The organism is Streptomyces sp. A2-16 (genome assembly GCF_018128905.1).
Lineage (GTDB): Bacteria > Actinomycetota > Actinomycetes > Streptomycetales > Streptomycetaceae > Streptomyces.
This window is the reverse complement of record NZ_CP063808.1, coordinates 1,648,708-1,705,806: the sequence shown is the minus strand read 5'-3', so window position 1 is coordinate 1,705,806 and position 57,099 is coordinate 1,648,708. Positions and strand designations below refer to the sequence as shown.

The following is a 57,099-nucleotide window of genomic DNA, read 5'->3' as shown; positions in this document are numbered from 1 at the left end:
AATGGCGGCCATGACAACGGGCCGCTCCAGTCGCGCCGATGCCAACCGCCGCCGCATCCTCGACGTCGCGCTCGCCGAGCTGCTGCGCGACCCGGACGCGTCCATGGAGCGGATCGCGCGCGCCGCGGGCGTCGTACGACGGACCGTGTACGGCCACTTCCCCAGCCGTGAGGCGCTGATCGGCGCGCTCGTCGACGGTGCCGTGGAGGAGGTGGCGACCGCGCACGCGGCGGGCCGCGAGGGGACCGAGGACCTGGCACTGGCCGTGGCGGGCTCCGTGCTCGCGCTCTGGGAGGTCGCCGACCGCTATCGCCTGCTGGTCGAGCTGGCCCGGCGCGGCGACATCGGGCAGGGCGTCAGGGAGCGGCTCGCACCGGTGCGCGCGGCCCGCACCGAACTGCTCCGGCGCGGCTTGGACGAGGGCGTCTTCGTGTCCCCGCTGCCCGCGCCCGCGCTGGCGCACGTCCACGAGCGGATGATGTTCGCGGTGATGGAGGCGGTGCACGACGGACTGCTGGACGCGCGGGAGGCGGGCCGCACCACCGCGGTCACCGTTCTGACCGCGGCGGGCATACCCGCCTCGCTGGCCACCGTACTGGTGGCGAAAGTGAGCGACTGATCGCTCCGTGGGGTCCGGGCGGCCGAGCTACGGGGGAGTACTCGGCCGCCCGGGGCGGGAGCCGGGCCCGGGTTCAGGTCGGGCCCGGCTCGGCTCTGCGGGGCCCTGCGGCCACCGGTGTCCGGCCGCTCAGGCCTTGGCCAGCTCCTTCTCGCCGCCCTGCTCCGGGACGTCCGCCGGGGCCTGGTCGTCGTGGTCGAGGAGCGTCTTCTCGTCGAAGGGCAGGTGACCGGCGAGCACCTGGTCGACGCGCTCGCGGTCGATCTCCTTGGTCCAGGTGCCGATCAGGACGGTGGCGACGGCGTTGCCCGCGAAGTTGGTCAGGGCGCGCGCCTCGCTCATGAAGCGGTCGATGCCGACGATCAGGCCGATGCCGTCCACCAGGGCGGGCTTGTGCGACTGGAGACCGCCGGCCAGGGTCGCGAGTCCGGCGCCGGTGACACCGGCGGCACCCTTCGAGGCGACGAACAGGAACAGCAGCAGCGGGATCTGCTCACCGATCGACATCGGCGTGCCCATGGCGTCGGCGATGAACAGCGAGGCCATGGTCATGTAGATCATGGTGCCGTCGAGGTTGAAGGAGTAACCGGTCGGGACCGTGATGCCGACGACCGGCTTGCTGATCCCCAGGTGCTCCATCTTCGCGATGAGCCTCGGCAGCGCGGACTCGGAGGACGAGGTCGACAGGATCAGCAGGAACTCACGGCCCAGGTACTTGAAGAGCGTGAGGATGTTCAGGCCCGCGATGATCCGCAGCAGCGTGCCGAGCACGATGATCACGAACAGGAAGCAGGTGATGTAGAAGCCGACCATCAGCAGCGCGAGGTCCTTGAGCGCGTCCACGCCCGCGGAACCCACGACGGCGGCCATCGCGCCGAAGGCACCGATCGGGGCGGCCCACATCACCATGGCGAGGATGCGGAAGACGAGCCGCTGGATGTGCTCGACACCGCGCAGGACCGGCGCTCCGGCCGGGCCCATGGCCTGCAGCGCGAAGCCGGCGAGCAGGGCGATCAGCAGGGTCTGGAGCACCTCGCCCTCGGTGAAGGCGGAGACGAACGTGGTCGGGATGATGCCGAGCAGGAACTCGGTGGTGTCCTTGGCCTCCGCGTCGACCTGCGCGTGCCCGACGTCCTTGACCGCGTCGGTCACGGCGAGGCCGGTGCCCGGGTCGAGGATGTTGCCGACGACCAGGCCGATGCCCAGCGCGACCAGCGACATGATCGTGAAGTAGAGGAGCGCGATACCGCCGACGGCGCCGACCTTGGCGGCCTTCCGTACCGAGCCGATACCGAGCACGATCGTGCAGAAGATGATCGGCGAGATCATCATCTTGATCAGGTTCACGAAGCCGGTGCCGATGGGCTTGAGCTCCACGGCGAAGTCGGGGGCGACCAGGCCGACCGTGATACCGAGGGCGACCGCGACGATCACCGCGATGTAGAGGTAGTGGGTGCGGTCCTTTTTGACTGCGGGTGCCGTATCGGGGGTGCTGGCGGCCACGGCTGCCCTCCTTGACGTCGTCGTCGGCATGACCGGCGTGCGGCTCACGTCCGGGCTTTTGAAGGAATGCCGTGACTATCTCCCGCCCTGTGAGGGCGGTCACCCTTCCGTTCATTTAGTTCACAATCAGCCATGGAGGCAGACTGACGACATGCGTATCCCCGTACCGAGACCCCGCAGCCTCGCGGCCCAGCTCTTCGCCATGCAGGCCGTGCTGATCGCCGTGGTCGTGGCGGGGTACGCGCTGTTCACCTACGTCAGCGACCGAGGCCAGGCCGAGGACGCGGCGCGGGTTCAGGCCAGGGCGGTGGCGCGGGCGGTCGCGGACTCGCCGTCCGTGCGGGAGGCGATCGGCACCGCCGATCCGACGGCCCGGCTCCAGCCGTACGCGCTGAAGGTCATGGCCGACACCGAGGTCGACTTCGTCACGATCATGAGTCCGCAGGGAATCCGCTGGACCCACCCCGACAAGGACCAGATCGGCCGGCACTTCCTCGGCAACACCGAGCGCGCGCTCAAGGGCGAGACCTTCACGGAGACCTACACCGGCACCCTGGGCGCCTCGATGCGGGCGGTCACCCCGGTCAAGGACGAGCACGGGCGGGTCATCGGCCTGGTCAGCGCCGGTATCCAGGTCGAGAAGATCAGCGAGCGGGTGCAGGGCCAGCTCACCGCCCTGCTCGCCGTCGCGGGCGGCGCGCTGGCACTCGGTGCCGTCGGCACGTACGTCGTCAACGCGCGCCTGCGCCGCCACACCCACGGCATGAACGCGACCGAGCTCAGCAGGATGCACGACTACCACCAGGCCGCCCTGCACGCGGTGCGCGAGGGGCTGCTGATGCTGGACGGGCAGTACCGTGTCGCGCTGATCAACGACGGCGGACGGGAGTTGCTGGGGGTGTCCGCCGACGACGCGGTGATCGGGCGGTCGGTGGCGGACCTCGGGCTGCCCGCGCCGCTGACGGGTGCGTTGCTGTCCTCGGAGCCGCGGGTGGACGAGGTGCATCTGACGTCCACGCGGGTGCTGGTCGTCAACACCTCCCCGGTCTCCGGCGGGGAGCAGCGCGGCACCGTGGTCACCCTGCGCGATGTGACCGAACTCCAGTCCCTGATGGGAGAGTTGGACTCGGAGCGGGGATTCACCCAGGCGTTGCGCTCCCAGGCCCACGAGGCGGCGAACCGGCTGCACACGGTCGTCTCGCTGATCGAACTGGGCCGCGCGGAGCAGGCGGTGGACTTCGCGACCGCCGAACTGGAGCTGGCGCAGGCGCTGACCGACCAGGTCGTGGCGGCGGTCGGCGAGCCGGTCCTGGCCGCCCTTCTGCTGGGCAAGACCGCGCAGGCGAACGAGCGGGGCGTGGAGCTGGTCGTGTCGGAGGACAGCCGCCTGGACGACGGACTGCTGCCGGAGAGTCTTCCCGCCCGGGATCTGGTCACGATTCTCGGCAACCTCATCGACAACGCGGTGGACGCGGCGCAGGGCAGCGTGCGGGCGCGGGTGACGGTGACGGCGTACACGGCCGGTACGGCGGACTCGGAGGGCCGCGGGCTGGTCCTGCGGGTCTCCGACACCGGCGCGGGCGTCGACCCGGCTCACGCCGAGGCGGTCTTCCAGCGCGGCTTCTCGACGAAGCCGGCGGGTCCGGGCGGACGCGGGCTGGGCCTCGCACTCGTACGACAGACGGTCAACCGCTGCAAGGGCACGCTGACCGTGGCAGAAGCGGAGGGCGGCGGCGCCGAGTTCGAGGTCCGCCTCCCCCTGACAAACGAACCCCGACCGCCCGAGGCTGCCACCGACACTGCCGACGCCGGGGGCGGGGAGGGTTCCGGGGGTGGTGCGGGGGTCGTGGGTCGGATGGTCACCGATCATGCAGCTGCCGCTGGCCGGGAGGATCCCACCGATCCTGCAGCGGCCGTGGGGCAAGCGCCCACCATTCCTACAGGTGCCTTCGGCCGGGCCGATGCCGCCAATCATGAAGAGGCCGTAGGTCGGGAAGCTCCCAGCGGTCATGCTGCCGCCGCCCGGCAAGGGCCCGCCCAGCGCAAAGCCGACGACGTCCCCGCCCCCGAAGGTGCCACGGTTCCCGGAGGGGACGTATGACCACTCAGCAGCCCATCCGTGTCCTGGTCGTCGAGGACGACCCGGTCGCCGCCGACGCGCATGTCCTGTACGTCAACCGGGTCCAGGGGTTCACGGCCGTCGGCAAGGCCCACACCGGCGCCGAGGCCCGCCGTCTCCTGGACCGTACGGCCGTCGACCTGCTCCTGCTCGATCTGCATCTGCCGGACGGGCACGGTCTCCAGCTGGCCCGTTCGCTGCGTGCGGCCGGGCATCAGGCGGACGTGATAGCGGTGACGTCGGCCCGGGATCTCACGGTCGTGCGTGAGGGTGTCTCGCTGGGCGTCGTGCAGTACGTGCTGAAGCCGTTCACCTTCGCCACCCTGCGGGACCGGCTGATCCGGTACGCGGAGTTCCACGCGTCGGCCGGCGAGGCGAGCGGCCAGGACGAGGTGGACCGTGCGCTGGCCACGCTCAGGGCCCCGGGCCCGGCCGCCCTGCCCAAGGGGCTCAGCGCACCGACCCTGGAGCGGGTGACGGTGGCGCTGCGGGACTGCGCGGAGGGGCTCACGGCGACCGGTCTCGCGGAGGTGGTCGGAATCTCCCGGATCACGGCCCGCCGTTACCTGGAGCATCTGGTGGACGCGGGCCGGGCGGCTCGCAGTCCGCAGTACGGGACGGTGGGGCGGCCGGAGTTGCAGTACCGGTGGGTCAAGGGCTGACCCGGCTCACGAAGGCAGCACCCCGGGACGGAACGGCTCCACCCCCACCACCCTGCGGACCCGCACCGGCTCGATCAGCAGCATCACCCGGCGCTCCCCCGGCAGGAGCCACGGATAGCGTTCCTCGCCGATGTACTTCCGGGTGAGCCGGTCCATGGAGCGTTCCGCCTCCTCGCCCTCGACGAACCGGACGACCCGGCCCCGGATCTCGACGCGGTCGTAGGGGTTCCCGGGGTCGTGGTGGGAGAGGGAAACGTTCGGATTGCGCCGCAGGTTTTCCTCCTTCACACGTCCGATCGCCGTGTTGACCATGACGTACTCACCTTCGAGATCCGCCCACATGGGCGAGACCTGCGGAGCCCCGTCCGGACCGACGGTCGCGAGGTGCCAGAAGTTCGGCGCCAGCAACCGCTCGCGAATATGCCCCTCTACCTTGCCATTCACTTCGTACACGAAGATCGCACCTCTTTCCGGCCACCCGTCCGGGCACCCGGCGCCATCCTCGCCACCCCGCCCGCACCGCCGACAGACGATCTTCGGCCAGCCCGAATGCGCAGTCGAAACCGTAGGTTCCTACAATCCGTGATCCTGGCCGAACAGACCGTAGTCACCGCACATCCCCGCCCCTAGCTTGTGGGCCGTGCGCCGACCCCCCGCCCTGCCGAACCAGCCCGGACCGCCCTTCGACAACCTCACCGCCCGCAGGCTCCGTGTCGCTCTCGGCATGGGGCCCGAGCACGTGGCCTACGGGATGCGCGTCTCGTACGGGCTGCCCTACGTCACCCCGGATCTCGTCGTCGCCTGGGAGCGCGGGATCGTCTGCCCCACCAGTCCTGAACTCACCGCTCTGGCGGGCGTGTTGTGGTGCTCGCCCGGTGAACTCATCGGCCGCCCCCGCACCCTGCGCGAGCACCGCGTCTCGCGCGGCATCGCCCCCGAGGACGTCGCCCGTGCCGTGGGGCTCGAACTCCTCGCCTACCTCGGCATGGAGGAGCACGACGAGTGGCGCGGCACCGACCGCCAGTCCGCGGCCCTCGCCGAGCTGCTGGAGCTGAGCCTGCCGGACTTCGTCGCCGTCACCGGGCGCGAGAGGCGGCTCGCCGAATGCCTGCGGGGCGCGGTCAGCACCCGCTGGCAGGCCTACGTCCGTCAGGTCGCCAAGATCGTGCCCCTGGACCGGCGTCTGGTGGAGGAGACCCTCATGGACCTGCACCGGCAGTACCAGGGGCAGATGGTGTCGACCCTGAGCTGGGGAGGGGGCGGCGAGCGCTCCGGCGCGGCCGGCCAGGAGTTCCTGGACGAGATCGTGGAGCGGTTCTGGGAGGCGGTCGAGAGACGGCCGTAGGACAGCGCCCGCCCGGACGAATGCCCGGCCGGGCGCCAGGCCGAGTGCCCGGACGAATGCCAGAACGTACGCCTAGAAGACCGACTCCGCCTCGTCCATCCGGTCCTTCGGGACCGTCTTCAGCTCGGTGACCGCCTCGGCGAGCGGAACCATGACGATGTCGGTGCCCTTGAGCGCGGTCATCCTGCCGAACTCGCCCCGGTGCGCGGCCTCCACCGCGTACCAGCCGAAGCGGGTGGCGAGGACCCGGTCGTAGGCGGTGGGTACGCCGCCGCGCTGGACGTGGCCGAGGATGACCGGCTTGGCCTCCTTGCCGAGCCGGCGCTCCAGCTCGTACGCGAGTGCCGTGCCGATGCCCTGGAAGCGCTCGTGGCCGAACTTGTCGATCTCACCCGTGCCGTAGTCCATGGTGCCCTCGGCGGGGTGGGCGCCCTCGGCGACGCAGACGACCGCGAACTTCTTGCCGCGGGCGAAGCGCTCCTCGACCATCTTGACCAGGTCGGCCGGGTCGAAGGGGCGCTCGGGCAGGCAGATGCCGTGGGCGCCGGCGGCCATGCCGGACTCCAGGGCGATCCAGCCCGCGTGCCGGCCCATGACCTCGACGACCATCACCCGCTGGTGGGACTCGGCGGTGGTCTTGAGGCGGTCCATGGCCTCGGTGGCGACGCCGACCGCGGTGTCGAAGCCGAAGGTGCGGTCGGTGGAGGAGATGTCGTTGTCGATCGTCTTGGGGACGCCGACGACCGGGAGACCGGCGTCAAACAGCATGCGGGCGGCCGTGAGGGTGCCCTCGCCGCCGATGGGGATCAGCGCGTCGATGCCGAACTGGTGGATCATGTCGGAGGCGCTCTCGCACGCCTCGCGCAGCCGGTCGCGCTCGAGGCGGGAGGAGCCGAGGATGGTGCCGCCGCGGGCCAGGATGCCGCTGACGCTGTCCAGGTCGAGGGCGCGGTAGCGGCCGTCCAGGAGGCCGGAGTAGCCGTCCTCGAAACCGATGACCTCGTCGCCGTAGTGGTCGACCGCTCGGTGCACGACCGACCGGATCACTGCGTTCAGACCCGGGCAGTCGCCGCCTGCGGTGAGAACTCCGATGCGCATCGTGCTGTGTCTCCTGCTCGCTGTTGATACCGGGGAGCCGGATTCCGATTCTTTCACGTCCCGCACGGCCCCGTCGCATCCCGTGCTGACGGGCGCCTTATCCACCGACCGGGGTACTGTCAAGAGGGTTTCCGCTCACCTCGGTGGGCGATTTTCATGACAGCGACTTTTCGAAGGCGATGGAACGGAGATCACGCGTGACCCGCAGCGTGTACGTGACCGGGATCGACCGCGGCGACGGCCGCCAGGTCGTCGAGCTGGGGGTCATGGAGCTGCTGACCCGCCAGGTCGACCGGGTCGGGGTGTTCCGGCCGCTGGTGCACCACAGCCCCGACCGGCTCTTCGAGCTGCTGCGCGCCCGCTACCGGCTCTCCCAGGACCCGAACACCGTCTACGGCCTCGACTACCACGAGGCCTCCGCGCTCCAGGCCGAGCAGGGCACCGACGAGCTGGTCTCCACCTTGGTCGACCGCTTCCACCTGGTGGCCCGCGACTTCGACGTCGTCCTGGTCCTCGGCACCGACTTCGCCGACACCCAGCTCCCGGACGAGCTCTCCCTCAACGCCCGCCTCGCCAACGAGTTCGGCGCCTCCGTGATCCCGGTCGTGGGCGGCCGGAAGCAGCCCACGGAGTCGGTGCTCGCCGAGACCCGCAACGCCTACCGGGCCTACGACGGCCTGGGCTGCGACGTCCTGGCCATGGTCACCAACCGGGTGGCCCGGGAGGACCGCGACGAGATCGCCGAGCGGCTCCAGGGCCGGCTGCCCGTGCCCTGCTACGTCGTCCCGGACGAGCCCGCTCTCGCCGCGCCCACCGTCGCCCAGATCGGGCAGGCTCTCGGTGCACGGGTGATCCTCGGCGACGACTCGGGGCTCGCCCGGGACGCGCTGGACTTCGTGTTCGGCGGCGCGATGCTGCCGAACCTCCTGAAGGCCCTGACCCCTGGCTGCCTGGTGGTCACCCCGGGCGACCGCGCGGACCTGGTGGTCGGCTCGCTCGCCGCGCACAGTGCCGGGACCCCGCCGATAGCCGGGGTGCTGCTCACGCTCAACGAGGTGCCGGGCGACGACGTCCTCACTCTCGCCGCGCGCCTGGCCCCCGGCACCCCGGTCCTCTCGGTGCCCGGCAACAGCTTCCCCACCGCCGCCGAACTCTTCGCTCTGGAAGGCAAGTTGAACGCGGCCACCCCGCGCAAGGCGGAGACCGCGCTCGGTCTCTTCGAGCGGTACGCCGACACCGCCGAACTCGCCCACCGGGTCTCCGCGCCGAGCAACGACCGCCTCACCCCGATGATGTTCGAGCACAAGCTCCTGGAGACGGCCCGCTCCGACAAGCGCCGTGTCGTCCTGCCCGAGGGCACCGAGCCGCGCGTCCTGCACGCCGCCGAGGTGCTCCTGCGCCGCGGGGTCTGCGACCTCACCCTGCTCGGCCCGGTCGACCAGATCCGCAAGAAGGCCGCCGACCTCGGCATCGACCTCGGCGACTGCCAGTTGATCGACCCGGCGACCAGCGCACTGCGCGACACCTTCGCCGAGAAGTACGCGGCCCTCAGGGCCCACAAGGGCGTCACGGTCGAGCTCGCCTACGACGTCGTCTCCGACGTGAACTACTTCGGCACCCTGATGGTCCAGGAGGGTCTCGCCGACGGCATGGTGTCCGGCTCGGTCCACTCCACGGCGGCGACCATCCGGCCGGCCTTCGAGATCATCAAGACCAGGCCGGACGCCTCGATCGTGAGCAGCGTCTTCTTCATGTGCCTCACCGACAAGGTGCTGGTGTACGGCGACTGCGCGGTCAACCCGGACCCGAACGCCGTGCAGCTCGCCGACATCGCCATCCAGTCGGCCGCGACCGCCGAGCAGTTCGGGGTGGAGCCGCGGATCGCGATGCTGTCGTACTCCACCGGTACGTCGGGCTCGGGCGCCGACGTCGACAAGGTGCGCGAGGCCACCGAGCTGGTGCGGCAGCGGCGGCCCGACCTCAAGATCGAGGGGCCGATCCAGTACGACGCGGCCGTCGAGCCGACCGTCGCGGAGACCAAGCTGCCGGAGTCCGACGTGGCCGGGCAGGCCACGGTGCTGATCTTCCCCGACCTCAACACGGGCAACAACACCTACAAGGCCGTGCAGCGGTCGGCCGGCGCGATCGCCGTCGGCCCGGTGCTGCAGGGCCTGCGCAAGCCCGTCAACGACCTGTCCCGGGGCGCACTCGTCTCCGACATCGTCAACACCGTCGCCATCACGGCGATCCAGGCCCAGCTCCCGACCCCCGCTGCAGAGAAGGCAACCGCCCAGTGAGCGCCACCCGCGTCCTCGTCCTCAACTCCGGCTCCTCGTCGTTGAAGTACCAGCTGCTCGACATGCGGGACAGCGGCCGGCTGGCGACGGGACTCGTCGAACGCATCGGTGAGCGGTCCTCGCGGCTGAAGCACACGCCCGGGGGCGGCGCCTCCCGTGAGTGGACCGGCCCGATCGTCGACCACGACGCCGCGCTGAAGGCCGTCGCGGAGGAACTGGCGAAGGACGGGCTCGGTCTCGACTCCCCCGAGCTGGCCGCGATCGGCCACCGCGTGGTGCACGGCGGCAAGACCTTCACCGAGCCGACGGTGATCGACGAGGCCGTGCTCGCCGAGATCGAGCGGCTGATCCCGGTCGCCCCGCTGCACAACCCGGCCAACCTCACCGGTATCCGCACCGCGCGGGCGCTGCGCCCGGACCTGCCCCAGGTGGCCGTCTTCGACACCGCCTTCCACACCACGATGCCGGAGTCGGCAGCGCGCTACGCGATCGACGTGGAGACCGCCGACGCGCACCGCATCCGGCGCTACGGCTTCCACGGCACCTCGCACGCGTACGTGTCCCGGGCGACGGCGGAGCTGCTGGGCCGGTCGCCGGACGAGGTGAACGTGATCGTGCTGCACCTCGGCAACGGCGCGTCCGCGTCCGCCGTGCGGGGCGGGCGGTGCGTCGACACCTCCATGGGGCTGACGCCTTTGGAAGGGCTCGTGATGGGTACGCGCTCCGGTGACATGGACCCGGCCGTCATCTTCCATTTGATGCGTGTTGGTGGAATGTCCACGGACGAGATCGACACTCTTCTCAACAAGAAGAGCGGGTTGATCGGCTTGTGCGGGGACAACGACATGCGGGAGATCCGCCGCCGGATCGATGAGGGTGACGAACAGGCGAAGCTCGCTTTCGACATCTACATTCACCGGTTGAAGAAGTACATCGGGGCCTATTACGCGGTGCTCGGCCGGGTGGACGCGATCGCGTTCACGGCCGGGGTCGGTGAGAACGCGGCACCGGTGCGGGAGGCCGCCGTGGCGGGCCTGGAGGAGCTGGGACTGCTCCTCGACCCGGAGCTGAACGCCGTACGCGCGGACGAGCCGCGACTGATCTCGCGGGCGAACTCGCGAGTAACAATCGCGGTGGTCCCGACGGACGAGGAATTGGAAATCGCAACCCAGACTTACGCACTGGTCGGAGACAACTGAGCGCCCCTCCCCTCATTTGCGTCTTCCGCCAGACGGAATATTCCGAGGCGAAACAAACCGATAGGATCGCCCCATGCGCCGTTCGAAAATCGTCTGTACTCTCGGCCCCGCGGTCGACTCCCACGAGCAACTGGTCTCGCTGATCGAAGCCGGCATGAACGTGGCCCGTTTCAACTTCAGCCACGGCACCCACGCCGAGCACCAGGGGCGGTACGACCGCGTCCGTGCCGCCGCCAAGGAGACCGGCCGGGCCATCGGTGTCCTCGCCGACCTCCAGGGCCCGAAGATCCGTCTGGAGACCTTCGCCGAGGGCCCGGTGGAGCTGGAGCGCGGTGACGAGTTCGTCATCACCGTCGACGACGTCCCCGGTGACAAGACCATCTGCGGAACGACCTACAAGGGCCTGCCCGGTGACGTCTCCCGCGGCGACCAGATCCTCATCAACGACGGCAACGTCGAGCTGAAGGTCCTGGACGTCGAGGGCCCGCGGGTCAAGACGATCGTCATCGAGGGCGGTGTCGTCTCCGACCACAAGGGCATCAACCTGCCCGGCGCGGCCGTGAACGTCCCGGCGCTGAGCGAGAAGGACGTCGAGGACCTCCGCTTCGCGCTGCGCATGGGCTGCGACATGGTCGCGCTGTCCTTCGTCCGGGACGCCAAGGACGTCGACGACGTCCACCGCGTGATGGACGAGGAGGGCCGCCGGGTCCCCGTCATCGCCAAGGTGGAGAAGCCGCAGGCGGTGGACAACATGGAGGACGTCGTGATGGCGTTCGACGCCGTCATGGTGGCCCGCGGCGACCTGGCCGTCGAGTACCCGCTCGAGAAGGTCCCGATGGTGCAGAAGCGCCTCATCGAGCTGTGCCGCCGCAACGCCAAGCCGGTGATCGTGGCGACCCAGATGATGGAGTCGATGATCACCAACTCCCGCCCGACCCGCGCCGAGGCCTCCGACGTGGCCAACGCGATCCTGGACGGCGCGGACGCGGTCATGCTGTCGGCCGAGTCGAGCGTGGGCGCGTACCCGATCGAGACCGTGAAGACGATGTCGAAGATCGTCAGCGCGGCCGAGGAGGAGCTGCTCTCCAAGGGCCTGCAGCCGCTCGTCCCCGGCAAGAAGCCCCGCACGCAGGGTGGTTCGGTGGCCCGTGCGGCCTGCGAGATCGCCGACTTCCTCGGCGGCCGCGGCCTGGTGGCCTTCACCCAGTCCGGCGACACTGCCCGCCGCCTGTCGCGCTACCGCGCGCAGCAGCCGATCATCGCCTTCACCACGGACGAGAACACCCGCAACCAGCTCGCGCTCAGCTGGGGCGTGGAGTCCCACGTGGTGCCGTTCGTGAACACCACGGACGAGATGGTCGACATGGTCGACCAGGAGATCGCCAAGATCAACCGCTTCAACCCGGGCGAGATCGTCATCATCACCGCCGGCTCGCCCCCCGGCGTCCCGGGCACGACGAACATGCTCCGGGTGCACCACATCGGCGGCGCTCAGCAGTAGTTCTTCCGGTACGGCACCGAGGGCGCTCCCTGTGGCGGGGGCGCCCTCGGCTGTTGTCGCGGGCAGGGGCTACGGCAGTCGTTCGGCCACCCGCGCCCACTCCTCGACCTCGCTCCAGCGGGGATGATCCGCGAGGAGCGCGAACAGCGGCCGCACCGTGGCGAGCAACCGCCGGATCATCCGGAGCGCCATGATCCGCTCACGGAACCTCGGGATCTCGTCCGGTTTCACCTCCTGCCACCACGAGGCCAGCCGGACGGCCTCCTCGATGGACATGGGCATGGCGGCAAGCGCGCGTTCCAGCACGGCCTCGGGGTCGAGCAGCGCGACACCCACGCGCGGCCGGAGGCGGAACAGCAGCCAGGAGCGCAGGTTCAGGTCCCGCAGCAGCCACTCGTTGCCCTGCTCCCCGACCGACCGCTCGGCAGCCGCCAGCAGCGCCGCCCACGCCTGCCCGATCTCGCGCCACTGCTCGTCCGTCAGCCCGGCCGGCCCGCCCGGATCGGTCTGAAGCCGCGCGGCGAACTGCTGAGCCGCGGCCATCCACTGACTCACGTCCCCGTCGGCCGCGGCGACGCCCGGCGCCGACCAGCGCCGCACATGGCCGTCGAGGTCGAGCCGGTCGAGGCCGTCGAAGCATGCGGTCACCCGAACATCACCCCCGCCGCCTCGAACATCTCCCTGCCGAGCTGCTCCGCCCCGCCGCCCGCGGCCCAGAACGGATCGCCCGACTTGAAGAAGTGCCCGCTGTGGGCGTTGATCTCCAGCCCGAAGTACTGGCCGCCGCCGCCCGCGAGCTGGGCCTCACCGGCGGCCTGCACCGGGGCGCCGCCGCTCAGCACGGGATGGGAGAGCTCCTCCCTGCCCACCATCTTGGGCATGATGACGAGCTGCCCGTCCTGGAGCACGGCCCACTTGATCTTTTCGCCGTCCATGTCGATGTACTTGTCCCAGTTCGCGGAGCCCGGCTTGGCCGGCCGGATGCCCAGCCGCTCGGCGGCGGCGAGTTCCTGTTCGAGGGTGATCGCCATGTTGTTGGGCCAGATCCGACAGGCATTGTGCACCAGTACCCGGGAGGCGCCCACGAAGTACGTGTGGTCGCCCTCGACCTCGAAGTTGAACACCTGCACCGGTGCGCGCTTCGTCGAGACCGACTCGACCCGCGCTCCCTTGCCGTCCAGGGTGGTCAGCCGGTCACCGGGACGCAGCGCCTGGGCGCCCGTCCAGCCCTTGCCCGTCACCCAGAACGGGTGCTCGGTCGTGGCTCGCAGGGTCTCCGAGCCGATGTCGACGGAGACCAGCGCGTCGGCCGTACGCTGCATGACCCCGGCGACCGTGCGCAGCCGGCGCTCGCCCGTCTCCGGGTCCTGTGCCCAGACCCGGTCACCGGCCCGGATCTCCTCGATCGGCCTGGTCCCGTGGTCGGTGGCGATCCTGGTCCCCGCCGGGAAGCACATGGAGTTCAGTGCCTGCCGGCCGAGGCTCTCCAGCCGGGCCGCCGCGGACGCGGAGAGCCCCGAGCCGCGCAGGCCCCAGATGGCCCGCCCGAGTCCGGCTCCGCCGCGCATCGCGGTACGGACCGCGAACGCCGCCTCGGCCGCCTTCACCAGCAGGCCCGGGATGATGATGCTGCCGAACAGCCAGGCGCAGCTGCTGATCTTGCGCTTGTAGCAGCCGACGATGTCCGCGACGGCGCCGGTGGCGATCGCCTTGAGGACGGACGCGGTCAGCTTGAGCCCGTCGACGTGGACGTCCTCCTCCTTGAACGTGACGTCCAGAGGAGAGCTCGTGAGGTAGTCGCGCTGGATCGACGAGCCGCAGTGGGCGCGGTCCACGCCGGGCAGCGGGCAGGACTCGATGTAGAAGTCCATCTCGCCGTAGATGTGGAATTCCAGGTCGATCTCGCAGCCGATGTCGCTACCGGAGTGGCTGCCGACGCAGTCGCTCAGCGGGTTGATGTCGACCTTGGAGTCGCCGCTGGGCTTCATCACGACGCCCTCGACGCCGGTGCCGCCGCCGTCGGCGGTGCGCTCCTGCTCCTTGCGGTCCTCGAAGTCGACCTGCTGGGTGCGGATGGCGGCCTCGGCGGCCTCCACGGCGAGGTTGCGGGCGTTGGCCGCGGCGGCCTCGGCCTCGGTCGCGTCCCGTTCCGCCTTGTCGGCGACGGACCGCGCGGTGGAGGCGTCGGACTCGGCCGCGTCGGCCGCGCTGCGGGCGCTGGCCGCGTCCCGCTCGGCCGCGTCGGCGGAGGCGTCCGCGTCGGTGGCGTAGCCGTCGGCCGCGGTGGCCGCGGTCTGTGCGGCGGCGGCATCGGCCACCGCCTGCTTGTCGTACGCGACGGTGTTGGCCTCGGACCGCTGAGCCGCCTTCGCGGAGGCTGCCGCCGCATCCGAGGATGCCTGCGCCGCCGCGGCCGAGGTGCTCGCCTGTGCGGCCCACTCCGCCGCGTTCGCCGCCGCCTCGGCCGCGGCCTTCGCGTCGGCGTTCGCCCGGGCCGCGAGCGCCTTGGCCTCGGCGGCCGCCTTCTTGGCCTGCGCCGCCTTGGCGTTGGCGACGGCGACCTGCTGCTGTGCGGCGGTCTTCGCGGCCTGTCCGGTCAGCACCGCGAGGCCCGCCGAGGAGTCGGTCTCCGCGTAGGGGGAGCCCAGCTCGATGGCGTCGTTGGCCGGTTTGACGACCTGCGCCGCCGAGTCCCGGGCCGCTGCCGCGGCCTGTCCGGTGGCGTAGGCGTACCCGGCGGTGCGCACGGCGTCCGCGTTGGCGAGGACGGCCTCGGAGCGGGCCACCACGGCGTCACCGCGTGCCTTGGCCGCGGCCTTCTGCGCGGTCTCGGCCTCGGCCTTGGCGGCGATCGCGTTCCACTTGGCGGCCTGGGACGCGGCGATCGCGTCCGCGGCGGCCGCGTGGGCCTTCTTCACCGCGGCCCCGGTGATGGCGACATCGCGCTGGGCGCCGTCCGCGGCGGCCTGGGCGCGCTTGGCCGCCCCCTGGGCCCTGGTGGCGGCCTCACGGGCGTTGGTGGCCGCCGCGGTGGCCTCGTTCGCCGCCTGGCGGGCCTCGGTGGCCGCCGCAGTGGCGTCGTCGGCGGCCGAGCGGGCCTTGGTGGCGGCCTGCCGTGCCTCGATGGCGTCGGCGGTGCCGTCCACGGCGGCCAGCAGCGCCTCCGCGGCCTCGGCCTTGGCGACCAGGGTGTCGCGGCGGTCCTCGGCGGCGAGCGCGCCGTTGCGGGCGTTGCGCGCCCGGCTCTCGGCGGCGACCGCGGCGTCCCTCTTGCCGGACGCCGTGGCACCCGCTGCCTGCGCGTCGGACAGCCTGTCGGCGGCGACCTGCCGCTGGGACTGGGCGCGGCCCTCGGCCTCGTGCGCCTTGTTCCGCTCGGCCGCGGCGAGGTCCGCCTGCGACTTGGCGTAGTCCCGCTCGGCCTCGGCCTTCTGCCGCTTGGCCTTGGCGTCGGCGGCTGCGTTCTTCGCGGTCTGCTCGGCTGCCTTCGCCTTGTTCTCGGCCGCCTTGGCCTCGGAGGCGTGCTTGGCGGCCTCCTCGGCCTGGGCGGCGGCGCCCTCGGCGGCGGCCTTGGCCTGCGCCTCGGCCTCCTGGGCGGCGATGCGCCGGAACTCCGCCTTGGCGGCGTGCGCCTGGGTGTTGGCGAGCGAGTCGAGCGTCTTGCTGTCGGCGGCGGAGGCGCGGGTCGCGTTGAACGCGGTCTCCACGGCCTTCGCCGCGGCCTGGGTCGCCGCCGCGGACGCCTTGGCGACCTGCGCGGCCTGCTGGCCGTACAGCAGGCCCCGGCCGCGCGGCAGACCGGCCGCGTCGGCGATGCCGTACGCCTGCGTCTGCGCCTGGGTCACCGCGTCGGCCTGGGTCTTCGCGGACAGCGCGGCGCGGGAGGCGACGTAGAGGCGTCCGCCGGCCCGGCCCTGGGCGTCCGTGATCCACTTCTTGACCTTGGTGAACTCGGCCGTGGTCGGGTAGTCGTTCGGGTGGTCGGCCTCCTTCTGGCCGGTCCAGTAGGCCTGCCAGTCCGTGAGCCGGTTCGCGATCAGCGACTGGGCGAGCGCCTCGCCGAGTGCCTGCGAGGCCGTCGACAGGTCGGCGTTGGCCTGCTTCTCGGCCCGGATGATGGCATCCCGCTGGGTCTTCTGCCCGTCGAGTTCCGCCTCCCACTCGGTGTGGGCCGTGGCGATCTCGGCGCCGAGCACCTCGTGCGGGTCCTCGGGGTCGGTGTACGCGCAGGACGCGAAGCGGGCCTTGAGGTTCTCCACGTCGATCCGGAACTCCATCGAGTCCGGGTCGGGAACGGTGGTCGGGAAACCGCCGTACTGGAGGAAGAGCCGGGCGTCGTCGGCGTACATGCCGTGCATGAACTGCAGCGACTCCCACGCCTGTTCGTCCTTGTAGTCCGCGTCGGGGTCGTTGCCGTAGCGGGAGTTGTAGACGGCCGTGGCCGCGTCGACCGACTCCTTGCTGGCCAGGGGGTGCGGATTGGTGTAGAAGTCGCCCTCGTCCTTCCAGAACTGGGCGGCGACCCAGGACGTCAGACCGATCTTGTCGAAGGGGTCGTCCTTGGCCTCCACCCACTGGAACCCGGTGTAGGTGTAGGGCGGCGGCGGGGTCTGGACGGCGAGGGAGGTCTCCCACGCCTTGGGACGGCCGGACAGTTCCTCGCTCTTGGCGTCGGCGGTGGCCTTGTCCCTGTCGTACGCCTTGCTGAGCGCGGTGTCGTTCCAGTACGACGGGTCGGCGGCCGTGTGCAGTTGGTCCTCGGTGCCGACGAGGCCGGCGCGTGCGGTCTCCTTCATCGCGGAGCCGCCCTTGCGCAGGACCCCGCTGAGGAGGCACTGCTCCTGGCGGACGCGTTCGGCGGCCTTCGCGTCGAAGGCGGTGGGCACGGGGTCGACGGTGCTCGCCGTCCGCTCGGACTGCCCGGTGAGGTCGGGAAGTTGACCGCCCGTCACCGCGATCGCGCCGGCGACGGCCATCGCGGTCAGGGGCAGGAAACGGGATCTCGGGAGGAGCCCCCGTCTGCGTGCGTTCGTACGCATGGGAAACCTGTCTGTGAGTACGGCGGGAAGGGGGCTCAGAACAGCAGGTTGTACTGGGTCCAGCCGCTGGTGCCGATCTGCGTGCGGGCGCCGAAGGGGGCGCTCGCGGTGCCGGTGCCCTTGTAGAGCCACAGGGCGCCGGCCGCGTCGACGGCCATCAGGTCCGCCTTGCCGTCGCCGCTGTTGTCGCCGGTCGACACGACCGCGGTGTAGTCCTTCCAGCCGGTGGTGGCGGCGGTGACGCTGGTGCCGAGGACCGCGTCGGCCGTGGCCTTGCCGGTGCCGGGGTAGACGAGCAGGCTGCCGGCGCTGTTGCGGGTGACGAGGTCGGCGATGCCGTCGCCGGTGTAGTCACCGCGCCCGGCGATGACGCTCATGCCGTTCCAGCCGGTGGAGTCCTTCATCCGGATGCGGGTGGCGAGGGTGCCGTCGGCCTTGCCCTGGTAGAGCCACAACTGACCGTCGGTGCCGCGGGCGACCAGGTCGGGCTGGGCGCTGCCGGCCATGTTGCCGACGGAGACGATGAGGTTGTACTGGTCCCAGCCGGTGCCCAGCACCTTGGTGTCGTTGCCGCGTTCGGCGGTGTAGTAGAGGGTTCCGCCGATCCTGAAGTAGAGGTCGTTGCCCCGGCCGCTGTCGGAGATGTTGGCCTGTGCGAGCGCGGTGGCCACGGAGTAGCCGGTGCCGAGGTCCGCGCGGGCCTTCCAGCCGCCGGTGCCCTTGGCCTCGTAGTCCCAGAGGCGGCCGTCCTTGCCGCGGGCGAGGAGCGGGAGGAGGCCGGTGCCGTCGGCTGCGGCCTGCTGGAGGAGAGGGGCGCCGTCGGTGGCGGCCGCCTGCCCGGGACGCGGCTCGGGCGGCTCGTCGTGCGCCGCGGTGAGCGCGACCACGGTGGTCACGGCTCCCGCGAGAGCGAGAGCGGCCGCCCGGCGCAGCGGGCGGCTGAAGGAGATTCGTTTCAAGGCGAGAGGTTCCCGTCGGTGGGGTCGGCGGGGACCCGCACGCGCACACCAAGACGCCGTGAACACAGGTCAGGTGTTCCCCGGTGCCGCCCCCGCGCCGCGTCTGGTCATGTCCACGGCAATCGCAACCCTATGGGACCTATGTGGATTGTGTGAAGGGATTTACCGAAGGGGCGCCCGCCCGCGACTGTGCCCCGCCGGATCGGGTCCGGCGGGGCACAGTCTTCCTGCGGCTCCCGGAAGGGTTCGTGCGGGCGGTGACTCAGCCCTCGCTGTACTGGTGCATCCCGGGAACGTGCAGGGTGCCGCCGTACTGCGCGGCCTGCTTGACCGTCACGTTGGTGAAGTAGATCAGCGGGATGTTCAGCGGCGGCGGGTTGTCCGGGCTGAACGTGATCGGTATCAGCCCCAGCAGGTTGCCGGAGATGCTCTCGGTGTACATCGTCGTCTTGCCGTCACGGATCGTGGACGTCGTGCCCTTGCCGGCCTGCACGTGGTACGTCTTGCCGCGCTCGGTGACGATCTGGTGGAGGTCGCCGATGTCGGTGCCGTCGGAGATGACGTACTTCAGGACCTGCTTGGTCTTGCCACTGGCCGTCTTGACCTTGACGATGCCCTGGTAGTCGGCGCCCTTGAGGAGCAGCGAACTTGCCTTCAGGGTCCAGGCGTTGTCCGCCACCGTCACCCCGGGCTCGGTGTCGCCCACGTCGTCCGTGGCGACCGGGCAGTCCTCCGGGTCCGTGGAGGAACTCGCCGAGGGGCTCGGGGAGGCCGTCGCGTCGGCCGCCGCCTCCTCCGCCGCCTTGGTGGTGTCCTCGACGGCCTTGGTGGTGTCCGTGGCCGCCTTGGACGCGGTGTCGGTCGTGTCCTTGACGGTGTCCTTCACCGTGTCGGTGACCTTGTCGGTCGTCTCCTTGACGGTGTCGCCCGCACTGTCGTCCGCGCTCTTGGACGCCGAGGCCGAGGGGGTCGGCGTCGGGTCGGCACCGGCCGAGTCGTCGGAGCCGGAACCACCCGTGAAGATCCCGGTGATCGCGTCGCCGATGTCCTTCAGGATGTTGCCGTCGTCGCTCGCGGAGGCCGACGGGGACGGCGTGGCGGTGTCGGAGCCGCCGGAGCCGGAGGAGGAGCTGCTCTCCTCCTTGCTCGCGGACGCGGAGGGCGTCGGCGTGGGCGTGGCCTTGTCGTCGGAACCTGAATCCGACGAAGAGGAGTCGTTCGAGCCGGAGTCCGACCCCGAGCCGGAGTCCGATCCGGAGGAGGCCGACGGGGACGGCGTGGCCGTGGCGTCGGTGGACGGGGACGCACTCGCCGACGCGGACGGGGAGGCGCTGCCGTCCAGTGCCGCGATGCAGTCCTTGTACTCGTCCGCCGTCAGGCTCTTGGCGGTCGGCGCGTCGTCCGCCAGGGCGAGCGTCGGGGTGAACCCGATGCCCATGAGGACCGCGGTCGGCATGGCCGCCATGGCTATCGCTTTGCCGGCCGGCATGTGGAACCTGTTGAACAGCGGCTTCTTGGGGGCCGCGTGTCGAGGCCCGGTTCTGACCTCCGCGGCGGCCGCGGAGCCCTCGCCAGTGAGGTTCTCAGCCGACACGGTACCCCCCGTTCGCGTCCTCGCCGCCGGCCCAGGCACTCTCGGGCGTCCGGTCCGACGATCCGTCACGCCCGGGCTCCTTCGCCTCGTACGGCGCGGGCTCGTCCGTCACCGGCCGCAGGATCGCGGTGTCGGGGTCGGCGCCGTGGGGCGCACCGCCCTGAGTCCCGTTCTCGTCCACCGGCTGCGGCCGGGGCGGCGCTCCCGGCGCCCAGGAGACCGCGAGCGCGCCGCCGATCAGGGCGAACAGGAAGCCCAGGATGAAGCCGCCGATGTTGGAGACCACCAGGGACACCAGGGCTAGGACGATCGCGGCGACACCGGCGAAGATCCGTGTGGCCTGCTGGAACCACATGGTCAGGCCCAGCGTGAACAGCAGTACGCCGATGATGAGGGAGCCCGCTCCCGCGGTGGTCGCCATGGCGATGGACATGGTGCCCAACTTGAGCGTGGCGTACGGGAAGTAGGCGATCGGCAGACCGCCGAGCAGCGTGAACAGACCCGCCCAGAACGGGCGGCGGCCTCGCCAGGCACGGAATCGCAGGCGCAACCGGGTGAAGGTCCCGGCGCTCTGGACCGGAGTCTCGGCACTCATGGAAAAAGCTCCCTGGGTCCGGAAGTACGTACCGGCTCGGCCGTGGGCGTGGAGAACCGGAAAGTCTGTCTGTTCGCATGCGGTCCGGCGGGCGCCGGGCCGGCATGCGGGGCGGAGAAGCGCCTGCCTCCCCGCCCCGGGGTCACTCAGCTGGGCCGAGTCACCCCTGTGGCCTCAGCCTCAGAAGCACTCCATGGTGGAGCTGGTGCCGAGACGCATCTTCAGGCCGCTGAGCTTGAAGGTGCCCGCCGTGGTCGCCCACGCCGTCTGCTCGACGTTCGTCAGGTCCGCGGACTCGGCCTGCTGACCGAAGCCACCGGGCAGGACGTTGTCGCCGGCCTTGATCTCCGGGCCCTTGCCGCCCTTGCTCTTGGCCGTGTCCTGGGCCGCAACACCGATGTCGATGTTCTTGAACGTCGCGTCGGCGTCGAGCTGGGCGACGTCGATGTAGAGGTTCTCGGCCTCGACCTTGTGGTTCGCGTCCGGACCCGCGTCAAGACGAAGGTAGATCGTCTTGCCTATGAGCGGGATCTCGGTCTTGACCGACTGGCACATGTTCGTGATCTGCGCCGTACGGAACGACGAGATCGCGACCGGGTGCACCGCACCCTTGTTCTTGCCGTCGGTCGACGTGTAACCGGTGTCGATGCCGCCGTACTGGGCGAAGCCCTGGCCCTCGAGGTGGCCGGCCTTCACCTTGAACTCCTGGCCGGACACGCTGAACGACGCGGCGAGCGCACCCTGCGCCAGCCCGACACCCACACATGCGGCCGCGGCGACGCTGGGCACCATGACCACAGCGAAGCGCTTCCATCTGGTCCCGCCACGCACCTGGGACTCCATATTTCCTCCTTCTCGGACGTACATCTCCTGACCCTGACTGCCCCTGTCGAAAAGGACGGCTCAGCCGGGCAGGGATGGGAGAAGTGCTACGTCCTCGGGAAGGAGAGCGCCCGCACTCGGAGGCGCGAACCGCGCACCGATCACCGGCGATCACCCCCGAGCGACAACCACTGGTCGCGCCTGACACGCATCACGCACAACCTTGCTGGACAGGCTTCGCCGGATGGGCGAAGACCCCCCTGTCCAAGAGCCGGCGCACCTGCCGCCGACCCTGCTCGGTGGGGACCCACGGAATCCCGGCGCCCGACCGGCTGTCGGGGTACGGGAAAGGACCGAGCGTCGCCGATCGTGGTGCATTCTCGCCGCCCGCACAAGGGGCTTCGTTACTCGGTAGTAACGGCCGTATAACCGAACAACGACCCGCTGGTCTCGGACGGCGACGCAGGGTGGCAAACAGGGGGAGGGCAAAGCGGTTGATGGATGGACAGAATCCGACAGATCAACGGCCCTGACTTACTGGAAGTAACAGCGGCCGCGTTTACCAAGTTTTGGCAAAGCGCGGCCGCAGTGACCCTTCTTCGGCAGATCTTTCACTCGGGCAACACATGCCGCCATGTTTAGCGACTGGTCAGAACCGGCCTCGCGCCCCGCTCGGCGCGCGGCTCAGAACAGGGCGCGGGACAGCGCCCGGCGCGCGGCCGACACCCGGGGATCGTCGGCGCCGACCACCTCGAAGAGCTCAAGTAGCCGAATCCGTACGGTGTCCCGCTCATCACCCGCCGTGCGCTGCACGGTGTCGATGAGCCGCCCGAACGCGTCCTCGACATGTCCGCCGACGAGATCCAGGTCGGCGGCGGCGATCTGCGCCTGCGCGTCACCCGGCTTCTCGGCCGCGTCCTTGCGCGTCTGCTGCGGGTCCAGGCTCTGCACCCGCTGGAGCAACTCGGCCTGGGCGAGACCCAGTTTGGCCTCGCTGTTGCCGGGGTCGTCGCTCAGCACGTTCTTGTACGCCTGGACAGCACCGCCGAAGTCCCCTGCGTCGAGGGCGTGTACGGCGGCTTCGAGGAGCGCGTCGTACGGTCCCGCGGGCACGGCTGCGGGCTGCGGAGCGGCGCCGGGGTCGGCGTCCGGGTCGACCGTGAGACCGGTCAGCCCGAAGCGCTGCTCGGCGACCTGCACCAGCTGGTCCAGGGTCTGCTGGATCTGCTCCTTGCCGGCCGCGCCCTGGAAGAGCGGCAGGGCCTGTCCGGCGACGACGGCGAACACGGCCGGGATGCCCTGCACCCCGAACTGCTGCATCAGCATCTGGTTGGCGTCGACGTCGATCTTGGCGAGGAGCAGGCGGCCGTTGTACTCGACGACGAGCTGCTCCAGCACCGGGCTCAGCTGCTTGCACGGCTCGCACCACTCGGCCCAGAAGTCGATGACGACCGGGACCTCGGTGGACCGCTGCAGGACATCGCGCTCGAAGCCCGCCTCGTCTACGTCGATGACGAGATCGGCCGGAGAGACGGCACCGGGGCCGCCGCCCTGACGGGCCGCTTCGGCGCGCGCCTGCTCCGCCTTCGCCTTGGCCTCCTGGGCCGCCTTCACCGCGGCGAGGTCGACGACTCCGCTCATGGACATGTTCCGTGGCTGCATGCGTCTATCCTCCCCCGTGCGCGCGCGTCTGTGAAAAGCGTTGTGAAAGCCGGTCGTGCAGCGCGGCCCTGACGCCGGGTCCCCACCCCACGCCGTGCGTTCCGTCACCCGCGTACGTCCGCCGCGAGCTTTCGCTACGAGTCGTAGCGTAATGGCACCGCGTGCCTGCTCGGTACCCCACCCCGGTGATCTCCCTCACTGCGACACAGGAACCGCCCGTTATGGTCGTGGGATGCAGAGCAGCACCCCCGCCCCGCGCGCCACAGGACGCCCGCGCAGCGCCGCCGCGGACACCGCGATCCTCGCGGCGACGAGGGCGGCGCTGGTGGAGCTGGGCTGGTCGAAGCTCACGCTGGGAGATGTGGCTACCCGTGCGGGGGTCGCGAAAACCACCCTCTACCGCCGCTGGGCCGGCAAGAACGAACTCGTCGTCGACGCGGTGGCCGAGCTCTTCGACGAACTGGAACTCCCCGACAGCGGGACCCTCGCCGCCGACATCGAGGGCGTGGTGCTGCAGTTCGCGGCGATCCTGGCGCGCCCGGAGGCGAAGAACGGCCTGATGGCGGTGGTCGCGGAGTCGTGCCGCGACGACGCGCTGCGCGAGCGCATCCGCTCGTCGATCGTCGACCGCCAGAAACGGCTGGTCCTCGAAGGCCGGGAACGCGCCCAGGCCCGCGGCGAGCTCCCTCCGGAGGCGGACCCCGCGGAGGCGGCCCGCACGGTCGACCTGATCTTCGACATGGTGGCGGGGGCGGTGGTCCACCGGACGCTGGTCAGCGCGGAACCGGCGGACGAGGCGTGGGTGCACGGCTTCACCCAGGTGCTGCTGACGGGGCTCGCGGCGGCGACCCCCGAGTGAGGCCCGCCCCGGTCCCGCTCAGAACCCAGGCGGTTCTGTGTACGTCCCCCACTCGTCCCGCAGCACCCCGCAGATCTCCCCCAGGGTCGCCTCCGCCCGCACCGCGGTCAGCATCGGCTCGATCATGTTGGACCCGTCCCGCGCGGCGGCGAGCATGGCCTCCAGGGCGATGCCTACGGCGCTTTCGTCCCGCTCCGCCCGCCGCCCGGCCAGCACCCGCACCTGCTCCCGCTCCACCTCGTGGCTCACCCGCAGGATCTCCAGGTCCCCGGTGACCGACCCGTGGTGGACGTTCACGCCCACGACCCTCTTCTGGCCCTTCTCCAGGGCCTGTTGGTAGCGGAAGGCCGACTCGGCGATCTCGCCCGTGAACCAGCCGTCCTCGATGCCGCGCAGGATGCCGGAGGTGATGGGCCCGACGGGATGCCGCCCGTCGGGATGCGCCCGGAGCCCCCGCTCCCTGATCTGCTCGAAGATCTTCTCCGCGTCGGCCTCGATCCGGTCCGTCAACTGCTCGACGAACCACGAACCGCCCAGCGGATCGGCCACGTTGGCCACCCCGGTCTCCTCCATGAGCACCTGCTGGGTGCGCAGCGCGATCTCCGCGGCCTGCTCGGAGGGGAGCGCGAGCGTCTCGTCCAGGGCGTTGGTGTGCAGCGAGTTGGTCCCGCCCAGAACCGCCGCGAGCGCCTCCACGGCCGTACGGACGACGTTGTTGTACGGCTGCTGCGCGGTCAGGGAGACCCCCGCGGTCTGGGTGTGGAACCGCAGCCACTGCGCCTTCTCGGACCGCGCGCCGTACACGTCCCGCATCCACCGCGCCCAAATGCGCCGAGCCGCGCGGAACTTGGCGATCTCCTCGAAGAAGTCGAGGTGGGCGTCGAAGAAGAAGGAGAGCCCGGGCGCGAACACGTCGACGTCCAGTCCGCGCGACAGCCCCAGCTCCACGTACCCGAACCCGTCCGCGAGCGTGTACGCCAGCTCCTGCGCGGCCGTCGAACCGGCCTCGCGGATGTGGTACCCGGAGACGGACAGCGGCTTGTAATCGGGGATGCCGGCCGCGCAGTACTCCATCAGGTCGCCGATGAGGCGCAGGTGCGGCTCGGGCTTGAAGAGCCACTCCTTCTGCGCGATGTACTCCTTGAAGATGTCCGTCTGGAGCGTGCCGTTGAGGACGGAGGGATCCACGCCCTGCCGTTCGGCCGCGACCAGGTACATGCAGAAGACGGGCACGGCCGGCCCGCTGATCGTCATGGACGTCGTCACGTCACCCAGGGGGATGTCCCGGAACAGGACCTCCATGTCGGCCGCGGAGTCGACGGCCACCCCGCAGTGCCCGACCTCGCCGAGCGAGCGGGGGTCGTCGGAGTCCCGGCCCATCAGCGTCGGCATGTCGAAGGCGACCGAGAGGCCGCCACCGCCGGCGCCGAGGATCTTGCGGTACCGCTCGTTGGTCTGTTCGGCGTTCCCGAACCCGGCGAACTGCCGGATGGTCCAGGTCCGCCCCCGGTAGCCGGTCGGATACAGCCCGCGCGTGAAGGGGTACTCCCCCGGCCACCCGATCCGCTCGAAACCCTCGTACGCGTCGCCCGGCCGTGGCCCGTACACCGGCTCCACGGGATCACCGGAGAGCGTGGTGAAGTCCGCCTCCCGCCTGCGCGAGGCGTCGTACCGGGCCTGCCACCGTCGGCGGCCCTCTTCGATGGCGTCAGCGTCCATACCATCGAAGCTACTGGGACGTCCTGGTAAAGGCGATGGACGACCGCCGTACGCGTGCCGTACGGCGGTGGGGGTTTACGCCTTGACGGGCGCCGGAGTCCCGTCGGTGAGCTTGCCCTCCAGCTCGTGGCTGATCTTCCGCTCCACGAAGAAGGCGGCGGTGGGAATCGTCCCGGCGAGCAGGACCCACAGCTGCTTGGCGACCGGCCACTTCGCCTTGGAGCCCAGGTCGAAGGCGAAGACGAGGTAGACGACGTACAGCCAGCCGTGCGCGATCGCGACGACGCGGGTGAAGTCCGCGGCACCGTCGATGTCGAGGCCGTACTTGGCGATCATGCTCAGGCACAGCAGGACCAGCAGCACACCGGTGACGTAGGCCAGGACGCGGTAGCGGGTCAGCACGCTCTTTTTCATGCCTACGAGCGTAACCACGCCTTCCGGGCGATCTTCCCGCGGGTCAGTCCTCGTCGAAGTCCCGCGCGGCCACCCTCAGCGGCCGCAGCATCGCGAAGATCTCCGCGCACTCCTCCGCGTCGTAGACGCCGAGCCCGAAGTCCATCGCCATGAGGTCCCGCGTGGCGGCCTCGACGGCCTCGCGGCCCTTTTCGGTGATGGAAGCCAGGGTGCCGCGGCCGTCGTTGGGGTTGGGCCGCTTGTCGACCAGCCCCGACTTCACGAGCCGGTCCACCGTGTTGGTGACGGACGTCGGATGCACCATGAGCCGCTCGCCGATCTTCGACATCGGCAGCTCGCCCGCCTTGGAGAAGTTGAGCAGCACCAGCGCCTCGTACCGTGCGAACGTCAGCCCGTACGGCTTGACCACCGCGTCGACCTCGGCGAGCAGGATCTGGTGCGCACGCATGATCGACGTGATCGCGGCCATGGACGGCACGTTTCCCCAGCGCTGCTTCCAGAGCTCGTCGGCGCGGGCGATGGGGTCGAAGGGAAGACTGAGCGGCTTCGGCACGGCTCGACCTTACCGGCCGGTCACATCGTGGTCAGCACCGTCTCGCCTTTCAGACGGGGGCCCGCGACCATGTCCCTTCCAGGGTGAATCACTCGCTTATGTCACGATTGATCACTGACTGTCACCTCCGCCCCAGGGAGCAGCATGCCCCGGCTGATCCACACCCTCGCGGCGCTCGCGGTGCTCGGGCTCGCGGCGGGCTGTTCGTCCGCGCCCGACATCGGCGAGGCCTCCGTCGCCGGCGCGGCCTCCGAGAAGGCGAGCGCCGCCCAGCCGTTCTGGGTCGACCCGGCGAGCTCGGCCGCCCAGCAGATCGAGCTGTGGCGGCGCCAGGGCCGTACCGAGGACGCCGCTCTGCTGCGGCGGATCGCCGACGAGCCGGCCGCGCTGTGGCCGGCCGGCGAGATCGACCCGGCCCCGATGATCAAGGCGGCCACCGCCTCGGCGTCCCAGGAAGGGCGTACGGCGCTGTTCGTGGCGTACAACATCCCGCACCGCGACTGCGGTCAGCACTCGGCGGGCGGGGCCGCGGACGCGGACGCCTACCGGGCCTGGATCGGGAAGTTCGCCGAGGCGCTCGGCGGGGCGAAGGCGCTGGTGGTGCTGGAGCCGGACGCGGTGGCGCACCTCGTGGACGGCTGCACCCCGGCCGGGTACGCGCCCGAGCGGGAGCGGTTGCTGAGCGAGGCGGTCACCCGGCTCAAGCAGCAGCCGCGCACGAAGGTGTACCTGGACGCGGGCAACCCGGCCTGGATCCGGGAGCCGGACAGGCTGGTCGGGCCGCTCACGCGCGCGGGCGTCGCGCACGCCGACGGGTTCTCCCTGAACGTCTCCAACTTCCAGACGGACGCGGTCACCAGGAAGTACGGCCTCCGGCTCTCCGCCGGCCTCGGCGGCAAGCACTTCGTCGTCGACAGCAGCCGCAACGGCAACGGGCCGCTGCCCGGCGCCTGGTGCAACCCGCCCGGCCGGGCCCTCGGCACCCGCCCCACCACCGACACCGGCGAGCCCGCCCTCGACGCCTATCTGTGGATCAAGCGGCCCGGCGAGTCGGACGGCACCTGCGAGGGCGGCCCCGACGCCGGCCGGTGGTGGCCCGAGTACGCCCTGGGACTCGCCGCCAACTCCCGCCGCTGACAGCTCACTTGACCTGGATCCACTTCGCCTCGGACGGTGTGCCGTCGGCATCCGTCACGAACAGCATGTACCAGCCGGGCGGTACGAGGGACCGGTCCCTCGGCACCTCCACGGTCACCGAGTCCGGGCTCCTGGTCAGGCCGAGTGCGATGGAGCGCTGCTCGACGTCGGTGGTGTGGGTGACCGCGCTGGGCCGCATCAGCCGGGCCGCGACGATCCGTTCGGGGTGATCGGTGCGGTAGGTCGCCCGGTGGTGTGCGTCCAGCAGCTGCGGACCCGCCTTCAGCACGGGCCTGTCGGTGGCGTTCCGGTGCAGGGCGGGCGGGGTGAAGATCTCCATGCGCTGCTCGAAGTGGCCCAGCTTGGTGTTCTGCTGGTCGTCGAAGAGGGGGTCGGAGCCGAAGGTGGCGACCCTTCCGTCCGGCAGCAGCAGCGCTTCCGAGTGGTAGTTGCGGCCCACCGTGGGGGACGCGGCCGCCCGGAAGACATTGCCCTTGGGGTCGTAGAACTGGGCCTTGAGGATGTTGCTGGCGCTGCGGCCGCGGTAGTCCTCGGAGCCGTTCGCGGTGAAGACGGTGTCGTCGGGCATGATCACGCTGTTCAGGTAGCGCGTGCCCTGCGGGAGGTTGGGGCCGTCCTTGAAGACGGGGTTGTCCTTCTTCAGGTCGACGACGGCCGTGCGCGGGGTCGACTTCTTCGACTCGCCGACACCTCCGCCGCCGAGGATCATCACCTTCTGGTCCTGCGCGGGCGGAAGCAACAGCGAAGCGGACGTCTCGGTCGCGTCGGAGTCCCTGAGGCCGGGCACCTTGTGGAACGTGTTGGTCCTCAGGTCCCACAGGCCCGGCTCGCGGCCCTGGTCGGCGGGGCCGTAACCGGCGTTGGAGGCCGGGTAGAAGAGCTTGCCGCCCTTGGTGAGGAAGAGCGCGGGATAGGTCGGGAAGTAGCGCTTGGGGCCCGGGGACCACTTCTTGGTCCTCGGGTCGTAGATCTCGTTGTCGCCGGGGTCGATCACGCCGACGTCGTCGAGGCCGGAGACGGCGAGGACGCGGCCGTCGTCGAGACCGACCAGGGTCGGGTACCAGCGGGCCTTGGCCATCGGGTCGACCGGGACGTACCGCTCGGCGCGCGGGTCGAACTCGTAGGCGGCGCGGATCCCCTGGAAGTCCTGCTTGTCCATGGTGATCTTCTCGCTCAGCCCGTACGTGTTGTCGGCGTCCTTGCCCTTGAGGCCGACGACCTCGTACTGCGCCCGCTTCTCGGTGACCGACATCGGCCCCTTCTCCGCGGCCTCGACGAAGACCCGCACCTCGCTCGCGGTCACCTTGGTCTGCCAGGGCTGCATCACCCCGGCCCGGTTGTAGGTGATCTTCTGGGTGCGCTTGGCCTTGGGCACGGTGACGTCGAACCTGCTGACGTACTCGACTCCGGCGGGCGAGCGGAAGCGGGTGCCCTTCTTCAGGAACACCGCCTTGTCGGGGTTCTCGTTCTTGACGCGCATGCCGCCGCCGGCCCGGTCGACCTCGCTGTCGAGGAGCTCGTAGCGGGCGGTGCCTCCGGCCACCAGGAGCCTGCCGTCCGGGAGTTGGGCGTGCCCGGAGCAGAAGAAGTCGTCCGGAGTGGGGATCTTCTTGAAGGTGTCCGCCTTCGGGTCCCACAGGACGGTGTCGAAGGAGCCCTCGTCGAACTTGCTCTGCTCGTTCCCGGAGCCCGCGACGATCAGCACCTTGCCGGTGTGCAGGAGCGCCGCGTGGATGGCGTTGGTGCGGTACTCCTCGGGGATGTCGATCTGCCGCCAACTGCCGTACTTCGCCCGGTACTCGGGCTGGGCGATCCGGTACGCGTGGTACCTCTCGCCCGCGAAGTCCAGCGCGGCCGGGGCGTTGAGCCCGGCGAGGATCGCGAGGCCGCCGATGCCGAGGACGGTTCTCTTGGTCTTCTGGGACGGCTGGTACGCCATGGCCTAGTTGCCCCCTGTCGTGGTGCCGGAGCCGGAGGAGGTGGCGAGGGCCGGTTCGTCGACCACTCGCGCGCCCGCGGGGAGGGTCTGCCGTTCCCGGCGCTCCTTGAGCAGCGTCGCTCCCCACACCGCGACCGGCGCCAGCGCGATCGCCGTCGCGAGGACCGCCCAGGTGCGCATGGCCGCGTGGGTGTGGCCGAGAACGACCGAGGCGCCCAGGGAGGTCGCGAGGACGAACGCCCAGAACAGGTGGATACGGAAGGTCAGCAGCCGGTCGGTGCTGGCGTCGCCGCCCTTGGGGGTGACCACGAAACGGCTGGGCCTCCTGACGAGCGCCTCGCCGAAGGACTTGAGGTAGATCGGGGCGGACAGCGCCGACATCGCCATGCCGGCCAGGCCCCCGGAGCCCTCCGGCTCGTGCGGGGAGACGTTGTGGCGGCGGTTCCAGAGGTAGAGGGCGATCTGCAGGGCGGCCGCGTCGCTGTAGAGCATCAGCCAGACGGAGGCGGCGACCTGGGTGCCGGAGGCGCCGAACCACAGGAAGAGCACACAACTGAGGATGCCGAGAAGCCAGTTGACGGCCGTCATCGGGTAGTAGACGAGCATGAGCGTGTACGAGAACAGGCGCCCGGGCGGCATGCTGAAAGGCGCCTTCCAGTACTGCTTGAAGAGCGTCTCGTACGTCCCCCGCGACCAGCGCAGCTGCTGGGTGAAGAAGTCGGTCCAGGAGGCGGGGCCCTCGCCGACGGCGAGGACGTCGGGGGTGTAGACGGAACGCCAGTGGCGCCCGGTGACCGGGTTGCGGTGGCGGTGCAGCTCGAAGCCGGTGGCCATGTCCTCGGTGACGGAGTCCTGGAGGCCGCCGATCTGCTGGATGGCGGCGATGCGTACGACGTTGTTGGTGCCGACGAACATGGGTGAGCGGTAGCGGTTGCCGGCCCGCTGGATCAGGGCGTGGAAGAGGAACTGCTGCGACTCGGCGGCCTTGGTGACGGGGTGGTGGTAGTTGCCGTAGACCTGCGGTCCCACGACGAACGCGACGTCCGGGTCGCGGAAGTAGCCCATCATCCGCTCCAGGAAGGCGGGGAGCGGGACGTGGTCGGTGTCGACGCAGGCGAAGAAGTCGTACTCCCCGCCGTGCATCGCGATCCACGCGTTGTAGTTGCCGTGCTTGGTGTGGCCCTTGTGGACGCCCTTGGCCCTGTTCCACTCCGGGACGCCGTGCCGGGTGAAGTGGCGGACGCCGAGCTCCGCGCACAGGGCCTTGGCCTGCTCGTCGTCGCCCTCGTCGAGGAGCCAGACGTCCAGGGGGCCGGTGTGGGTGACCCTCGTGGCGCCTTCCAGTGTGGCGCGGACCATCGAGAGGGGTTCCTTGCCGGGGACGTACGTGGTGAGGAAGGCGACGCGGGTGCCGGTCTCGGGGACGACGGGGATCGGGTCGCGGGCCACGAGGGTGGCGTGGGCGACGGAGACGACGTTGACCACCATGAACAGTTCGATGAGGCCGATGGCTATGAGCATCACGATGTCCAGGTGGACCATCCACCGCGGGCCGCCCTCGCGCTCCACCCAGTGGGTGGGCCAGACGAGGTAGACGAGGAGTACGGCCGTGAGCAGGGGGGCGAGGCTCATCAGCAGGACGGCGCGTATTCGGCGGGGTTCGCGGGAGAGGAGTGAGGTGTACCGCACCTGGTACGCCGAACCGTCCGGTTCCGTGAGCGGCCCGGCGAGGTGGCTGTAGGTGTCGTAGTCGTAGCCCTCCGGCCGCACGGCGCCCTCCGGTTGAGTGAGGAGTTCTCGAGCCTTTGCTAGGGGTTCGATATCCACACGAAAGTGGAGATTCTGGGGTGGGGCGAGTTGGGGGCGGCCATGCGGGTGCGGGTTCGGTGGGGGCGGGGGTTTTTGCGCCCACGCGGCGGAGCCGCATATGGACACAGTCCCGCGCCCCTGGATGCCTGCGGCGCAGCTGCGGGTTCGGTGGGGGCGTGCGTAGCGCATGGGCCCCGGTGGTGGGGTCGGGGCCGGGGTGGGGGGTATCCGTCCTCGGTCCGGCGGTAGCTGTCGATCCAGCAGTACGGGATGCCGGACGCCGGCCGCTGCGGGCGGACACCCCCCACCCCGTCCCCTTGCCGCCGTACGCGGCTTGCGGCCCGTGGTCCCGCGCGATCCGGCGAACGGCCCGTCGTGGCGCCGGGTCACTGCAACCCCCTAGGGGCGCGGGGAACTGCGCGACCAGCCACGACGCACCCGCACCCGCCCGACAACCGGACCCGGCACCCCCATAGGCGCCCCTCCGACCCAGCGCAGTCACACCCTTGCCGCTCCCGTCACCGACATCACCGCGGAGTAGAGGGAGGTCGTGGCTGCGATGAACAGGCGGTTTCCCTTGGGGCCGCCGAATGTCACGTTGGCCACCGGCTCGGGGACCCGGACGCGGCCGATCAGGGTGCCGTCGGGGGCGTAGCAGTGGATGCCGTCGGCGAGGGCGGCAGCCCAGAGTCGGCCCTCGTCGTCGAAGCGGATGTTGTCGAAGTGGACGCCTTGGGGGGCCTGGGCGAAGACCGTGCCGCCCGAGAGCGTGCCGTCGGCGTCGATGTCGTACCGGTGGATCCGGGCAGCCCTCGAGTCGGAGACGTACAGGCGTCGCTCGTCGGGGGACAGGAGCACTCCGTTGGGGCCGTCCAGCCCCTCCGCGGCAAGGGACACCTCGCCCGTGGCCGGATCGATCCGGTACACATGGCACGCGCCGATCTCGGACTCGGCCCGATGCCCCTCGTAGTCGCTGAGGATGCCGAAGTCCGGGTCGGAGAACCAGATCGTGCCGTCGGAGCGTACGACGGCGTCGTTCGGGCTGTTGAGGCGCTTGCCCTGGAAGTGCTCGGCCAGGACGGTCACCGTGCCGTTGGGCTCGGTGCGGGTGACGCGGCGGTTGCCCTGTTCGCAGCTGACGAGACGGCCCCGGGGATCGACGGTGTTGCCGTTGGTGTTGCCCGCCGGGGTGCGGAAGACGCCGACCGCGCCGGTGGCCTCGTCCCAGCGCAGGAGGCGGTCGTTCGGGATGTCGCTCCAGATCAGCTGGCGCCACGCGGGCAGGTACAGGGGCCCCTCGGCCCAACGGCAGTCGTCGTGGAGGACCTCGAGCCTGCTGTCGCCGTTGGTGCAGGGCCGGAAGCGGTCGTCCAGGATCTCGTAAAGGCTGTCGGGCATGGGGTCCTCTCGGGTCGGGGGTGGGCCGGGTCAGCGGCGGCCCGTCCTGCGGAGATGGTGGCGCACCGCCCGCTGGGCGACCGGGCCCAGGTCCTCCAGCGCGGCGACGAGCGCGCCGAGCTGCTCCAGGGCGTCGAGGGCCGCGGTGGCCCCGGCCTCGTCGACCCCTTCGTACAGCTCGATGCCCACGAACGACGCGGCCACCGCCCGGGCCAGGCCCGCGGGGTCGGCGAACTCGCCGAAGGGCGTGGCCGCGAGGACTCTGGTGAGGACCTTCTCGATCTCGGCGATCCACAGCTCCAGGCCCGCCGCGGTGGCCGGGCCGAGGGTGGCGTGGGTCTGGGCGCCCGCCAGCAGCTGGCCGAGGAGGGCGACATGTCCTCCGGCCCGCTCCTCCTCGTGGACCCGCCGCCCCACCGCGAGGAGTTCGGAGAGGGAGGTCACGGCGGCGAGGCGGTCACGGTAGCGGGCCACCGCGCGCTCCGCGCCGTAGCGGCAGGCGGCGGCCAGGAGTTCGTCGACGGTGCCGAAGTGGTAGAAGACCAGCGCCTGGTTGACCCCGGCGGCCGCGGCGACCGTGCGCGCCGAGGTCTTGGCGATGCCCTGTTCGGTGAGGGTGCGCAGGGCGCCCTCCAGGAGTCTGGACCGCGTCTCCAACGCCTTGGCGGACTCGGGGCTCATGCGCGCGCCTCCTCACGGACGGGGCGCAGGCCGGGGCGGACTCCGCAGGTCGCGATGTCGGTGTACGTCGCCTCGAAGGAGCCCTCGTAGCCGAAGAGCGGGCCGAAGCGGCGGTTGACGACCCGGACCCGGATGCGGAAACGCCCGGCCCGCTCGTCGTACGACTCCCGCACCTCGGCCGTCGCGCCGATCAGCTCGGGCACCCGGACATCCACCACACCCTCCCGGAACCGGTGCTCCCCGGAGCGGATCAGCAGCGAGCCGTCGGGCTCCGCGCGGAAGTGGAGCTCGCTGGCCAGGTGCTGGTGGGTGCCGAGGTAGTCGAGGATGCGGTCGCCCTTGGGGCTCAGCACCATCTGGGCGTCGAAACGGCGTGGACGGCCGGGCAGGCGGAAGGTGCGCACGAAGGTCACCGTCTCACGGCCGTGGGTGTCCACGTAGGGCACGTTCTCGATCACGAACGGCACGTTCCGCCCCGGTCTCGGCACCAGGATGTTGCGGGTCGCGCCGAGGGCCAGGAAGGGCTTCACGAAGGCTCCGCCGTGCCAGATGCGGTCCATCACGCCCCGGCCGGTACAGGCCTCGCCCGCCGCCAGGCCGACCGAGAAGCGGCGCTGGAGCTGCGGGTGCAGACGGTCGAAGTCGACGCCCATGACGGTGCGGAACATCGAGGCGGGCGACGTCATCGGGGGCTCTCCAGGGTCCGAAGGACACGCGGGGCACGCACCCGCGTGGGCGGCTGACGCAGACAGCGGCGGGCGGCGGGGGTGCAGGGCAGGGGCGACGTGAACAGGGCCAGCGAGATGACGACGGCGAGCAGCAGCGGCCACACGTACGCCATCGAGGCGGCCAGCGGCCCGAACAGGCGCAGGAACCCCTCCTGGCCGAGCCCGGCGCAGCCGCCGGTGACGATCAGGGCCCGCGCCAGCAGCTCGGCCAGCCAGTTGCGCAGGGCCCGCTCCGGGGTGATCCCGCGCTCCAGCCACAGCCGCAGCCGGTCGAAGGACCAGGCCGTCGCCCAGCCCATGAGCGGGCGGAACAGCAGCCGGTCGGCCAGGGCACCGGCGCGGCCCCAGCGGGGGCGGTAGTCGTAGCCGGTGAGGAAGGTGACGCCGTCGGCGTCGGGGACGTAGCGCCAGTACCCGCTGCCCTCCGCGAGGAGCGAGAGGGGGTGCGGGGAGGAGAAGCGCAGCGCGGAGGTGCGGGTGCCGTCGGGGCGCTCCCGCTCCCCCGCGGAGACCCCGGTGCCGGCGACGGTGAGTCCGGGCAGCACGCGCGTGGCGTACCGGAAGCGCTGCGGCTCGCCCTCCGCGCGCGGAAGGTAGGTGATCCGGGTGAAGCGGAGGTCCCAGCGCTGGTGCCGGCACGGATCCTGCGTATGCGTCCACAGCTCGTCGAGATCGGCACGGATGCGTGTCTCGATGTAGAGCCCCATTGATTCCCCCAGGTGAGCTCGTCATTTGAGCGACTGCTCAAACACTCGGGACAGGAAAGTACACCTTTTTGAGCGATCGCTCAATCGTGAGACACAAGAAAACCCCGGCCCGCGCGGGCCGGGGTTCACACGGAGAACACTGTCAACCGGCGAGATGCCGCTCCACCGTCTCCACCTTGGAGGTCAGACCGTCCGTGACGCCTGGACGGATGTCCGCCTTGAGTACCAGCGAGACACGCGGAGCCCGCGCCTCCACGGCGGCCACGGCACGCTTGACCACATCCATCACCTCGTCCCAGCTGTCACCCTCGATCGAGGTGAACATGGCGTCGGTGCGGTTGGGCAGCCCCGACTCACGAACCACCCGCACCGCGTCGGCGACGTACTCCCCCACGTCCTCGCCGACCCCGAGCGGGGTCACGGAGAAGGCGACGATCATGCGTTCACCACTCCTTCCTTGCGGGCCCGGGAGGCGATCACCGCGTCCTCGGCCTCACGCCTGAGCTTGCGCTCGGCGAAGAAGCCACCGGTGGGCAGCACGGAGAGCACGAAGTACCAGATACCGGTCTTCGCGGACCACTTGGTCCGGACCCAGGCGTCCACCCAGAAGATCGCGTACAGGATGAACAGGACGGCGTGAACCCGCCCCATCACCGGCACGGCATTGAAGTCCGTGGTCCGCTTCAGCACCGAGCAGACGAGCAGGAGCAGGAACGAGACCGCCTCAGGGGCGGAGACCAGGCGGAGGCGTCGGATGGCGGAGGCTGTCTTGAGGTCCACGGGTCACCTTCGGTGGGAGGTACGTCGGCGGTCTGGCAGTTCGTGAACGAACGCACAAGCGTTCCCCCATTCTGACAAACACACCCACGTGCCCTGGCTCGGGGGTCACGAGCGTATGGGCGCCTACGGGGGGTGCCGGGTCCGGTTGTCGGGCGGGTGCGGGTGCGTCGTGGCTGGTCGCGCAGTTCCCCGCGCCCCTAGGGGGTTGCAGTGACCCGGCGCCACGACGGGTCGTTCGCCGGATCGCGCGGCACGACGGGGCGCGAGCCGCGTACGGCGGGAAGGGGACGGGGTGGGGGGGTGTCCGCCCGCAGCGGCCGGCGTCCGTTGCCGAGCACATCTCAAGGCACAGCAACCGCCGGACCGAGGACGGACACCCCCCACCCCGGCCCCGACCCACCCACCGGGGCCCATGCGCTACGCGCGCCCCCACCGAACCCGCAGCTGCGCCGCAGGCATCAGGGGCGCGGGGAACGGCGCAAAACCCCCGCCCCCACCGAACCCGCACCCAACCCCCAACCCACCCACATCTGTCCGCAACGGCCCCCCTCCAGCTACCTTCACCTCGTGGCGATGTTTCGACTCCAAGGCAGCAAGGTGCTGGCCGTCGACATGACCGGAGACGCCGTGAAGGCGAAGAACGGCTCGATGGTCGCGTACGACGGACAGATGGCGTTCAAGAAGATGAGCGGCGGTGGTGAGGGCATCCGGGGCATGGTCACCCGGCGCATCACCGGCGAGCAGATGACCGTGATGGAGGTGTCGGGGCACGGCACGTGCTGGTTCGCGGACCGCGCCTCGGAGATCAACCTCGTGAATCTCCAGGGGGACAAGCTGTACGTGGAGTCGAGCAACCTGCTCGCGACCGACGCCGGCCTCAGGACCGGCACCAGTTTCACCGGCATGCGCGGCGCCTCACAGGGCAACGGGCTGTTCACGACGACCGTCGAAGGGCACGGCCAGGCCGCGATCATGTCGGACGGCCCGGCGGTCGTGCTGCGCGTCAGCCGCCAGTACCCCCTGACGGTCGACCCCGGCGCCTACATCGCCCACCAGGGCAACCTCAACCAGTCCTTCCAGTCCGGTGTGACGTTCCGCACGTTCATGGGCGAGGGCGGCGGCGAGGCCTTCCAGATCCGCTTCGAGGGCGACGGCCTGGTGTACGTCCAGCCCAGCGAGCGCAACACGATCGCGGGAGACGTGTGACATGCCCTTCCGCGAGATCAACTCCAAGATGGTCGAGGCGACGGTCCTCCCCGGCCAGCGCCTGTTCAGCCAGCGCGGCGCGATGCTGGCGTACAAGGGCGAGGTGTCCTTCACGCCCAACATCCAGGGCGGCCAGGGCGGCGTCATGTCGATGATCGGCCGCCGGGTGGCCAACGAGGACACGCCCCTGATGACCGTGGAAGGCAGCGGCACCGTCCTCTTCGGGCACGGCGGCCACCACGTCACGGTCATCAACCTCACCGGCGACACCCTGTACGTCGAGGCGGACCGGCTGCTCGCCTTCGAGGGCACCCTCCAGCAGGGCACCATGTTCATGGGCTCGCAGGGCGGCGTCATGGGCATGGTGCGCGGCCAGATCAGCGGCCAAGGGCTGTTCACGACCACGCTGAAGGGCCATGGCTCGGTGGCCGTGATGGCCCATGGCGGGGTCTTCGAGGTCCCGATCACCCCGCAGCGGCCTGTCCACGTCGACCCGCAGGCCTACGTCGCCCACCACGGCGACGTCCGCAACAAGCTGTCGACGGCGCTCGGCTGGCGCGACATGGTGGGCCGCGGCTCCGGCGAGGCCTTCCAGCTGGAGCTCAGCGGGCACGGCGCGGTGTACGTCCAGGCCTCGGAGGAGAAGCTGTGAGCCACTACCCGGGCACGGGCCCCACCGTCCACGACCCGATGACGCTGCCGTCCGACGACAACGTCAACAACTACACCTTCTGCGTGGAGCTCAAGGGGAGCCAGTGGTTCCTGCAGAAGGGGAAGATGATCGCCTACTACGGCCAGATGGATTTCAACGGCATCGGACACGGCCGTCTCGACGGTCTCGTCCGTTCGTCGTTCCATTCGCCTCTGCACGCGAGCGACTGGGTCGTGGCGCAGGGCTCGGGCAAGATGCTCCTCGCCGACCGGGCCTTCGACGTCAATTCGTACGACCTGGAAGACGGCAACCTGACCATTCGCTCCGGCAACTTGCTCGCTTTTCAGCCAAGTCTCGCGCTCAAGCAGTCGATCGTGCCGGGCTTTCTGACACTCATCGGAACCGGAAAGTTCGTGGCGGCCTCCAACGGCCCGGTGGTGTTCATGGAGCCCCCGATCCGGGTGGACCCGCAAGCGCTTGTGGGCTGGGCCGACTGCCCCTCGCCGTGCCACCACTACGACCACGGGTACATGACCGGTCTGATGGGCGGTCTACGTGCGATGACGGGCCTCGGCGGGGCCTCCGGGGAGGAGCACCAGTTCGAGTTCGTGGGGGCCGGCACCGTACTGCTCCAGTCGACGGAGGTCCTGATGGCCGAGCAGGCCACCGGAGCGGTTCCGCACGAGCCCGGGGTACCCGGTGGTCACGGGGCACCCGGGGGGTATCCGCAGCAGCCGGGGGCACCGCGCCTTCCCGGACAGCTGGGGGACCTCCAGCGTCGCTTCGGGCTGTGAGCGGTAGTCTGCGGAGTGTGACATCGAACGCGTGCGCACAGTCACACCACCCTCACTAGTTCGCCTTTCAACCTTTTAGGTAGAATTCATTCATGGAGACCGAGACGGCCACGCGCTGGCTGACCGATGCGGAGCAGTGCGCCTGGCGCACCCACCTGGAGGTCAACAGGCTGTTGACGTATCAGCTCGAAAGGGACCTGCAGCCGTTCGGGCTGACGATGAACGACTACGAGATCCTGGTCAATCTCTCGGAGTCGGAGGGCGTACGGATGCGGATGAGCGACCTGGCGTCCGCCACCCTCCAGTCCAAGAGCCGGCTCTCGCACCAGATCACCCGCATGGAGAACGCGGACCTGGTCCGGCGTGAGAACTGCGAGTCCGACCGCCGCGGCCTGTACGCGGTCCTGACCGAGCACGGCATGGAGACGATGAAGAAGGTCGCGCCCCATCACGTGGCGTCTGTGCGGAGGCACTTCATCGATCTGCAGACCGAGGCGTCGCTGACGGAACTGAGCAAGGCGCTGAAGCCGGTGGCAGAGCATCTGCGAGGCCACAGGGGCCGCCCGTAAGGCAGCGCCGCAGGGGCGCGGGGAACTGCGCGACCAGCCACGACGGCGCAGCAGACATCAGACGACCGGCAGGCGGAGCTCGAACAGAGCCCCGCCTGCCGGCGCATCGCGCACCGTCAGCGTCCCCCCATGACGCACCGCCACATCCCGAGCGATGGCGAGCCCCAGCCCCGCACCCCCGTCGTCCCGCGCCCGCGCCTCGTCGAGCCGCACGAACCGCTCGAACACCCGCTCGCGATCCGCCATCGGCACCCCGTCGCCGTCGTCGGCCACCTCGACGACGGCCCACGCTCCGTCCTGACGCACGGTCACGGAGACCGCCGACCGCGCATGGCGCCCGGCGTTGTCGAGCAGGTTGCCCAGCACCCGTTCCAACTGCCCCTGGGATCCGGTCACCTCCACCGTCGCCGCCTCGACCGTGACGCCGTCCCGCCCCCGGCTCTCCCGAACAGCCAGCTCACCGAGGTCGAACCGGGTGCCCTGCGGCCGCTCCCCCGCATCCAGCCGGGCCAGCAGCAACAGATCCGCCGCGAGCCGCTGCAGACGCACCGTGTCCTCGACCGCCCCCTCCAGATCGAGCAGTTCCGGATGCGCGGCGGCGACCTCCAACTGCGTCCGCAGCGAGGCAATGGGGCTGCGCAGCTCGTGCGAGGCGTCGGCGACGAACCGGCGCTGCCGCTCCACCGAGGTCTCCAGCGCGGACAGGGTCTCGTTGGTGGTGCGGGCGAGGCGGGCCACCTCGTCGTGGGTGTCCGGCACGGGCACGCGGCGCGCGAGGTCCTCGGAGGCGGTGATCGCGGCCATCTCGGCGCGGATGCCCTCGACCGGCCGCAGCGCACGCCGGGTGACCAGCCAGGTCACCGCGGCGACGACCGCGAGCAGCAGCGGGAAGCCGATCAGCATGACGGTCTGCGCGGTGCCGACGGCGCCCTGCTCGGCGTCCAGGGAGGCACCGGCGTACACCGTGAGCGTGCCCTTGCCCTGGACCTCGACCTCCAGGGCGGCGAAGCGGTAGTCGGCGCTCTCGCCGTCGAGGGTGGCCGAGCCGTTGGTCAGGGTGACCTCGTCGGCGATCTCACCGGGTTCGAGCGCGGAGCCGTCGTCCTCGTCATCGTCGTCGGAGCCGGTGCTGCCCTGGGGTGCCTGCGGCTTGACCGCACCGGTGCCGCTGATGCGCTGGAGGTCCTCGCTGGCCGCGACCAGGGTGCCGTGGTCGTCGACCACCTGCACCGGCTCCTCGTCGTCGTCGAGCTTCAGCTCGGCGTACGGCGTCCCGGCGGCGAGGTCGGCGGCCACGTTCCGTGCGGTGCGTTCGGCCTGGGTGCCCGCCTGGTCGATCAGGTCGGACCGCAGCGACAGCAGCACCGAGGCGCCCGCGGCGACCAGTGCCACGGCCACCACCAGGGTCGCCCCGAGGGTCGCCCGGGCCCGGACCGATCCGAACAGCCGCCTCATCTCCCGGTCTCCAGCCGGTACCCGGCGCCGCGGACGGTCCGGATGAGCCCCGCGTCCAGCTTCCGGCGCAGGGTGCTGACGTACACCTCGACGATGTTGGGATCGCCGTCGTAGGCGAAGTCCCAGACGTGCTCGAGGATCTGGGCCTTGGACACCACCTCGCCGGCCCGCACCGCGAGCTGCTCCAGGACGGAGAACTCCTTGGCGGTGAGGGTGACCTCGGCGCCGTCGAGGAAGACCCGGCGGGCTGCGGTGTCGATCCGCAGGCCGCCGAGTTCGAGCACCGGGGACGCCCCGGCCCCGTTTCCGCGTCGCCGCAGCAGGGCCTTGATCCGGGCCACGAGGACGACGTAGGAGAAGGGCTTGGTCAGGTAGTCGTCGGCGCCGGTGTCCAGGCCCTCGGCCTCGTCGTACTCGCCGTCCTTGGCGGTGAGCATCAGGATCGGCACCTCGTGGCCCGCGGCGCGCAGGGCGGCGCAGACCCGGTAGCCGTTGAGGCCGGGCAGCATGATGTCGAGGATCACCAGGTCGTACGACCCCTCGGTGGCCCGGTGCAGTCCCTCGCGGCCGTCGTGGACGACGTCGACGGCGTAGCCCTCGGCGGTGAGGCCCTTGGCGAGGGACACGGCGAGTCGTTTCTCGTCCTCGACGATCAGCAGGCGCATGCGTACAGCCTCCCAAAGCGAACCTGAAGACGCCTTCAGGAGGGTTCAGGTCTGCTTCAGCTCCTCTCCGGCAGCGTGGTGGTCGTCGAAAGCGAACGAAGCAGAACGGCTCTGGAGGAATCCTCATGAAGCGCAACATCGTCATCGCCACCCTCACCGCCGCGGCCCTCGCGACCGGCGGCACCGTCGCGGCGTTCGCGGCGGGGGACGACGGCGCGACGGCGACGCAGCGCCAGACGGACACGAACGCCCGGACGGTCGCGGACCGCGACGACGACTCCGCGGACGACCGCGACGACAGCGGCTCGGACGACCGGGACGACAACACCTCGGACGACGACCGTACGGCGGTCCGCGGCGGCGGTGTCACCGCGGCCGAGGCGATCGCGGCGGCCCTGAGGCACACCCCGGGCACCGCCCTCTCCGCCGACCTCGACGACGACGGCGCCGACGCGTGGGAGGTGACCGTCGTCAAGGGCGACGGCAGCGAGTACGACGTGCGGATCGCCCCGGACTCCGGCAAGGTGCTCGGCGCCCAGCGCGACACCGACGACGACAACGACGCCGACGACCGGGCCGAGCTCGCCGCGGTGAAGGGCGCGACGACCGACGCCGGCGAGGCCGCGCTGGCCGCCGCCGCGAAGGGCACGGTGACCGAGGTCGGCCTCGACGACGACAACGGCGCCGTGGCCTGGGGCGTGGACACCGTGAAGGACGGCAAGCAGTCCGACTGGAAGGTCGCCCTGGACTCGGGCAAGGTCACCCAGGACCGCGACGAGGACTGACCGGCCTCACCCGACAGCCACCTCCCCACGAAGGGCGCCCCTCCCCCGGGCGCCCTTCGTCATGACCAGCACCGCCGTCATGGCGACCGTGCCACCGGTCACCGCGAAGCACACGGCCACGGGCAACTGCCCTGCCAGGGCTCCGGCCAGCGCCGTTCCGCCCGTACTGCCCGCGTTGACGGCCGTGTTGACCCAGGCGCCGGCCCGGGTACGGGCCTCGGGAGCGACCGCCCCGTCGGCGATGAGATAGGCCGTGGTGACGGCCGGCGACACGAAGAACCCGACCACCGCCATGACCAGGGCGAGCGCGCCGAGCCCGGGGGCGAGTCCGGCGCCGGTGAGGGCCAGGCCCAGGCAGGCCGTCAGCAGGGCCAGCCGGATCCGTGCGGGGACGGTCCAGTTCACCGCCCCGTTGAGCATCCCGCCGACCGCGCTCCCGGCGGACAGCGCGGCGAGCACCCAGGCCACGCTCTCGCCGCCGTGGTGGTGCCGCTCCGCGAACACCACGACGAGCAGGTCGAGCACGCCGAGCGCGAGGCCGACGGCCGCGGCGGCGCCCACGGGACCGGCGATCCGGCGCAGTACGCGCCGACCGCCCCCGTCGCGCCGTACGGAGGCGGAGGCGGAAGCGGCACCGGGCACCGCACGGACTGCCGGCGACCGCACGAACCCGGTCGTGCCCGCCACCATCAGGGCCGCTCCGACGACGATCCCCGCGGTCGGCTCGGCGGCCCCGACCAGGACGCCCACCAGGAGCGGCCCCGAGACGAAGAGCAGTTCCTCGGCCACCCCGTCGAGGCTGTACGCCCGTTGGAGCAGCGCCTGGTCGTCCTGGGCGAGGCGGGTCCACACGGCCCGCATGGTCGGGCCGAGGGGCGGGACGCAGGCTCCGGCCAGGGCGGTGAGGGCACCGAGGAGGACGGGCGGGGCTCCGGGGCGCCAGACGGCCACCGTCAACGCCCCCAGGAGAGCGGTGTACGCGGTCATCAGGGGCACGAGCGCCCGCCGCGGCCCGTACCGGTCGATCAGGGCGGCCCTCGCGGGGGCCAGGAACACGACGGTGGCGCCGAAGAGCGCCATCACGGCACCGGCCACCGCGTAGGAGCCCGAGGCGCGGTTCACGGCGAGCATCACGGACAGGGGGACGACGCCGTACGACAGTCTGCCGAGCAGGGCGGTGGCGAAGGTGCGGCGGGCATGGGGAATGCGCAGCACGCGCGCGTAGGACGCGGACATGGTGGGTTCCTCGCAGAGAGGCGGGAAGGGGGACGCCGAGGAGCCACGGGAGCGGATGCTCGAACCGTGGCCCGGTGTCTGCCCTACGCCAAGGAGAGGAACATGGCGGTCAACGTATCAGGGGCTCAGCCCTGGGTCAGGCCCTCCACCAGTTCGTCCGCCGCCCGGTAGGGGTCCAGCAGGCCGGCGACGATCCGTTCGGCGAGGGCGCCGAGGCGGCGGTCGCCGCGCAGGTCGCCGATGCGTTCGCGCAGGGCGGTGACGGCGATCGTCTCGACCTCGTGGGCGGCGCGGGCGCGGCGGCGCTCGGCGAGGACGCCGTGCTCCTCCATCCACGCGCGGTGCTTCTCCAGGGCCTCGACGACCTCGTCGACGCCTTCCGCGCGACTGGCGACCGTCTTGACGATCGGCGGGCGCCAGTCGCCGGGCTTCCGGGACTCGCCGAGGCCCAGCATGTGGTTGAGCTCGCGGGCGGTGGCGTCGGCGCCGTCGCGGTCGGCCTTGTTGACGACGTAGACGTCGCCGATCTCCAGGATTCCGGCCTTGGCGGCCTGGATGCCGTCGCCCATGCCGGGCGCGAGCAGCACCACGGAGGTGTCCGCCTGGGAGGCGATCTCCACCTCCGACTGGCCCACGCCGACCGTCTCGACCAGGATCACGTCGCAGCCGGCCGCGTCCAGGACGCGGATGGCCTGCGGGGCGGCCCAGGCGAGGCCGCCGAGGTGGCCGCGGGTGGCCATGGAGCGGATGTAGACGCCGGGGTCGGAGGCGTGGTCCGACATGCGCACCCGGTCGCCGAGCAGGGCCCCGCCGGAGAACGGCGAGGACGGGTCGACGGCCAGGACGCCGACCCGCTTGTCCTGCTTGCGGTACGCGGTGACCAGCGCCGAGGTGGACGTCGACTTGCCGACGCCGGGTGATCCGGTCAGGCCGACCACGTAGGCGTTTCCGGTGAGCGGGGCCAGTGTCCGCATGACCTCCCTGAGCTGCGGGGACGCCCCCTCCACGAGGGAGATCAGCCGGGCCACGGCCCGTGGCCGGCCTTCCCTGGCCTGGGCGACCAGCGAGGAGACGTCCTGCATCACAGCTCCGTTCACGAAACGACGTACGAGGCCTGCGAGGGGCTCAGGCCTTGGGTACCCGCACCACGAGCGCGTCACCCTGGCCGCCGCCGCCGCACAGCGCGGCCGCGCCGACCCCGCCGCCGCGCCGCTTGAGCTCCAGGGCCAGGTGCAGGACGAGCCGGGCGCCCGACATGCCGATGGGGTGGCCGAGGGCGATGGCGCCGCCGTTCACGTTCACCTTTTCGGTGGACACGCCGAGGTCCTTCATCGACTGCACGGCGACCGCCGCGAACGCCTCGTTGATCTCGATCAGGTCGAGGTCGGAGACCTCCAGGCCCTCCTTCTTGAGGGCGTGCAGGATCGCGTTGGACGGCTGGGACTGCAGGGAGTTGTCCGGGCCCGCCACGTTTCCGTGGGCGCCGATCTCGGCGATCCACGCGAGGCCGAGCTCCTGGGCCTTGGTCTTGCTCATCACGACCACGGCCGCGGCGCCGTCCGAGATCTGCGAGGCGGAGCCGGCGGTGATGGTGCCGTCCTTGGTGAAGGCCGGGCGCAGCTTGCCCAGGGACTCGGCGGTGGTGTCGCCGCGGATGCCCTCGTCCTTGCTGAAGAGGACCGGGTCGCCCTTGCGCTGCGGAATCTCGACCGGGGTGATCTCGGCCTCGAAGACGCCGTTCTTCTGTGCGGCGGCGGCCCGCTGGTGGGACAGGGCGGAGAACTCGTCCTGCTCGGGGCGCTGGATGCCGAGGCGGGTGTTGTGCTTCTCCGTGGACTCGCCCATGGCGATGTTCTCGAAGGCGTCGGTCAGGCCGTCGTACGCCATGGCGTCGAGCATCTCGATGGCGCCGTACTTGAAGCCCTCGCGGGACTTCGGGAGCAGGTGGGGGGCGTTGGTCATGGACTCCTGGCCGCCCGCGACGATCACGTCGAACTCGCCGGCGCGGATGAGCTGGTCGGCCAGCGCGATCGCGTCGAGGCCCGAGAGGCACACCTTGTTGATGGTGAGCGCCGGGACGTTCATCGGGATGCCGGCCTTGACCGCGGCCTGGCGGGCCGGGATCTGGCCCGCGCCGGCCTGGAGGACCTGGCCCATGATGACGTACTGCACCTGGTCGCCACCGATCCCCGCACGGTCGAGGGCGGCCTTGATCGCGAAGCCGCCGAGGTCGGCTCCCGAGAAGGACTTCAGCGAGCCCAGCAACCGCCCCATGGGCGTACGGGCGCCCGCGACGATCACCGAGGTCGTGCTGTTCGATCCAGACATGAGCTGCGATCCCCTTACCGGCTGCACTGCCGAGGAGTGAACGAGGGTTTACTTCGAATGTACTGAGTGGCACTCCGTGCCGTCACCCGGCCGTCGGTGTGATCGCGCGCACGTTGCGTAACCGTTTCGCGAGCGCTGCACTGACTACATGCTGACGCGAATCGACCACATCGGGATCGCCTGTTTCGACCTCGACAAGACCGTCGAGTTCTACCGGGCCACGTACGGCTTCGAGGTGTTCCACTCCGAGGTCAACGAGGAGCAGGGCGTGCGCGAGGCCATGCTCAAGATCAACGAGACGTCCGACGGCGGAGCCTCCTACCTGCAGCTTCTGGAGCCGACCCGCCCCGACTCCACCGTCGCCAAGTGGCTGGACAAGAACGGCGAGGGTGTCCACCACATCGCTTTCGGTACGGCGGACGTCGACGCCGACGCCGCGGACATCAAGGAAAAGGGCGTACGCGTCCTGTACGAGGAGCCGCGACGCGGCTCCATGGGGTCACGGATCACCTTCCTGCACCCGAAGGATTGTCATGGCGTACTGACAGAACTGGTCACTTCGGCGCCTGTTGAGTCACCTGAGCACTGACCCTCGTACATATGGGCCGGTAGGGTTGGGGGCGGTCGCCGCTCTTCCCAGGGCGACCGGGTCCTGCCCATGGCGGCAGAACCGAGCCGGGGTCCGGGTTTCGGGGGACGAGCAGTGGGCAGCAGTCCGTGCTCCGCCGTTGATCTGACACCATTCCCCGGGGGCCCCGTTCGGCGGATGGACAGGGCTCGTACGGAGAGACTTGCGACCAGGGGACGGATGGGACCGCGCAGTGCGGGGCTACGAACGCCAGGAGCGAGAGCCGGCGGCTGACGTCGACCACCTCTCTCGGTTCGAGGCCGAGATGGATCGGCTGAAGACCGAGCGGGAAAAGGCGATCCAGCACGCCGAGGACCTCGGCTACCAGGTCGAGGTGCTGCGCGCCAAGTTGCACGAGGCGCGGCGCACCCTCATGTCCCGGCCCGAATTCGGCGGCGGTGACATCGGCTACCAGGCCGAGCAGTTGCTGCGCAACGCGCAGATCCAGGCCGACCAGTTGCGCCAGGACGCCGAGCGCGAGCTGAGCCAGGTCCGCGCCCAGACCCAGCGCATCCTCCAGGAGCACGCCGAGCAGGCCGCACGGCTGCAGGCGGAGCTGCACCAGGAGGCGGTCACCCGCCGGCAGCAGCTCGACCAGGAGCTGGCCGAGCGCCGGCAGACCGTCGAGTCGCACGTCAACGAGAACGTGGCGTGGGCCGAGCAGCTGCGCGCCCGCAGCGAGTCCCAGGCCCGCCGGCTCCTGGAGGAGTCCCGCGCGGAGGCCGAGCAGGCCATGGCGGCCGCCCGCGCCGAGGCCGAGCGGGTCACCAGCGAGGCCCGCCAGCGTCTGCAGAGCGAGGCCGAGGCGGCCCGCGCGGAGGCCGAGCAGCTGCTGCGGCGCGCCCGCGCGGACGCCGAGCGGCTTCTGGAGAGCGCCTCCACGCAGGCCCAGGAGGCCACCGACCACGCCGAGCAGCTGCGCACGTCCACGGCGACCGAGTCGGACAGCGCCCGCCGCCAGGCCACCGAGCTCAGCCGGGCCGCCGAGCAGCGGATGACGGAGGCCGAGGAGGCGCTGCGCAAGGCGCAGGCCGAGGCCGAGAAGGTGCTCAGCGAGGCGAAGTCGGCCGCCGAGAAGACGCTCGCGAGCGCGGAGTCGGCCAACGAACAGCGCACCCGTACGGCCAAGGAGCAGGTCGCCCGGCTGGTCAGCGAGGCCAGCCAGGAGGCCGAGGCGACCAAGGAGGCCGCCGAGCAGATCGTCGCGGACGCCCGCGCCGAGGCCGAGAAGATCGTCACCGAGGCCGCGGAGAAGGCCCGCACGCTCACCGCCGAGGAGAGCGCGACCCAGCTGTCCAAGGCCGCCAAGACCGCCGAGGACGTCCTCAACAAGGCGCAGGAGGACGCGCAGCGGACCACCAGGGCCGCCACCGAGGAGGCCGAGCGGATCCGTCGTGAGGCGGAGACCGAGGCGGACCGGCTGCGCGCCGAGGCGCACGACATCGCCGAACAGCTCAAGGGCACGGCGAAGGACGACACCAAGGAGTACCGCGCCAAGACGGTCGAGCTGCAGGAGGAGGCCCGCCGGCTGCGCGGCGAGGCCGAGCAGCTGCGCGCCGACGCGGTCGCCGAGGGCGAGAAGATCCGCGCGGAGGCCCGCAAGGAGGCCGTCCAGCAGATCGAGGAGGCCGCCAAGACCGCCGAGGAGCTGCTCTCCAAGGCCAAGGCGGACGCCGACGAGCTGCGCCAGAGCGCGACCACGGACAGCGAGAAGGTCCGCACCGAGGCCATCGAGCGCGCCACCACGCTGCGCCGGCAGGCCGAGGAGACCCTCCAGCGCACCCGTCAGGAGGCCGAGCGGCACCGCGAGGAGGCCGCCGAGCAGGTCGAGGAGCTCAGGGCCGAGGCCGAGCGGGCCGCCCGTGAGCTGCGCGAGGAGACCGAGCGGGCCATAGAGGCGCGCCGCGTCGAGGCCGCCGACGAGCTGACCCGGCTGCACACCGAGGCCGAGGAGCGTCTCGCCACCGCCGAGCAGGCCCTGACCGAGGCCCGCGAGGAGGCCGCGCGGATCCGTCGCGAGGCCGCCGAGGAGAGCGAGCGGCTGCGCGGCGAGGCCGCCGAGCGGATCCGCACCCTCCAGCAGCAGGCCGAGGCGGAGGCCGACCGGCTGCGCACCGAGGCCGCGTCCGACGCGTCCGCCTCCCGCGCCGAGGGCGAGGCCGTCGCCGTACGGCTGCGCTCCGAGGCCGCGGCCGAGGCGGAGCGGCTCAAGTCCGAGGCCCAGGACACCGCGGACCGGGTCCGGGCGGAGGCGCAGGCCGCCGCCGAGCGGATCGCCACGGAGGCGTCCGAGACGCTGGCCGCCGCCCAGGAGGAGGCCAACCGGCGCCGCCGCGAGGCCGAGGAGTACCTCGGCTCGGCCCGCCAGGAGGCCGACCAGGAGCGTGAGCGGGCCCGCGAGCAGAGCGAGGAGCTGCTGGCTTCCGCGCGCAACCGCGTGGAGGAGGCCCAGGCCGAGGCCGTACGGCTGGTCGAGGAGGCGGACCGGCGGGCCGGCGAGATGGTGTCGGCGGCCGAGCAGCACGCCCAGCAGGTGCGCGACTCGGTCGCCGGGCTGCACGAGCAGGCCCAGGAGGAGATCACCGGGCTGCGCTCCGCCGCCGAGCACGTGGCCGACCGCACCCGGCGCGAGGCGCAGGAGGAGGCCGACCGGGTCCGCTCGGACGCCTACTCGGAGCGGGAGCGGGCCAGCGAGGACGCCGCCCGCATCCGGCGCGAGGCCGCCGAGGAGACGGACGCGGCCAAGTCCCTTGCCGAGCGCACCGTCTCGGAGGCGATCGCGGAGGCCGAGCGGCTGCGTTCGGACGCGTCCGAGCACGCCCAGCGGGCGCGCACCGAGGCCTCCGACACCATCGCCCAGGCCGACCAGGACGCCGCCCGCGCCCGGGCGGAGGCCCGCGAGGACGCCAACCGCATCCGCTCGGACGCGGCGACGCAGGCCGACACCCTCATCACCGAGGCGCGCAACGAGGCGGAGCGGCTCACCGAGGAGACCATCACCGACACCGACCGGCTGCGCACGGAGACGGTCGCGGAGGCCGAGCGGCTGCGTTCGGAGACCGTCGCCGAGGCCGAGCGGGTACGCGCGGAGTCGGTCGCCCAGGCCGAGCAGCTGATCGGGGAGGCGAGCGGGGACGCGGAGCGGCTGCGTGCCGAGGCCGCCGAGACGGTCGGGCAGGCCCAGCGGCACGCGGAGCGGATCCGCAGCGAGGCCGAGCGGGTCAGGGCGGAGGCGGCGGCCGCGGCCGAGGAGCTGGTCAACTCCGCGCGCGAGGAGGCCGACCGCACCCTCGACGAGGCCCGCAAGGACGCCAACAAGCGGCGTTCCGAGGCGGCCGAGCAGGTGGACACGCTCATCACGGAGACCACCGCCGAGGCGGACAAGCTGCTCACCGAGGCGCAGCAGCAGGCGCTCAAGACCACCGCCGACGCGGAGGCGCAGGCCGACAGCATGGTCGGTGCGGCCCGCAAGGAGGCCGACCGGCTGGTGGCGGAGGCCACGGTCGAGGGCAACACGCGGGTGGAGAAGGCCCGTACGGACGCGGACGAGCTGCTCGTCGGTGCCCGGCGGGACGCGACCGCCATAAGGGAGCGTGCGGAGGAGCTGCGCGAGCGGATCACGAGCGAGATCGAGGCGCTGCACGAGCGGGCCCGCCGTGAGGCCGCGGAGACGATGAAGTCGACCGGCGACCGCTGCGACGCGCTCATCAAGGCGTCCGAGGAGCAGCTGGCGAAGGCCCAGGCGAAGGCCAAGGAGCTGGTCTCGGAGGCCAATTCGGAGGCCGGCAAGGTGCGCATCGCCGCGGTCAAGAAGGCCGAGGGGCTCCTCAAGGAGGCCGAGCAGAAGAAGGCCACGCTGGTCCGGGAGGCCGAGGAGCTCAAGGCCGAGGCGATCCGCGAGGCGAAGCGCACGGTCGAGGAGGGCAAGCGCGAGCTGGAGGTGCTCGTCCGTCGCCGTGAGGACATCAACACCGAGATCTCCCGTGTCCAGGACGTCCTGGAGGCGTTGGAATCCTTCGAGGCCCCGGCAGGGGGCAAGGACGGCGGCGTCAAGGCGGGCGCAGCGGTCGGTGCCCCTCGTTCGGGTAAGCCGTCGGACAGCTGACCGACTGGTCGGAATCCGGCGTCGTCTGGGGCCTTTGACCAAGTTTTTGGCAAGCCGTCCCAGGGTTAGCCACTCAAAAGGGGTGTCATTCTCCAGATCAAACACGTATCCGCTCGATGACACACCGCTTCGGCCCCTAGGATTCCCCCTATCACCTCACCGGTCTCATTTGACAGGAACCCCATGAGCGACACTTCCCCCTACGGCTTCGAGCTTGTGCGGCGTGGGTACGACCGCGCTCAGGTGGACGAACGGATCTCCAAGCTCGTCTCCGACCGTGACAGCGCTCTCTCCCGCATCACCGCCCTGGAAAAGCGCATCGAGGAGCTCCACCTCGAGACGCAGAACGCCCAGGCTCAGGTAAGCGACGCCGAGCCGTCGTACGCCGGCCTCGGCGCGCGTGTCGAGAAGATCCTCCGCCTCGCCGAGGAGGAGGCCAAGGACCTGCGCGAGGAGGCCCGTCGCGCGGCCGAGCAGCACCGCGAGCTCGCCGAGTCCGCGGCCCAGCAGGTCCGCAACGACGCAGAATCGTTCGCTGCGGAGCGCAAGGCCAAGGCTGAGGACGAGGGCGTCCGGATCGTCGAGAAGGCCAAGAGCGACGCTTCTCAGCTGCGTTCCGAGGCTCAGAAGGACGCGCAGTCGAAGCGCGAGGAGGCCGACGCCCTCTTCGAGGAGACCCGCGCCAAGGCCGCGCAGGCCGCCGCCGACTTCGAGACGAACCTCGCCAAGCGCCGGGAGCAGTCCGAGCGCGACCTGGCGTCCCGTCAGCAGAAGGCGGAGAAGCGTCTCGCGGAGATCGAGCACCGCGCGGAGCAGCTGCGCCTCGAGGCCGAGAAGCTGCGCACCGACGCCGAGCGCCGCGCCCGCCAGACGGTGGAGACCGCGCAGCGCCAGGCCGAGGACATCGTGGCCGACGCCAACGCCAAGGCCGACCGGATCCGTTCGGAATCCGAGCGTGAGCTCGCGGCCCTGACGAACCGTCGCGACTCGATCAACGCCCAGCTGACGAACGTCCGCGAGATGCTCGCCACGCTCACGGGCGCCGCGGTGGCCGCCGCCGGCTCCCCGGTCGAGGACGAGCCGATCTCCCGCGGGGTTCCGGCCCAGCAGTCCCGGTAACACCGCCTGACGGCATGACGAAGGCCCGTACCGTCTCCCCCGGAGGTACGGGCCTTCGTCATGCCGTACCGCGAGCCGGTTCGACGGTTTTCACGTTTCTTGCCGTGCTCGTCGGTCTCCGTTTGCCCATAGGAGTGGCATCCGCCGGGGCGCGCCCCTAGCGTGGTCGGCATGATCGAGCTAGCGGGGCTGACCAAGCGGTACGGCGAGAAGGTGGCGGTCAACAACCTGACCTTCACTGTCAGACCGGGCATCGTCACGGGCTTCCTCGGTCCCAACGGCGCGGGCAAGTCGACCACCATGCGCATGATGCTGGGTCTGGACCGGCCCACCGCGGGGGACGTCCGTATCGACGGCAAGCACTACGACCAGCTCAAGGATCCGCTGACGTACATCGGCGCGCTGCTGGACGCCAAGGCCATGCACGGCGGACGCAGCGCCTACAACCACCTGCTGTGTCTCGCGCAGAGCAACGGCATCCCGACGAAGCGGGTGCACGAGGTGCTCGACACGGTCGGTCTGACGGCGGTCGCGAAGAAGAAGGCCAAGGGGTTCTCGCTGGGGATGGGCCAGCGGCTCGGCATCGCGGGCGCGCTGCTCGGCGACCCGCGGATCCTGATGTTCGACGAGCCGGTCAACGGGCTCGACCCCGAGGGCATCCACTGGATCCGCAACCTGATGAAGTCCCTTGCCGCGCAGGGCCGTACGGTCTTCGTCTCCTCGCACCTGATGAGCGAGATGGCGCTGACCGCCGACCACCTCGTCGTCATCGGCCAGGGGCGGCTGCTCGCCGACACCTCCATGGCCGACTTCATCGCACAGAACTCGCGGACCTACGTCCGTATCCGCACCCCGCAGCGCGAGCGGCTGCTCGACGTGCTGCACACGGCCGGGGTCACCGTCGTGGAGACCGGCAACGGCACGCTGGAGGTGGACGGCAGCAAGTCCGAGTACATCGGCGAGCTGGCCGCGCAGCACCAGATCGTGCTGCACGAGCTGAGCCCCCAACAGGCTTCCCTGGAGGAGGCGTTCATGCAGCTGACCGCGGAGTCGGTCGAGTACCACGCCCACAGCGACACACCCGCCGACGCACCGCCGCCGCAGCAGCAGCCGTGGGGCAACGGCTGGAAGGGGAACTGACCATGGCGGCGACCCAGGTCATCCGCTCCGAGTGGACCAAGATCCGCTCGGTGGCCTCCACGGTGTGGACGCTCTCCCTCGCCGTGGTCGTCACCATCGGGCTCGGCATCCTGATCTCGGCCCTGTCGAAGAACGAGTTCGACAACATGAGCCGCGAGGACAAGCTCTCCTTCGACCCGACCTTCATCAGCTTCGCCGGGATGAGCCTCGGCCAGCTCGCGATGATCGTGTTCGGGGTGCTCGTCGTGTCGAACGAGTACAGCACCGGCATGATCCGCACCTCGCTGGCCGCAGTACCGCAGCGCGGCACCTTCCTGGCCGGCAAGATCGCGGTGGCGACCGGGCTCTGCCTCGCCGTCGGCCTCGTCACCAGCTTCGTCACCTTCTTCCTCGGGCAGGCGATGCTCGGCTCGCACAAGGCGGAGATCGGTGACCCGGGCGTGCTGCGCGCGGTGATCGGCGGCGGCGTCTACATGACCCTGATCGCGATGTTCTCGATGGGCGTCGCCGCGATGCTGCGCTCCCCCATGCTGTCGCTGGGCATCCTGATGCCGTTCTTCTTCCTGATCTCCAACATCCTCGGCAACGTCTCGGCCACCAAGAAGATCGGCCAGTTCCTGCCCGACCAGGCCGGCAGCAAGATCATGCAGGTGGTCACCCCGATCGACGACGACACTCCCTACGGCCCCTGGGGCGGACTCGGGATCATGGCGCTGTGGGTCGCGGCGGCGCTGATCGGCGCTTATGTCCTGTTGAAGAAGAGGGACGCGTGACGCGAAAGGCCTTTGCTTTCATTTGAGCGGAACCGTCAGCGCCCCGATAAGCTCCTAACCCTTACGGGGGGCGTGTGCCCCGCTGTCCTGAACCTTGCGATGGGTGCGGAGCATGATCGAGGCAGTCGGCCTGACGAAGCGCTACGGCGACAAGACCGCTGTGTACAACCTTTCCTTCCAGGTGCGTCCCGGCACCGTCACCGGCTTCCTGGGCCCCAACGGCTCGGGCAAGTCGACGACCATGCGGATGATCCTGGGGCTGGACAACCCCACGTCCGGCCAGGTGACGATCGGCGGCTTCCCGTACCGCAGGCTGCCCAACGCGGCCCGGCAGGTCGGTGCGCTGCTCGACGCCAAGGCCGTGCACGGCGGCCGGGCGGCCCGTAACCACCTGCTGTGCCTGGCCCAGCTGTCCGGGATCCCGGCCCGCCGGGTGGACGAGGTGCTGGGCGTGGTGGGCCTCCAGGACGTGGCCAGGAAGCGGTCCAAGGGCTTCTCCCTCGGCATGGGCCAGCGTCTCGGGATCGCGGCCGCGCTGCTCGGCGACCCGCAGGTGCTGCTCTTCGACGAGCCGGTCAACGGGCTCGACCCCGAGGGCATCCTGTGGGTGCGCAACCTGATGAAGGCCCTGGCCGCGGAGGGCCGTACGGTCTTCGTCTCCTCGCACCTCATGAGCGAGATGGCGCTGACCGCGGACCACCTCATCGTCATCGGGCGCGGGCAGCTGCTCGCCGACATGAGCATCCAGGACTTCATCGCCGCGAACTCCGCGGGCTTCGCGCGCGTGCGCACGCCGGACACCGAGCCGCAGCTGCGCGAGAAGCTGTCGGCCGCGATCACCGAGGCGGGCGGCCACGTCCTGCCGGAGCAGGACGGCGCGCTGCGGGTGACGGGGCTGGCGCTCCCCCGCATCAGCGACATCGCGCACGACTCGGACGTACGCCTGTGGGAGCTGTCGCCGCACCAGGCCTCGCTGGAGGAGGCGTACATGCGGATGACGCAGGGCGCGGTGGACTACCGCTCGACCATCGACCAGAAGGCGGGCCTGATGCAGCCCCTCCCGCCGGGCGCGCAGCCCCCCATGCCGGTCCCCGGCCAGGGCCAGCCGGGCTGGTACGCCCCGCCGCCGCCCCAGCAGGGCGGGCAGCCCTTCGCGGTCCCGCAGGGCCAACCGCAGCCGGGCCCGTACGGCGGCCCCGGCGCGGCCTCGCCCAATCCGTACGCCCAGTCGGGCCCCGCGGCCCCCCAGAGCGGCCCTCAGCCCCCGGCGCACGCCCCCGTGGCCCAGCCGCCGGGCCAGGCACCCGCCGCTCAGCCCCCGGCGCCCGCTCCCGCCGCTCAGCCCCCGGCCGCCGCACCCGCGCCGCAGGCCCCCGCGCCCGCGCCCGCGCCGCAGCAGGCACCGCCCGCACCCGCAGCCGCTCCCGCACCTGCCGCCCCGCAGGGATCCGCCCCGACGACCGAGCCCGAGGACGCCCGATGAGTACCCCGCAGCCTTCGATGCCGCAGGCCGCCGCGCCGAACTGGCAGGCGGCCGGTGCACCGTCGCACCCCGGTTACACCTCTCCGATCCCCGTCGTGCGCACGCATCTCGGGCACGCCATCGCGTCGGAGTGGACGAAGATCCGGTCCGTGCGGTCGACGATGTGGACGCTCGGCGTGTTCGTGATGCTCGTCGTCGGGATCGGCCTCGCGGTCGGCGCGCTGATCGCGGCCAACTCCTCCCCCGAGGACATGAACAACGAGAACCCGCTCTCGCTCGGCTTCTTCGGGCTGCTGCTCGGCAGCATGTGCGTCATCACGCTCGGCGTGCTGACCACGGCCTCGGAGTACGGCACCGGCATGATCCGCACCACGATGGTCGCCTGCCCCTCCCGCGGCCGGGTCCTCCTGGCGAAGTCGATCGTGTTCTTGACCGTGGCCTTCACGGTCACCTTCGTCTCGGTCCTCGTCGTCGCCCTCGCGGACGTGGCCCTGCTGGACGGCGCCCGCACCCCGACCGGCCAGGAGTGGCTCAAGGGCACGCTCGGCATCTCGCTCTACATCGCGCTGCTCGGCCTGATCTCGCTGATCATCGGCTCGGTCATCCGGCACTCGGCGGGCGCGATCACCATCATGATCGGTGTCGTGCTGGCCCCGCTGGTCATCGCGCTGTTCATGGTCTCGGAGTCCCTGGAGGGCGTGCGCCAGGCGCTGTTCGAGTACTCCATCCCGAACCAGCTCAGCGTTTTCTACTCCAACTCCCTCACCGAGAGCGGCCCTTCGGGCTGGGACCCGCTGTGGATCATCATGGGCGTGACGGCCGTCGCGTTCGCCGGCGCCTTCGCGCTGCTGGAGCAGCGGGACGTGTAGAAGGCCCCCGCAAGGACTCAGAACCTCGGCGCGTTACGGGACCGCTGCACCCGCGTGGTGCGGCGGTCCCGTGCGTTCCAGCACGCCTTGTGCCAGTGTCTGCGCTCGTCGACACCCGAGTGGTCCGGCCATGCCACGATGTGCGGGACGCCGTCGGGGATCATCTGGTCGCAGCCCGGGCAGCGGTACGTCTTGCCCTGGGCGCTGGCCCCTGCCACATGCCGGATGTTCCAGTCCTCGCCCTGCCAGTGCGTCGAGGACTGGAAGCCGCCGTAGCGGCCGGAACGGTCGTCCTCGGCACTCCGGCCGGCCGATTCCGACGAACCGGAACCCTTGGGTCGGTTGCGACGCGGGGACACAGGACACCTCACGGGGCTATACAGGAAGCAGGGACCGCGTCCAGCCTACGCGGCACGCGGCGGGGTACGCGTAGGGCACCAACCCCCACAAGTCCCCCTCAGGGACGCCGATTCTGCAGACAATCGGCAAATCTCTCCGCCAGGCCGTGTCCTCGGCACGTGTCAGACGGTTATGCCGGGTGGGGGAGCTCCGCGTCGGAGCCAAGGAAGCAGGAAAAGCACATGCACGTAGGAACATTCGTCCTGGCGGCCCAGTTCCCGGGACAGGGTCAGGGGGAGGCGCTGCACCGCGCGGTCCGCTCGGCCGAGGTCGCCGAGGAGGCCGGTCTCGACGCGGTCTGGCTGGCAGAGCACCATTTCGTGCCGTACGGCACCTGTCCGTCGGCGATCACCCTCGCGGCCCTGCTGCTGGGCCGCACCCGCCGCCTCCGGGTCGGCACCGCCGTGAGCGTGCTGCCCACGGTGCACCCCGTGGCCCTCGGCGAGCAGGCCGCGCTGCTGCACATGACGAGCGGCGGGCGCTTCTCGCTGGGCGTGGGGCGCGGCGGCCCGTGGGTCGACCTGGAGGTGTTCGGGTCCGGTCTCGAGGCCTACGAGAAGGGGTTCCCGGAATCACTCGATCTGCTGGTGCGCTGGCTGCGCGAACCTGCCGTCGGGGCGGACGGCGAGCGCTTCCGGTTCCGCGAGGTGCCCGTCGTGCCGCGGCCGTCGGAGTCGTTCACGGAAGCGGACGGTCCCGAGGTGATCGTCGCCTGCACCTCCCCCGCGAGCGTCCGGCTGGCCGCCGAGCGCGGGCTGCCGATGCTGCTCGGGATGCACGTCGGGGACGAGGAGAAGGCGGAGATGGTCGCCCTGTGGCGCAGGCAGGCGCGCGCGGCCGGGCACGCGCCGGAGAAGGTCCTGGGGGCGCCCCATGTCTCGGCCGGCGTCTGCCAGATCGCGGACCGGCGCACGGACGCGGTGGAGGCTCTGGTGAAGGCGATGCCGGGCTGGCTCAGGCAGGGACTCGGCGCCCATGTCACGGTCGACGGCCGGCCACGGCAGATGCGCGACCCGGTGGCCTACACCGAACTGCTCTGCGGACTGCACCCGGTGGGCACCCCGCGGCTGTGCGCCGACCGCCTCGCGGCGACCAGCGAGCGGACGGGTGTCTCCCGCTTCGCCCTGCTCGTCG

Annotated in this window: 49 protein-coding genes (1 of these 49 only partly in view); 22 read left to right on the top strand and 27 right to left on the bottom strand. The window is 71.0% G+C overall.

Annotated features, from left to right (window positions below; all coding sequences use genetic code 11):
* Position 1 precedes the first annotated feature (1 nt).
* The gene (locus IOD14_RS07975; protein ID WP_123991715.1) at positions 2-619 is read left to right on the top strand and encodes a TetR/AcrR family transcriptional regulator; all 618 of its coding nucleotides are present in this window, start codon (positions 2-4) and stop codon (positions 617-619) included.
* A gap of 129 nt (positions 620-748) precedes the next feature.
* Here IOD14_RS07975 and IOD14_RS07970 read toward each other — a convergent pair whose 3' ends face one another.
* Positions 749-2,152, bottom strand: a complete 1,404-nt coding sequence (locus IOD14_RS07970) for a cation:dicarboxylase symporter family transporter (protein ID WP_123992886.1) — start codon at positions 2,150-2,152, stop codon at positions 749-751.
* Positions 2,153-2,273: 121 nt separating this feature from the next.
* Here IOD14_RS07970 and IOD14_RS07965 point away from each other — a divergent pair, with 121 nt between their 5' ends.
* Both IOD14_RS07965 and IOD14_RS07960 read left to right on the top strand, forming a co-directional pair.
* Positions 2,274-4,223, top strand: coding sequence for a sensor histidine kinase (locus IOD14_RS07965; protein WP_249125865.1), 1,950 nt, complete (start codon positions 2,274-2,276; stop codon positions 4,221-4,223).
* Positions 4,220-4,903, top strand: coding sequence for a response regulator (locus IOD14_RS07960; RefSeq protein ID WP_123991714.1), 684 nt, complete (start codon positions 4,220-4,222; stop codon positions 4,901-4,903). Before IOD14_RS07965 ends, IOD14_RS07960 begins: the two co-directional genes overlap by 4 nt.
* A gap of 6 nt (positions 4,904-4,909) precedes the next feature.
* Here IOD14_RS07960 and IOD14_RS07955 read toward each other — a convergent pair whose 3' ends face one another.
* The gene (locus tag IOD14_RS07955) at positions 4,910-5,356 is read right to left on the bottom strand and encodes a PPOX class F420-dependent oxidoreductase (protein WP_174269238.1); all 447 of its coding nucleotides are present in this window, start codon (positions 5,354-5,356) and stop codon (positions 4,910-4,912) included.
* Between the two features lie 187 nt (positions 5,357-5,543).
* Here IOD14_RS07955 and IOD14_RS07950 point away from each other — a divergent pair, with 187 nt between their 5' ends.
* Positions 5,544-6,248, top strand: a complete 705-nt coding sequence (locus tag IOD14_RS07950) for a helix-turn-helix transcriptional regulator (RefSeq protein WP_212669944.1) — start codon at positions 5,544-5,546, stop codon at positions 6,246-6,248.
* Positions 6,249-6,320: 72 nt separating this feature from the next.
* Here the strand turns inward: IOD14_RS07950 and IOD14_RS07945 are convergent, their stop codons facing one another.
* A complete protein-coding gene (locus IOD14_RS07945) occupies positions 6,321-7,346 on the bottom strand; it encodes an ATP-dependent 6-phosphofructokinase (protein WP_123991712.1) in 1,026 nt (341 codons plus the stop codon).
* Positions 7,347-7,543: 197 nt separating this feature from the next.
* On the opposite strand from IOD14_RS07945, the gene pta reads away from it, so the two are divergent.
* The 3 genes from pta to pyk all read left to right on the top strand — a co-directional run bounded on the left by pta (position 7,544) and on the right by pyk (position 12,343).
* A complete protein-coding gene (gene pta, locus IOD14_RS07940) occupies positions 7,544-9,643 on the top strand; it encodes a phosphate acetyltransferase (RefSeq protein ID WP_212669943.1) in 2,100 nt (699 codons plus the stop codon).
* Complete coding sequence (locus tag IOD14_RS07935; protein WP_212669942.1) at positions 9,640-10,842, top strand: acetate kinase; 1,203 nt, start codon at positions 9,640-9,642, stop codon at positions 10,840-10,842. Before pta ends, IOD14_RS07935 begins: the two co-directional genes overlap by 4 nt.
* A 73-nt stretch (positions 10,843-10,915) precedes the next feature.
* Positions 10,916-12,343, top strand: coding sequence for a pyruvate kinase (gene pyk, locus IOD14_RS07930; protein WP_123991709.1), 1,428 nt, complete (start codon positions 10,916-10,918; stop codon positions 12,341-12,343).
* Positions 12,344-12,412: 69 nt separating this feature from the next.
* Here pyk and IOD14_RS07925 read toward each other — a convergent pair whose 3' ends face one another.
* The 7 genes from IOD14_RS07925 to IOD14_RS07895 all read right to left on the bottom strand — a co-directional run bounded on the left by IOD14_RS07925 (position 12,413) and on the right by IOD14_RS07895 (position 23,014).
* On the bottom strand, positions 12,413-12,991 hold the full coding sequence (locus IOD14_RS07925; protein WP_212669941.1) for a hypothetical protein: 579 nt from the start codon (positions 12,989-12,991) through the stop codon (positions 12,413-12,415).
* Positions 12,988-17,382, bottom strand: coding sequence for a polymorphic toxin-type HINT domain-containing protein (locus IOD14_RS07920; protein ID WP_212669940.1), 4,395 nt, complete (start codon positions 17,380-17,382; stop codon positions 12,988-12,990). The genes IOD14_RS07925 and IOD14_RS07920 overlap by 4 nt, the downstream gene beginning before the upstream one ends.
* 35 nt (positions 17,383-17,417) lie before the next feature.
* The gene (locus IOD14_RS07915) at positions 17,418-18,341 is read right to left on the bottom strand and encodes a VCBS repeat-containing protein (protein ID WP_249125864.1); all 924 of its coding nucleotides are present in this window, start codon (positions 18,339-18,341) and stop codon (positions 17,418-17,420) included.
* A gap of 262 nt (positions 18,342-18,603) precedes the next feature.
* The gene (locus IOD14_RS07910) at positions 18,604-19,935 is read right to left on the bottom strand and encodes a hypothetical protein (protein WP_212669939.1); all 1,332 of its coding nucleotides are present in this window, start codon (positions 19,933-19,935) and stop codon (positions 18,604-18,606) included.
* Positions 19,925-20,530: a DUF6114 domain-containing protein gene (locus tag IOD14_RS07905; protein ID WP_212669938.1), complete on the bottom strand. Its 606-nt coding sequence runs from the start codon at positions 20,528-20,530 to the stop codon at positions 19,925-19,927. The genes IOD14_RS07910 and IOD14_RS07905 overlap by 11 nt, the downstream gene beginning before the upstream one ends.
* 180 nt (positions 20,531-20,710) lie before the next feature.
* On the bottom strand, positions 20,711-21,373 hold the full coding sequence (locus tag IOD14_RS07900) for a DUF6230 family protein (protein WP_212669937.1): 663 nt from the start codon (positions 21,371-21,373) through the stop codon (positions 20,711-20,713).
* Positions 21,374-22,036: 663 nt separating this feature from the next.
* On the bottom strand, positions 22,037-23,014 hold the full coding sequence (locus tag IOD14_RS07895; protein ID WP_212669936.1) for a tetratricopeptide repeat protein: 978 nt from the start codon (positions 23,012-23,014) through the stop codon (positions 22,037-22,039).
* Positions 23,015-23,246: 232 nt separating this feature from the next.
* Here IOD14_RS07895 and IOD14_RS07890 point away from each other — a divergent pair, with 232 nt between their 5' ends.
* Complete coding sequence (locus IOD14_RS07890) at positions 23,247-23,873, top strand: TetR/AcrR family transcriptional regulator (RefSeq protein ID WP_123991702.1); 627 nt, start codon at positions 23,247-23,249, stop codon at positions 23,871-23,873.
* 18 nt (positions 23,874-23,891) lie between these two features.
* On the opposite strand, the gene IOD14_RS07885 is transcribed toward IOD14_RS07890, so the two are convergent.
* From IOD14_RS07885 to IOD14_RS07875, 3 genes are all read right to left on the bottom strand, one after another.
* Positions 23,892-25,592 carry a methylmalonyl-CoA mutase family protein gene (locus IOD14_RS07885; protein ID WP_123991701.1) on the bottom strand — a complete coding sequence of 567 codons (1,701 nt, stop codon included), beginning with the start codon at positions 25,590-25,592 and terminating at the stop codon, positions 23,892-23,894.
* 75 nt (positions 25,593-25,667) lie between these two features.
* Entirely contained in the window at positions 25,668-26,006 is a 339-nt protein-coding gene (locus tag IOD14_RS07880; RefSeq protein WP_123991700.1) for a DUF3817 domain-containing protein, read from the bottom strand.
* 43 nt (positions 26,007-26,049) lie between these two features.
* Positions 26,050-26,559: a MarR family transcriptional regulator gene (locus IOD14_RS07875; RefSeq protein WP_123991699.1), complete on the bottom strand. Its 510-nt coding sequence runs from the start codon at positions 26,557-26,559 to the stop codon at positions 26,050-26,052.
* Positions 26,560-26,703: 144 nt separating this feature from the next.
* Between IOD14_RS07875 and IOD14_RS07870 the strand changes: the two genes are divergently transcribed.
* The gene (locus tag IOD14_RS07870) at positions 26,704-27,696 is read left to right on the top strand and encodes a glycoside hydrolase family 6 protein (RefSeq protein ID WP_212669935.1); all 993 of its coding nucleotides are present in this window, start codon (positions 26,704-26,706) and stop codon (positions 27,694-27,696) included.
* Between the two features lie 4 nt (positions 27,697-27,700).
* On the opposite strand, the gene IOD14_RS07865 is transcribed toward IOD14_RS07870, so the two are convergent.
* From IOD14_RS07865 to IOD14_RS07830, 8 genes are all read right to left on the bottom strand, one after another.
* Complete coding sequence (locus tag IOD14_RS07865) at positions 27,701-29,656, bottom strand: kelch motif-containing protein (RefSeq protein WP_212669934.1); 1,956 nt, start codon at positions 29,654-29,656, stop codon at positions 27,701-27,703.
* Positions 29,657-29,659: 3 nt separating this feature from the next.
* Positions 29,660-31,426, bottom strand: coding sequence for a cellulose synthase catalytic subunit (locus IOD14_RS07860; RefSeq protein WP_123992883.1), 1,767 nt, complete (start codon positions 31,424-31,426; stop codon positions 29,660-29,662).
* A gap of 537 nt (positions 31,427-31,963) precedes the next feature.
* Positions 31,964-32,863 (bottom strand): SMP-30/gluconolactonase/LRE family protein, encoded by a 900-nt coding sequence (locus tag IOD14_RS07855; RefSeq protein ID WP_212669933.1) that lies wholly within the window; start codon positions 32,861-32,863, stop codon positions 31,964-31,966.
* Between the two features lie 30 nt (positions 32,864-32,893).
* Positions 32,894-33,544 (bottom strand): TetR family transcriptional regulator, encoded by a 651-nt coding sequence (locus IOD14_RS07850; protein ID WP_123991695.1) that lies wholly within the window; start codon positions 33,542-33,544, stop codon positions 32,894-32,896.
* Complete coding sequence (locus IOD14_RS07845; RefSeq protein WP_123991694.1) at positions 33,541-34,230, bottom strand: DUF4166 domain-containing protein; 690 nt, start codon at positions 34,228-34,230, stop codon at positions 33,541-33,543. The genes IOD14_RS07850 and IOD14_RS07845 overlap by 4 nt, the downstream gene beginning before the upstream one ends.
* Positions 34,227-34,979 carry a hypothetical protein gene (locus IOD14_RS07840; RefSeq protein WP_123991693.1) on the bottom strand — a complete coding sequence of 251 codons (753 nt, stop codon included), beginning with the start codon at positions 34,977-34,979 and terminating at the stop codon, positions 34,227-34,229. Before IOD14_RS07840 ends, IOD14_RS07845 begins: the two co-directional genes overlap by 4 nt.
* A 142-nt stretch (positions 34,980-35,121) precedes the next feature.
* Positions 35,122-35,418 carry an MTH1187 family thiamine-binding protein gene (locus tag IOD14_RS07835; protein WP_123763116.1) on the bottom strand — a complete coding sequence of 99 codons (297 nt, stop codon included), beginning with the start codon at positions 35,416-35,418 and terminating at the stop codon, positions 35,122-35,124.
* Entirely contained in the window at positions 35,415-35,759 is a 345-nt protein-coding gene (locus IOD14_RS07830; RefSeq protein WP_212669932.1) for a DUF3817 domain-containing protein, read from the bottom strand. Before IOD14_RS07830 ends, IOD14_RS07835 begins: the two co-directional genes overlap by 4 nt.
* Before the next feature lie 573 nt (positions 35,760-36,332).
* Between IOD14_RS07830 and IOD14_RS07825 the strand changes: the two genes are divergently transcribed.
* The 4 genes from IOD14_RS07825 to IOD14_RS07810 all read left to right on the top strand — a co-directional run bounded on the left by IOD14_RS07825 (position 36,333) and on the right by IOD14_RS07810 (position 38,980).
* Complete coding sequence (locus IOD14_RS07825) at positions 36,333-36,965, top strand: AIM24 family protein (RefSeq protein WP_123992882.1); 633 nt, start codon at positions 36,333-36,335, stop codon at positions 36,963-36,965.
* Position 36,966: 1 nt separating this feature from the next.
* Positions 36,967-37,617: an AIM24 family protein gene (locus IOD14_RS07820; protein WP_123991690.1), complete on the top strand. Its 651-nt coding sequence runs from the start codon at positions 36,967-36,969 to the stop codon at positions 37,615-37,617.
* Complete coding sequence (locus IOD14_RS07815; RefSeq protein ID WP_123991689.1) at positions 37,614-38,411, top strand: AIM24 family protein; 798 nt, start codon at positions 37,614-37,616, stop codon at positions 38,409-38,411. Before IOD14_RS07820 ends, IOD14_RS07815 begins: the two co-directional genes overlap by 4 nt.
* A gap of 92 nt (positions 38,412-38,503) precedes the next feature.
* Positions 38,504-38,980 carry a MarR family transcriptional regulator gene (locus IOD14_RS07810; protein WP_123991688.1) on the top strand — a complete coding sequence of 159 codons (477 nt, stop codon included), beginning with the start codon at positions 38,504-38,506 and terminating at the stop codon, positions 38,978-38,980.
* A gap of 57 nt (positions 38,981-39,037) precedes the next feature.
* Here IOD14_RS07810 and IOD14_RS07805 read toward each other — a convergent pair whose 3' ends face one another.
* The gene (locus IOD14_RS07805; RefSeq protein WP_212669931.1) at positions 39,038-40,435 is read right to left on the bottom strand and encodes a HAMP domain-containing sensor histidine kinase; all 1,398 of its coding nucleotides are present in this window, start codon (positions 40,433-40,435) and stop codon (positions 39,038-39,040) included.
* Positions 40,432-41,100, bottom strand: coding sequence for a response regulator transcription factor (locus IOD14_RS07800; RefSeq protein ID WP_123991686.1), 669 nt, complete (start codon positions 41,098-41,100; stop codon positions 40,432-40,434). The genes IOD14_RS07805 and IOD14_RS07800 overlap by 4 nt, the downstream gene beginning before the upstream one ends.
* Before the next feature lie 125 nt (positions 41,101-41,225).
* Between IOD14_RS07800 and IOD14_RS07795 the strand changes: the two genes are divergently transcribed.
* The gene (locus IOD14_RS07795) at positions 41,226-41,885 is read left to right on the top strand and encodes a PepSY domain-containing protein (protein WP_212669930.1); all 660 of its coding nucleotides are present in this window, start codon (positions 41,226-41,228) and stop codon (positions 41,883-41,885) included.
* A 6-nt stretch (positions 41,886-41,891) separates the two neighbouring features.
* Here the strand turns inward: IOD14_RS07795 and IOD14_RS07790 are convergent, their stop codons facing one another.
* The 3 genes from IOD14_RS07790 to IOD14_RS07780 all read right to left on the bottom strand — a co-directional run bounded on the left by IOD14_RS07790 (position 41,892) and on the right by IOD14_RS07780 (position 45,449).
* Positions 41,892-43,121, bottom strand: coding sequence for an MFS transporter (locus IOD14_RS07790; protein ID WP_249125863.1), 1,230 nt, complete (start codon positions 43,119-43,121; stop codon positions 41,892-41,894).
* 125 nt (positions 43,122-43,246) lie between these two features.
* Positions 43,247-44,203, bottom strand: a complete 957-nt coding sequence (gene meaB / locus IOD14_RS07785) for a methylmalonyl Co-A mutase-associated GTPase MeaB (RefSeq protein WP_123991684.1) — start codon at positions 44,201-44,203, stop codon at positions 43,247-43,249.
* A gap of 43 nt (positions 44,204-44,246) precedes the next feature.
* Positions 44,247-45,449: an acetyl-CoA C-acetyltransferase gene (locus tag IOD14_RS07780; RefSeq protein ID WP_123991683.1), complete on the bottom strand. Its 1,203-nt coding sequence runs from the start codon at positions 45,447-45,449 to the stop codon at positions 44,247-44,249.
* A gap of 148 nt (positions 45,450-45,597) precedes the next feature.
* Between IOD14_RS07780 and mce the strand changes: the two genes are divergently transcribed.
* The 7 genes from mce (at position 45,598) to IOD14_RS07745 (ending at position 55,566) form a co-directional block, all read left to right on the top strand.
* Positions 45,598-46,038, top strand: coding sequence for a methylmalonyl-CoA epimerase (gene mce / locus IOD14_RS07775; protein WP_115905844.1), 441 nt, complete (start codon positions 45,598-45,600; stop codon positions 46,036-46,038).
* 232 nt (positions 46,039-46,270) lie between these two features.
* Positions 46,271-50,182, top strand: a complete 3,912-nt coding sequence (scy, locus tag IOD14_RS07770; RefSeq protein ID WP_212669929.1) for a polarized growth protein Scy — start codon at positions 46,271-46,273, stop codon at positions 50,180-50,182.
* Between the two features lie 183 nt (positions 50,183-50,365).
* The gene (locus IOD14_RS07765) at positions 50,366-51,301 is read left to right on the top strand and encodes a cellulose-binding protein (protein ID WP_020136541.1); all 936 of its coding nucleotides are present in this window, start codon (positions 50,366-50,368) and stop codon (positions 51,299-51,301) included.
* 171 nt (positions 51,302-51,472) lie between these two features.
* Entirely contained in the window at positions 51,473-52,441 is a 969-nt protein-coding gene (locus tag IOD14_RS07760) for an ABC transporter ATP-binding protein (RefSeq protein WP_123991681.1), read from the top strand.
* A 2-nt stretch (positions 52,442-52,443) separates the two neighbouring features.
* Entirely contained in the window at positions 52,444-53,214 is a 771-nt protein-coding gene (locus IOD14_RS07755) for an ABC transporter permease (RefSeq protein WP_174269237.1), read from the top strand.
* 112 nt (positions 53,215-53,326) lie between these two features.
* Positions 53,327-54,697, top strand: a complete 1,371-nt coding sequence (locus IOD14_RS07750; protein ID WP_212669928.1) for an ABC transporter ATP-binding protein — start codon at positions 53,327-53,329, stop codon at positions 54,695-54,697.
* Positions 54,694-55,566 carry an ABC transporter permease subunit gene (locus tag IOD14_RS07745; RefSeq protein ID WP_123991679.1) on the top strand — a complete coding sequence of 291 codons (873 nt, stop codon included), beginning with the start codon at positions 54,694-54,696 and terminating at the stop codon, positions 55,564-55,566. The genes IOD14_RS07750 and IOD14_RS07745 overlap by 4 nt, the downstream gene beginning before the upstream one ends.
* 17 nt (positions 55,567-55,583) lie before the next feature.
* Here IOD14_RS07745 and IOD14_RS07740 read toward each other — a convergent pair whose 3' ends face one another.
* Positions 55,584-55,925 (bottom strand): ATP/GTP-binding protein, encoded by a 342-nt coding sequence (locus tag IOD14_RS07740; RefSeq protein ID WP_123991678.1) that lies wholly within the window; start codon positions 55,923-55,925, stop codon positions 55,584-55,586.
* Positions 55,926-56,147: 222 nt separating this feature from the next.
* On the opposite strand from IOD14_RS07740, the gene IOD14_RS07735 reads away from it, so the two are divergent.
* Positions 56,148-57,099: the 5' portion of an LLM class flavin-dependent oxidoreductase gene (locus IOD14_RS07735; protein WP_123991677.1), read on the top strand. The gene runs 77 nt beyond the window's last position; 952 of the gene's 1,029 nt are visible here — the first part of the coding sequence; the start codon lies at positions 56,148-56,150; the stop codon falls past the right edge of the window.

Excerpts from the sequence above, each read along its gene's own strand:
- IOD14_RS07810 (WP_123991688.1), top strand. The coding sequence starts at position 38,504 with ATGGAGACCGAGACGGCCACGCGCTGGCTGACCGATGCGGAGCAGTGC.
- pyk (WP_123991709.1), top strand. The coding sequence starts at position 10,916 with ATGCGCCGTTCGAAAATCGTCTGTACTCTCGGCCCCGCGGTCGACTCC.
- IOD14_RS07820 (WP_123991690.1), top strand. The coding sequence starts at position 36,967 with ATGCCCTTCCGCGAGATCAACTCCAAGATGGTCGAGGCGACGGTCCTC.
- IOD14_RS07905 (WP_212669938.1), bottom strand. The coding sequence starts at position 20,530 with ATGAGTGCCGAGACTCCGGTCCAGAGCGCCGGGACCTTCACCCGGTTG.
- IOD14_RS07750 (WP_212669928.1), top strand. The coding sequence starts at position 53,327 with ATGATCGAGGCAGTCGGCCTGACGAAGCGCTACGGCGACAAGACCGCT.
- IOD14_RS07790 (WP_249125863.1), bottom strand. The coding sequence starts at position 43,121 with ATGTCCGCGTCCTACGCGCGCGTGCTGCGCATTCCCCATGCCCGCCGC.
- IOD14_RS07870 (WP_212669935.1), top strand. The coding sequence starts at position 26,704 with ATGCCCCGGCTGATCCACACCCTCGCGGCGCTCGCGGTGCTCGGGCTC.
- mce (WP_115905844.1), top strand. The coding sequence starts at position 45,598 with ATGCTGACGCGAATCGACCACATCGGGATCGCCTGTTTCGACCTCGAC.
- IOD14_RS07765 (WP_020136541.1), top strand. The coding sequence starts at position 50,366 with ATGAGCGACACTTCCCCCTACGGCTTCGAGCTTGTGCGGCGTGGGTAC.
- IOD14_RS07865 (WP_212669934.1), bottom strand. The coding sequence starts at position 29,656 with ATGGCGTACCAGCCGTCCCAGAAGACCAAGAGAACCGTCCTCGGCATC.
- IOD14_RS07895 (WP_212669936.1), bottom strand. The coding sequence starts at position 23,014 with ATGCAGCCACGGAACATGTCCATGAGCGGAGTCGTCGACCTCGCCGCG.
- IOD14_RS07880 (WP_123991700.1), bottom strand. The coding sequence starts at position 26,006 with ATGAAAAAGAGCGTGCTGACCCGCTACCGCGTCCTGGCCTACGTCACC.
- IOD14_RS07975 (WP_123991715.1), top strand. The coding sequence starts at position 2 with ATGGCGGCCATGACAACGGGCCGCTCCAGTCGCGCCGATGCCAACCGC.
- IOD14_RS07840 (WP_123991693.1), bottom strand. The coding sequence starts at position 34,979 with ATGGGGCTCTACATCGAGACACGCATCCGTGCCGATCTCGACGAGCTG.
- meaB (WP_123991684.1), bottom strand. The coding sequence starts at position 44,203 with ATGCAGGACGTCTCCTCGCTGGTCGCCCAGGCCAGGGAAGGCCGGCCA.
- IOD14_RS07850 (WP_123991695.1), bottom strand. The coding sequence starts at position 33,544 with ATGAGCCCCGAGTCCGCCAAGGCGTTGGAGACGCGGTCCAGACTCCTG.
- IOD14_RS07780 (WP_123991683.1), bottom strand. The coding sequence starts at position 45,449 with ATGTCTGGATCGAACAGCACGACCTCGGTGATCGTCGCGGGCGCCCGT.
- IOD14_RS07825 (WP_123992882.1), top strand. The coding sequence starts at position 36,333 with ATGTTTCGACTCCAAGGCAGCAAGGTGCTGGCCGTCGACATGACCGGA.
- IOD14_RS07945 (WP_123991712.1), bottom strand. The coding sequence starts at position 7,346 with ATGCGCATCGGAGTTCTCACCGCAGGCGGCGACTGCCCGGGTCTGAAC.
- IOD14_RS07745 (WP_123991679.1), top strand. The coding sequence starts at position 54,694 with ATGAGTACCCCGCAGCCTTCGATGCCGCAGGCCGCCGCGCCGAACTGG.
- IOD14_RS07965 (WP_249125865.1), top strand. The coding sequence starts at position 2,274 with ATGCGTATCCCCGTACCGAGACCCCGCAGCCTCGCGGCCCAGCTCTTC.
- IOD14_RS07805 (WP_212669931.1), bottom strand. The coding sequence starts at position 40,435 with ATGAGGCGGCTGTTCGGATCGGTCCGGGCCCGGGCGACCCTCGGGGCG.
- IOD14_RS07900 (WP_212669937.1), bottom strand. The coding sequence starts at position 21,373 with ATGGAGTCCCAGGTGCGTGGCGGGACCAGATGGAAGCGCTTCGCTGTG.
- IOD14_RS07960 (WP_123991714.1), top strand. The coding sequence starts at position 4,220 with ATGACCACTCAGCAGCCCATCCGTGTCCTGGTCGTCGAGGACGACCCG.
- IOD14_RS07920 (WP_212669940.1), bottom strand. The coding sequence starts at position 17,382 with ATGCGTACGAACGCACGCAGACGGGGGCTCCTCCCGAGATCCCGTTTC.
- IOD14_RS07890 (WP_123991702.1), top strand. The coding sequence starts at position 23,247 with ATGCAGAGCAGCACCCCCGCCCCGCGCGCCACAGGACGCCCGCGCAGC.
- IOD14_RS07970 (WP_123992886.1), bottom strand. The coding sequence starts at position 2,152 with ATGCCGACGACGACGTCAAGGAGGGCAGCCGTGGCCGCCAGCACCCCC.
- IOD14_RS07835 (WP_123763116.1), bottom strand. The coding sequence starts at position 35,418 with ATGATCGTCGCCTTCTCCGTGACCCCGCTCGGGGTCGGCGAGGACGTG.
- IOD14_RS07885 (WP_123991701.1), bottom strand. The coding sequence starts at position 25,592 with ATGGACGCTGACGCCATCGAAGAGGGCCGCCGACGGTGGCAGGCCCGG.
- IOD14_RS07760 (WP_123991681.1), top strand. The coding sequence starts at position 51,473 with ATGATCGAGCTAGCGGGGCTGACCAAGCGGTACGGCGAGAAGGTGGCG.
- IOD14_RS07855 (WP_212669933.1), bottom strand. The coding sequence starts at position 32,863 with ATGCCCGACAGCCTTTACGAGATCCTGGACGACCGCTTCCGGCCCTGC.
- IOD14_RS07800 (WP_123991686.1), bottom strand. The coding sequence starts at position 41,100 with ATGCGCCTGCTGATCGTCGAGGACGAGAAACGACTCGCCGTGTCCCTC.
- IOD14_RS07795 (WP_212669930.1), top strand. The coding sequence starts at position 41,226 with ATGAAGCGCAACATCGTCATCGCCACCCTCACCGCCGCGGCCCTCGCG.
- IOD14_RS07845 (WP_123991694.1), bottom strand. The coding sequence starts at position 34,230 with ATGACGTCGCCCGCCTCGATGTTCCGCACCGTCATGGGCGTCGACTTC.
- IOD14_RS07755 (WP_174269237.1), top strand. The coding sequence starts at position 52,444 with ATGGCGGCGACCCAGGTCATCCGCTCCGAGTGGACCAAGATCCGCTCG.